Source organism: Allobosea sp. (genome assembly GCF_035944895.1).
GTDB lineage: Bacteria > Pseudomonadota > Alphaproteobacteria > Rhizobiales > Beijerinckiaceae > Allobosea.
Map to the genome: position 1 here is coordinate 508,492 of NZ_DASZAT010000012.1, position 54,446 is coordinate 562,937.

Sequence of the window (54,446 nt, forward strand, 5' to 3'; positions counted from 1 at the left end):
AAGCGCCCGGCCGGCATCGAGCCGGACGAACTCGATATGGCGCAGGCGGGCATTGGCCTTGGTGGTGACGACGACGCCGGCGCCGCGCGACAGGCCCGACAGCAAGGCCGAGGCCTCGGTCAGCGTCTGGTCGAGCGAGCGGTTGCTGGCGGCAGCCCTGATCTGCGCCTCGATGCGACCGCGCTCATCCGAGGTGAGGTTGCCGACTTCCATCATCCCGTCGACGAAGAAGCGCAGGCCGCGCTCGGTCGGCAGGCGTCCAGCCGAGGTGTGCGGGGCGTAGATCAGCCCGGCTGTCTCCAGATCGGTCATGACGTTGCGCACCGTCGCCGGCGACAGCGCGATCGGCAGCAGCCGGGCGATATTGCGCGAGCCCACAGGCTCGCCCGTGGCCATGTAGCCGTCGACGATCTGACGAAAAATCTCGCGCGAGCGCTGGTCGATCTCGACCAGGCCGCCGGGTGTCTCAGGGCGCGTATGGGCGCTCATTCCGTGGCGAACAACCTCAATTCCATGGCCCATTGTCCCCGCTGGGCATGGCCGGATCAAGTCCCATACCCTGCTCGCCTTGCCGCACTCCGGTTAAGCGCCTACAAGCCGCGGACTCCAGAAGACAGGATGACACGATGAGACCCTCGAAGCGCGCAGCCGACGAGATGCGCAAGGTCACGCTGGAACGCGGCGTGGTGCGCTATGCCGAAGGCTCGTGCATGGTCACCTTCGGCGAGACCAAGGTGCTCTGCGCGGCGACGGTCGAGGAAAAGGGGCCACCCTGGCTGCGCGGCACCGGCAAGGGCTGGGTCACCGCCGAATATTCGATGCTGCCGCGCGCCACCCATGAGCGCACCCGCCGCGAGGTCACTTCGGGCAAGCCTTCGGGCCGGACGCAGGAGATCCAGCGCCTGATCGGACGCTCGCTTCGTGCCGTGGTCGACCTGACCGCGATCGGCGAGCGCCAGATCGTCGTCGATTGCGACGTTCTGCAGGCCGATGGCGGCACCCGCACCGCCTCGATCACCGGCGCCTGGGTCGCACTGCATGACGCGCTGAAATGGATGGAAGGCCGCGGCATGCTGAAGGGCGCCAATCCGTTGAAGGACCATGTCGCAGCGATCTCCTGCGGCATTGTCGCCGGCAACCCCGTGATCGATCTCGACTATGTCGAGGATTCCGGCGCGCAGACCGACGCGAACTTCGTCATCACCGGCGCCGGCGGCCTCGTCGAGGTACAAGGCACCGCTGAGGGTGCACCGTTCACCGAGGAGGAGCTTTTGGCCCTGCTGAAGCTCGCCAAGGGCGGCGTCGGCAAGCTCGTCGCCTTGCAGAAGGCGGCGGTGGCCTGACGCTATGACCACCAACCGCCTCCTCACCGGCAAGGTCGTGATCGCGACCCATAACCAGGGCAAGCTGCGCGAAATGCGCGAGCTGATGGCGCCCTATGGCGTCGAGCTGGTCTCGGCCGGCGAGCTCGGCCTGCCCGAGCCGGTGGAAGACGGCCACATGTTCGCCGAGAACGCCGCAATCAAGGCCGTCGCGGCGGCCAAGGCCTCCGGCTTGCCGGCGCTGGCCGATGATTCCGGCGTCTGCATCGATGCGCTCGATGGTGCGCCCGGCCTGTTCTCGGCCAACTGGGCCGGGCCGGGCAAGGATTTCGCCCCGGCGCTGGCCCGGGTCCAGATGGAGCTTGGCAAGCGCGGCGCGACCACGCCCGAGCAGCGCAAGGCGCATTTCGTCTCGGCGCTGGTGATCGCCTGGCCGGACGGGCATCAGGAACTGTTCGAGGGCCGCGTCTTCGGCACGATCGTCGACGCCCCGCGTGGGGCCTCCGGCTTCGGCTACGACCCGATTTTCCAGCCGGCCGGCCATGCCAGGACCTTCGGCGAGATGACCTCCGAGCAGAAGCACGGCATCCCGCAGGACGGCTCGCCCGGCCTGTCGCACCGGGCCCGGGCCTTCCATGTGCTGGCCGCCGCCTGCCTGAGGACGCCCGCTTGAGCCCTTCGGCCGCCCTTGCTGCGCGGCCCGGCGTGCCCAGGCATCCGACCGTGGATGCCGGCTTTGCCGTCTATGTGCATTGGCCGTTCTGCCTGGCCAAATGCCCCTATTGCGACTTCAATTCCCATGTCCGGCACCAGCCGCCGGACCAGGCGCGCTATATCGCCGCCTTCCGCCGTGAGATCGCACAACGTGCCGAGCTTGCGCCGGGACGCACGGTCTCCTCGATCTTCTTCGGCGGCGGCACGCCTTCGCTGATGGAGGGCGCGACCGTTGGCGCGATCCTCGATGCGATCGGCGAGCACTGGGCCGTCGATCCCAATTGCGAGGTCTCGCTGGAGGCCAATCCGACCAGCGTCGAGGCCGGCCGCTTCCGCGATTTCCGGGCGGCGGGCGTCAACCGAGTCTCGCTCGGCGTGCAGGCGCTGAACGATACCGATCTCAAGGCGCTCGGCCGGATGCACTCGGCCCAGGAGGCGCTCGATGCAGTCGCCATCGCGCGGCGCTATTTCGAGCGCTATTCCTTCGACCTGATCTATGCCCGCTCACCGAACCAGACGCCGGCGCTCTGGCAGGCCGAGCTCGAACTGGCGATCAGCCATGCCGCGGAGCACCTTTCGCTCTACCAGCTCACCATCGAACCCGGCACCGCCTTCGACCAGCTCTACAAGGCCGGCAAGCTCGCTATCCCAGACCCCGATGTGGGCGCCGCGCTCTACGAGCTGACGCAGGAGATCACGGCCAAGCACGGCCTGCCGGTCTACGAGATCTCGAACCATGCCCGGCCGGGCGCGGAATGCCGGCACAATCTGGTCTACTGGCATTATGGCGAATATGCCGGCGTCGGGCCGGGCGCCCATGGCCGGCTGGTGACGCCGGACGGTCGCTATGCGCAGTCGACCGAGAAGCGCCCCGAAACCTGGCTGGAGCGGATCGAGGCCGGTGGCGACACACTGGTCGAGAACGAGAAGCTTTCGGCCGAGGCGCAGGGCGACGAATACCTGCTGATGGGCCTGCGACTCGTCGAAGGCATCGATCTCGACGTGTTCGAGGGACTCGCCGGCCGCAAGCTCAACGGCAACCGGATCGGCAGCCTGATCGCCGAGGGCTTCCTCGCCCGCAAGGCCAATGGCCGGCTCGCCGCGACGCCGGAAGGGGCGCTGCTGCTCGACGCGCTGGTCGCCGATCTCGCGGCCTGAGCGCTGATCGCCGTGGCAGGCGCCGGACTCGATATCATTAAACCGATTTAGATCGATGAGAAGCCCTGTTGCGGCAGGGCTCGCCATGATTGTGCGGCCGCCCTCCGCCACGTCGCTGCCGCAATCGGCGTTCCCGATGGCCGGGTAAGAACAGCATAAGTTCAACCCAGGGAGGTCACCGATGCAGCCAAGCACAATCGATGAATCACGTCCCGCCTTGTCGCGTCGCCGGCTGTTGCAGGCCGCGGGCGCCGGAGCCCTTGTCGCCGCTACCGATACGGCCTTCGCACAGGCTCCCGCAGCCCGCCCCGGCCCGCCGAGCACGATCACCACGCCGCCGCGCGATTTCAGCCGCAACGGCGCGCCGACCACCTATTTCTGGGACCCTGACGTCCTCGCCGTCGATCCCGCCTTCGAGGGACTGGCCCAGCCCAACGCGGCGATCCAGCGGCTCTGGACCGGCGCGCTCTGGGCGGAAGGGCCAGCCTGGAACGCGCAAGGGCGCTATCTTGTCTGGAGCGATATCCCGAACAACCGGCAGATGCGCTGGCTCGAGGATGACGGCCGCGTCAGCGTCTTCCGCACGCCCTCGGGCAACAGCAACGGCAACAGCTTCGATTTCCAGGGCCGGCAGCTCTCCTGCGAGCATCTCAACCGCCGTGTCGTCCGCTACGAGCTCGACGGATCGGTGACGATCCTCGCCGACAAGTTCGACGGCAAGCGATTGAACTCGCCCAATGACGTCGTGCAGCATCCCGACGGCAGCTACTGGTTCACCGATCCGCCCTATGGCGGCCAGCTCTATGAGGGCGCGCCCGACGCAGCCGGCGGACCGAGCAATGCCAGCGGCAAGATCAATCCCCGGCTCGGCCAGCCGCCGGAGATCGGCTTCTACAAGCGGGAATTGCCGACGAATTGCTATCGCATCGATCCGAGCGGACGCGTCGATCTCGTCGTCACCGAGCAGCAGGTCCCCGACCCGAACGGCCTGTGCTTCTCGCCGGACTACAAGAAGCTCTACATCGCCTCGACCGGCAAGGGCCCGGGCGACACCGGCCCCGGCGGCAAGGGCGATGTCCACGTCTTCGATGTCGGCGCCGACAACAAGCTCTCCAACGGCAAGCTGTTCTCCGACTGCATGGTCGACGGGGTGAAATGCGGGCCGGACGGTTTGCGCTGCGACGTCCAGGGCAATCTCTGGGCCTCCAGCAATGCCGGGCGCGCCGTCGGCTACAACGGCGTGCTCTGCTTCAACCCCGAGGGCAAACTCATCGGCCGCATCCGCCTGCCGGAGGTCTGCGGCAATATCTGCTTCGGCGGGCCGAAGAGGAACCGGCTGTTCATGGCGGCGAGCCAGTCGATCTACGCGGTCTATCTGGGCACGCAGGGGGCCGGGCCTGGCTGACAAGCGCCCGGCTCAGGCCTCGTCCTGCTCAGGCTTGGGCCGGTCCTGCTCCGCGGGATCGGCCTCGGCCTTCGCTTCCGGCTTCTCCTGCCCGGCATAGAGCTTGGGCAGATAGGTCTCGTACCAGGCCTTCAGCTCGGCGAGCGCCGGCTGTTCGAGATTGCGGCGCAGGTACGCCTCGATCCGGGGCAGATGCTTGAGATAGCCGGGCTTGCCGTCGCGGCGGTCGAGCCGGGCGAAGATGCCGGCGATCTTGGTGTTGCGCTGGGCACCGAGGATCGCATAGGCGCGGGCGAAGCCCGGCAAGTCGAAGCCCGCATCGGTGCCGCGCCGCGCTCCGGCATAGGCGGCGAGCAGGCGCAGCTCCAGCGCAGCTGGCACGTCGACGCGGGCATCCTGGCCGAGCGAGACGAGGTCATAGGCGGGGTGACCGAGCACCGAGTCCTGGAAATCGATCACGCCGAGGCGGGCATGGCCGACGCGATCGGGCAGCCAGAGCAGGTTCGGCGAGTGATAATCGCGCAAGGTCCAGGTCGCCGGCGTCTCGAAGAGCTCGTCGAAGAGCTTTTCCCAGATGCGGCTGAATTCGGCCCGCGTCACCGCCGGCAAGGTGACGCCGGCGATATGTGGGGCGTACCAATCAAGCACCAGCTCGGTCTCGATGGCGAGCGCCTCGCGATCGTAGTCGGGCATGACGTGGTCGCGCCCTTCCGCCACCGGCAGGATCGTCGGCAGGGCATGCCGGTGCAGTTCGGCGAGGAGCCGGGCCGCGGCCTCGTAGCGTTCGGGGATAGGTCCATCCGCGCCGACGACCGGCTCATTGCCGAGATCCTCGATGATCAGCAGGCCGGTGACGAGGTCCTGCGCCAGGATCTCCGGCGCGGACAGGCCGAGCGAGCGCAGGGCCTTGTCCATGGCGACGAAGGCGTCGACGGTCTCGGCGAGATGGGCGATGGCGCTGTAGGGCTTGCCCTGGCGGATCGCCGGCCCGTCGGGGCGCGGCGGCGAGATCATCAGGATCGCGGTCTCGCCGGACGGCCTGATCAGGCGCTCATAGGCGCGGCTCGAGGCATCGCCGAGCATGAATTCGCGTTTCGCCTCGCTCCAGCCGGCTTCGTCGATCAGGCGGCGGGCGCCGATCGCGAGCGAAAGCCGCTGGCGCCAGAGCACCCCGCCGGAGAGCGTCGCGATCCGGCCCTGCTCGGGATTGTCGGGATCGACCTCCAGAACAATGTCGAGCCGGCGGCCCGCCGGCAGGCGCGCGCCGGCACGGTCAGGCCATTCGACGATGGTGACGGCGAGGTCGAGGTCCTCGATCAGGCCGATATCGTCGAGCTCGTCGGGGCTGCGGACACGGTAGAGATCGGCGTGGAGCAGGAGCCCGCGCGGGCTGTCATAGCTCTGCACCAGGGTGAAGGTCGGGCTCGGCGCTTCCAGCGCCGGATCGCCGGCGAGGCGGCGCAGTATCGCCCGCGCCAGCAGCGACTTGCCGGCGCCGAGATGGCCGGAGAGGGCGACGATGTCGCCGGTCTTCAGGATGTCGGCGATGTCCTGCGCCAGCCGCACCGTCGCAGCCTCGTTCGGCAGGATGACGGTATGCGTGCCCGCCCGCGCGGCTTCGTCACTCATTCAGCGGCGTCCGAGATGCGCATGCCCTCAGGCGGAAAGACGGCGGTGACGCGGGTGCCCTTGCCCAGGGCGGAATCGAGCTCGACGCGGCCGCCATGCAGTTCGACGATCGAGCGGACCATCGACAGGCCGAGCCCGACGCCGCGATGGCGCGATCCCAGCGAATGGCTCTCGAAGCGGTCGAACACCTTCTCCTTGACCTCGTCCGGGATGCCGCGGCCCTCGTCGGCGACGGTGATGCGGATCTCGCCGCCGAAGCGGCCGGCGCTGACATGAATGGTCTGCCCAGGCTGCGAGAAGCCGATGGCGTTGGAGAGCAGGTTGAACAGGATCTGGCGCAGGCGCTTGGGATCGGCGCGCAAGGGGCCGGTCTGGGGGGCGATGTCGACCTGCAGCCTGAGCTTGCTGTCGGCCAGGCGGTCCTGCAGGCCGGTCGCGGCCTGGGCGATGCTCTTGGCGACATCGACCTCCTCGAGATCGAGGGCGAGCGCGCCATTGTCGATCGAGGCGAGGTCGAGGATGTCGTTGATGATGGCGAGCAGCGCGCCGGAGGAGCGGACGATGTGGCCGGTATAGTCGCGCTGCTTGTCGTTGAGCGCGCCGACCGTCTCCTCGCCGAGCAATTGCGCGAAGCCGATGATGTTGGTCAGCGGCGAGCGCAATTCGTAGGAGACGTGGTGGACGAACTCCTCGCGCAGGCGCGAAGCGCGCTCCAGGGCGTCGTTGCGCTCGGTCAGCGCCCGCTCGACGTTCACGCCGGCGGTGACGTCGGCGAAGGTGATCAGCGTCGCGCCATCGGGCAGCGGCGTGGCCGTGCAGTCGAGCACCGTGCCGTCGCGGCGTTCCATATGGCAGCGATAGTCCTCACGCGCATCGCGCACCCCCGCGACCGCGCTGCGGATTTCGGTCCAGACCGCGTCATCCGGAAAGAGCGGGCGGCTCAGGGTCACGACCTCGTCGATATGCGGCGCCGCGGCGGCGCGCTCCGGAGTGAGCTTCCAGAGCTGGGCGAAGGCCGGGTTGGAGAGCTTGAGGCGCCCGTCCGAGCCGAACACGGCGACGCCCTCGCGCAGCGAATCCAGCGTCTCGCGCTGGGTGCGCGAGAGCGCGTTGAAGCGCGATTCCAGGGTGAAGCGCTCGGTCTCGTCGTCGAAGAGATAGGTGACGCCGCCCTGCGGGTTCGGGCTGGCGACGACGTGGACGGTGCGCCCGTCGGGCAGATACCACCAGTCCTCGCTGGCGCGCGTCGCGGTATAGGCGGCATGCACCTGGGCCTTCCAGGTGCGGTAATCGCCGAGCTCGGGCAGGCGGCGCTCGGTCCGCAGGCGGTCGAGGATCTCGCCGTCGCCGGGACTGGAGTCGAGGAAGCCGGGATCGAGCGACCAGAGCGCTTCATAGCCGCTGTTGCGATAGATCAGGCGCTGCGAGGCGTCGAAGACGGCGACGCCGGTCTTGAGCCGGTCGAGCGTGCGTACATGCGCGTCCATCTGGCGCTGCAGATCGGCGCGGACCGCCTCGAGTTCGCTCATATCGGTGGCGATGCCGGCATAGCCGGATGGCGTCGGCGTCTCCAGGACGTCGACGATGCGGCGCTGGCCGGCCATGACGACAGGCGCGCGCAGCTGGAAGACTCGCCCGTCCTTGCGGGCCTTGGCCGCCGCCTCGCGCTCGCTGCGATCGAACAGGTCGAGTCCGGCCGTAACCGCCTGCTGGCTGTCGGCGGCCTCGACGGCGCGGGCATAGGCTGCGTTGACCCAGTTCAGGCGGCCATCGGGCGCGCGCATCCAGACCGGCTGAGGCACGCCGGCGAGCAAGGTCGTGAGCGCGGCATGGTCGGTGGCGAGCTTGCCGAGTTCATCCTCCAGCGCCAGCGCCCGCGCCCGTTCGCCGCCGACCTCGCGCAGGCGGATCACGGCGCGGCCGGCGACGGGCCGGCCTTCCGCATCGACGAAACGCCCGGCCTTGGCCTTGAAGGTGAAGGCGAAGGCCTCGCCGCGCTCCTTGAGGGCCTCGGTCGCGAGCTCCAGGCGCTTGGCCTCCGCCGGCGGTGCCCAGGTTCCGTAGGCCAGCGCCGGGGCGGGGCCGCCGATGCCGAGAAAGCCGCTGTCGCCCTCGACCACGGGGCTCGCCTTCGGCCCGTCCCAGCTCAGCACGACCTGCCGGTCCGTCGCGAGCAGGGCACTGAGCCGCTCCTGATGGCCACGCGCCGCTTCCAGCCCGGCGGCAAGCTCGCCTTCCCGGCGGGTCCAGCGCGAGCGCTCACGGACATAGAGGATCGAGGTGGTGGTGGCGAAGACGACGAGGCCGACGAAGATCAGGGAAAGACCGCCAGTGCTCAGCCAGTCCGCCCGCAGGGGCAGCAGCGCCTCGGCCTGTGCGAGGGCCGGAACCGGCGCAGCGCCGGCAAGCCCAGGCAGAAGGAGGCGGACCACTCCGTTCATCTCCCGCCCGACCTGCCTTGCCCGTCTCATTCTCGCATCCGTCCTGTCCCAGGCCAATCTTCCGGCCGCAGCCGGCGGGGCGCCGCCAACGCGACAACCGGCCATGGCCCCCTTCAGGGATCCACGCCCGCAACCCGCAAAGCCACCGCTGCACGAAACCGGGCGCCACATGCGAAGCCTGCCGGCAGCCCGAATCAGTGCCACTGTAATCACCGCATGACTCCGGCAGGAAGTGCTTAATCGACGGTAAAGGCCAAATGGCGACGGCCGCGTTCGAGATGGGCCGAGAGGCATCAACAAGTTGATACTGGCCGCAACGATGCATCTATTAGTAGTATGAGAGGCGATGATTGGCCCTGAATGCGAAAAAGCCCGGCGCAAGGCCGGGCTTCCGAAAGATGGGCGCTGGGTTCAGAAAACCGGTTCCTGATGGCGCGATGTCGCTCCGCCCGGCCGACAGCGGCCGGGCGAAGATGTCAGTAGCGATAGAGCTCCGGCTTGAACGGGCCGGCCTGCGCCACGCCGATATACTTCGCCTGGGCGTCGTTGAGCTTGGTCAGCTTGGCGCCGACCTTGGCGAGGTGGAGCGCCGCGACCTTCTCGTCGAGGTGCTTGGGCAGGGTGTAGACCTTGTTCTCGTACTTGGCGTGATGGTTCCAGAGCTCGACCTGGGCCAGCGTCTGGTTCGAGAACGAGCAGGACATCACGAAGGACGGGTGGCCGGTCGCGTTGCCGAGGTTCACCAGGCGGCCTTCCGAGAGCAGGATGATGCGCTTGCCGTCGGGGAACTCGATCTCGTCGACCTGCGGCTTGACGTTGTCCCACTTGAAGTTCTTCAGGCCGGCGACCTGGATCTCCGAGTCGAAGTGGCCGATGTTGCAGACGATGGCGCGGTGCTTCATCGCACGCATGTGGTCGACGGTGATGACGTCGAGGTTGCCGGTCGCGGTGCAGAAGATGTCGGCGCGCGGAGCGGCGTCCTCCATGGTGACGACCTCATAGCCCTCCATCGCCGCCTGCAGGGCGCAGATCGGGTCGATCTCGGTGACGAGCACGCGGCAGCCGGCCTGGCGCAGCGACGCGGCCGAGCCCTTGCCGACGTCGCCATAGCCGGCGACGACCGCGACCTTGCCCGACATCATCACGTCGGTGCCGCGGCGGATGGCGTCGACCAGCGACTCGCGGCAGCCATAGAGGTTGTCGAACTTCGACTTGGTGACGCTGTCGTTGACGTTGATCGCCGGGAACGGCAGGCGGCCAGCCTTGGCGAGCTCATAGAGACGGTGCACGCCGGTGGTCGTCTCCTCGGAGACGCCCTTGATCGCGGCGCAGGTCTTGGTGAACCAGCCCGGATTGGCCTTCAGCTCGCGCTTGATCAGCGCGAAGAAGATCGTCTCTTCCTCATTGCCCGGCTTGTCGAGGAAGGCGGCGTTGCCGGCCTCGGCCTCTGCGCCGAGGATGATCAGCATGGTCAGGTCGCCGCCATCGTCGAGGATCATGTTCGGCGTGCCGCCGTCGCCCCAGGTCGCGGTGCGCAGCACGTACTCCCAGTACTCTTCCAGCGTCTCGCCCTTGATGGCGAAGACCGGGGTGCCGGTGGCGGCGATCGCCGCAGCGGCATGGTCCTGGGTCGAGAAGATGTTGCAGGACGACCAGCGGACGTCCGCGCCGAGATCCTTGAGGGTCTCGATCAGCACGGCGGTCTGGATGGTCATGTGCAGGCAGCCGGCGATGCGGGCGCCCTTGAGCGGGGCCTTGCCCTTGTGCTCGGCGCGGATCGCCATCAGGCCCGGCATCTCGTCCTGGGCCATGTTGATTTCCTTGCGGCCGTAATCCGCGAGGCTGATGTCCTTGACGACGTAATCCTGCTTCGACACGGGGAGGCTCCAATCGATCGTGCTTTGAATGACGGCGCGCTCTCTAGCAGGGCGGCGGCAAGAAGGCAATCAAAGATATAAAGATGTCTTTATATCCGCCGCAAAGCGGCGATTTTGCGCGCCCCGGCGGCCTTCACCACGGCCACCAGCCCTTCTCCCGGCCTCTGCGGATCGAGAGGCGCCCGGTCAGAAACATCAGAAAGAAGCCGACAAGGGCGACGAGCGTCACAACGAAATCGACGGAAGCGAACAACGCGGAGACCGTCGCCCACATGGCAGAGCGCCTATTCGCCCTCGCCGAACCTGTCGGCGACGAGCGCGCCCAGCGCCTGGAGCGCGTCGTTGGCGTCGGCGCCCTTGGCGACCACGGTGATGGTCGAGCCGATGCCGGCACCCAAGGTCAGGATGCCCATGATCGAGGTGGCGCCGACGGTCTCGCCGCAGCGGGAGACGGTGATGTCCGAGTCGAACTGGCTGGCGCATTGCACGAATTTTGCGGTGGCGCGGGCGTGCAGGCCCTTCTTGTTGACGATCTGGAACTCGCCATAGACGGCACCGGCCGGAATCTCGACCTCGGTGCAATCGCAATCGTCGTCGCGGATCTCGTCCTCGCGCATGCCTTGCACGCCGAACCTCACTTACTCGAGCTCATTTGCCCGCGAGAACGCGGCTGGCCACCGTAATGTATTTTCGGCCGGCATCCTGCGCGCTGCTGACGGCTTCGTCGAGGGTCTTCTCCTCGCGCACGCTGGCGAGCTTGATCAGCATCGGCAGGTTGATGCCGGCGACGACGTCGATCCGGCCCGGCTCCATCACCGAGATGGCGAGATTGGAGGGCGTGCCGCCGAACATGTCGGTCAGGACGATGACGCCCTGGCCGGTCTCGACCTGCTCCACAGCCGCGATGATGTCGCGCCGACGGCCCTCCATGTCGTCATCGGGGGCGATGGCGATGGTGGCCAGGTTGGCTTGCGGGCCAACGACATGCTCGAGCGCGGCGCGGAATTCCGTCGCCAGGTGCCCATGCGTGACAAGCACGAGTCCGATCATTCAGTCCCACCGAAGAGCGCCCAGCGGCGCCCGGACAAGGTCGCGGTTTATGCGGCAGGTGCGAAGGATAGGCAAGGCGCTTGTCTCGAACTCGTCGAAAAGCAATTCAATCAGAGCCGGCGAAGAGCGCAAGCGCCGTCAGGATCAGACCTTCGTCGCCCGCCCTTGGTAGCAGCGCCAGCCGCGGCAGCGTGACGCCGGCGATCGTCTCGACCAGCGCCTCCGGCTCCGGCATGCGCTCGGGCTCCCCTCCGCAATCGATCACCAGCCGCAGCACCGCAACGGCAAGATGCGGTTCCGGCGTCAGGCCGAGGCCGCGGCGCTCGACCAGCCCCTCGATCGGCGGCACCGGCGCAGCGAGGAGGCGGCCGGCCTTGACGGCAATTTCAGTGCGATCGTCGGCGACCAGCCTGGCGAAGCGGCCTTGCGACTGCGCCCGCCCGATCAGCGCCAACGCCAGGCTGGACTTGCCCGCGCCGGAGGGACCGCGGATCAGGATGCCGGCCTCGCCGATGACGACGGCGCTGGCATGCAGGCGCAGCAGGGGCGTAGCGCTCATGCCGGCTGCGCCGCTGCCGGCAGGCGCACGATGAAGCGCGCGCCGAGCCGCTGGTCCTCGCCTTCCGACTGCTCGGAGGCGTAGCGGTTCTCGGCCCGGATCGTGCCGCGATGGGCTTCGACGATCTGGCGCGATATCGAGAGGCCGAGGCCAGAATTCTGACCGAAGCCGCTCTCGGGCCGGTCGGTGTAGAAGCGCTCGAAGATTCGCTCCAGCGCATGGGGCGGAATGCCGGGGCCATCATCCTCGACGGTGATCAACACGTCACCGGCGACGCGCGAGAGCTTGACCCTGACCGGCTTGTCGGCCGGCGAGAAGGAACGGGCGTTCTCGATCAGGTTGACGAAGACCTGGCCGAGGCGGGAATCGTGGCCGAGCACACGGAAAGGATCGGCACCGGGGCGCTGGCCGCGCCGATCGACCGCAAGCTCGACGACCGGCTGGCCTTCGCGGCGGATCTGATTCTGGACCGAAACGACCGCCTCGATCAATTGGGCGACGTCGAGCGGAGCCGCATCATCGCGGGCGAGTTCGGCATCGAGGCGCGAAGCGTCGGAAATGTCGGTGATCAGGCGGTCGAGCCGCTTCACGTCATGGCGGATCACCGCCAGGAGGCGGCCCCGCGATTCCTCGCTCTTGGCCAGCGGCAGGGTCTCGACGGCGCTGCGCAGCGAGGTCAGCGGATTCTTCAGCTCATGGGCGACGTCGGCGGCGAAGCGCTCGATCGCCTCCATGCGATTGTAGAGCGCCTGTGTCATCTCGCGGAACGAGCCGGAGAGGTGGCCGATCTCGTCATGGCGGCTGGAGAAATCCGGGATCTCCTCGCGCGACTTGACGCCGCGGCGAACGCGCTGGGCGGCGTCTGCGAGCTTGCGGATCGGCTCGGCGATGGTGCCGGCGAGCAGCACCGAGAGAATGATCATCACGCCGGCGGCGACCGCGAAGACCTGGAAGATGGCATAGCGCTCGGAGGCGATGACGGCGTCGATGTCGCCGCCCTGGGTCGAGAGCAGCAGCGCACCGCGCACGGCCCGGAAGCGCTGCACCGGCACCGCCACCGAGACAATGGTCTCGCCGCGGGTGTTGACGCGCACCACGCTCGCCGGCGAACCGGCCAACGCCCGGGCGACCTCGGTGTAGGACCTGCCGTTGGCGTTGGCGAAATCGTCATAGGCCGGCACGTCGGCGCGGCCGAGCCGGTTGCGCAGCAGGTTCCAGGTCCGTTCGAGCAAGGGCGGCTCGTCGCTCTCGCCGATGCGCGGCAGGTCGAGCCGCAGAATGTCGCCACGCGAATAGAGATTGCGCGAATCCAGCGTCAGCATCCCGTCCCTGTCGTAGATGCGGGCGCGCGTCTTGGTCGGCGTCACCAGCCGGCGCAGCAGCGGAGCGACCTTTTCCGGGTTGATCGAGAAATCGAGCGGATCCTCGGCGATGGCGCCGCTCTCGCCGGCCTGCATCTGCAGGAGCTTGTCCGGATCGATCGCGATCGTATCGGTCTCGACCGTGGCGGAGGCTGCGATGGCGCCGGCGATGATCTCGCCCTGGGTCAGAAGGCTCTGCACCCGCGCCTCGATCAGGCCCTCGCGGAACTGGTTGAGGTAGAGGAAGCCGACGAGCAGCGCGACGAGGCCGGCGAGGTTGAGGACGACGATGCGCCGGGTCAGGCTGGAGGCGGCGCGTCCGGTGATGGCACGCCAGACGCGACGGCCGAACAGCGCGGCGCGACGGCGCAGCGTCAGCCCCGCCCGCGGCCCGCCGGCGCGGGCCCCTTCCTGTTCGATCGTAGCCATGAGCGGCTCATACCCTGTCCCGGCGCATGCGCAAACGCTGGCTGCGCCGGGAGGCTTCTCAGCTCTCCTTGAAGCGGTAGCCGACGCCGTAGAGCGTCTCGATCATGTCGAAATCGACATCGACCTGATTGAACTTCTTGCGCAGGCGCTTGATGTGGCTGTCGATGGTGCGGTCGTCGACATAGACCTCGTCGTCATAGGCGGCGTCCATCAGGGCGTTGCGGCTCTTGACCACGCCCGGACGCTGCGCCAGCGACTGCAGGATCAGGAACTCGGTGACGGTCAGCGTAACCGGCTCGCCCTTCCAGGTGCAGGTGTGGCGCTCCGGATCCATGCGCAGCAGGCCGCGCTCCAGTGCCTTGGCATCCTCGGTACGGACAACCGCGCTCGCGTCCTTGGCGCCGGCCCGGCGCAGGATCGCCTTGACGCGCTCGACCAGGAGGCGCTGCGAGAAGGGTTTGCGGATGAAGTCGTCGGCGCCCATCTTCAGGCCGAAGAGCTCGTCGATCTCCTCGTCCTTCGAAGTCAGGAAGATCACCGGCAGGTCGGACTTCTGACGCAGGCGGCGCAGCAGCTCCATCCCGTCCATGCGCGGCATCTTGATGTCGAAGATGGCGAGGTCGGGCGGATTCTGCTTCAGACCGTCGAGGGCCGAGGCGCCATCCGTATAGGTCTGGATGCGATAGCCCTCGGCCTCCAATGCGATCGAAACCGAGGTCAGGATGTTGCGGTCGTCATCGACCAGCGCAATGGTTGGCATAAGCTTTTCCGGCTCTTTGTGTGCTGGCGTTACAATCAAAGGGTCCACTCTCGCGCGAGAACGGCCAAAGCATGGCTGCAATCTAGCCAAGCCAAGGCGGTTTCGCTACGTCTGCCCGCGAAAACCTTTAAGATGGCGAAAAGTGCGATGGCGACCGATCCGATCAGGCCGACAGATGCCAGCGCTCGCGGACTGGCGCGCGGCCTCCTGCGCAGCGCGCGCTCGGCGTCCCTGGCTACGCTGACGCCGGAAGGCCACCCCTTCGCCAGCCTGACCAGCCTCGCCACCGAGATCGACGGCACGCCGCTGATCCTGGTGTCCTCGCTCTCCGGCCATACCGGCAACCTCGTCGCCGACCCGCGCTGCTCGCTTCTGATCGCGCCGGGCGGCAAGGGCGACCCGCTCGCCCATGCCCGGATCACGCTGCTGGCGCGCGCCGAGAAGGTCGAACGCGACAGCGATTTCGGCCGGCGCGTGCGCCGTCGTTTCCTGGCACGCCAGCCAAAGGCCTCGCTTTACGTCGATTTTCCCGATTTCTCGTTCTTCGCGCTCAGGCTCCAGCGTGCCAGCCTCAATGGCGGCTTCGGCCGGGCCTACGAACTCGAGGCCCGTGACGTGCTCAGCGACTGCTCGCAGGCCGAGGCGCTGGTCGAGGCCGAGGAAGGTGCCGTCGAGCATATGAACGAGGACCATGCCGACGCGATCGGGCTCTACGCCACGAGGCTGCTCGGCGGCGAGGAGGGTCCCTGGCGCCTCTCCGGCGTCGATCCCGACGGAGCCGACCTGATGCTCGGCGACAAGGCGCTGCGCCTGCCCTTCGACGAGCCGGTGACGACGCCCGACGCGCTGCGCAAAACCCTCGTTGCCCTCGCCGGCAAGGCCCGCGAGGCGGCCTGAGCGCGGCGATTCACCACAGCTGATTTTTCAAACGATTTAAATTTGCCATGGTCGCCCGCGGGCCGGCCTCATGACTTGAGCCGGCGTCGTCATCCGCCTAAAGAGCCCTCCACGTCACCGGTCCATCGGGCCCATAGTGGGGTTACGCCCCGCGCCAATCACGACGCCGGCTTCGCCTGGCGACGGCTTCTCGGCAGGAGGAATTGCCAGTGGAGACCATCGGTCACGTCAACCCGACCAGCGGCGCCGACTCATTCGGCTTCCGTGGGCTCAAGGCGGTCTACTGGAATCTCGAGGCGGCGCGCCTCTATGAGGAATCGCTGCGGCGCGGCGAATCCCAGATCGCCCGCGGCGGCGCGCTCTGCGCCGACACCGGCAGCCATACCGGCCGCTCGCCCAAGGACAAGTTCGTCGTCAAGGACGCGCTGACCGAGAAGAGCGTCTGGTGGGATAACAACGGCGCGATCTCCTCGGAGCAGTTCGAGACCCTGCTCGGCGACTTCATCAAGCACGCCGAAGGCAAGGAGCTGTTCGCGCAGGACCTTTATGGCGGCGCCGACCCGGCCCACCGCGTCAAGGCGCGGGTCTTCACCGAAATGGCCTGGCACTCCCTCTTCATCCGCAACCTGCTGATCCGGCCCGAGGCCGGCGAGATCGCCGGTTACGTGCCCGAGCTGACGATCGTCGACCTGCCGAGCTTCAAGGCCGATCCGGCCCGCCATGGCTGCCGCAGCGAAACCGTCATCGCCATCGACTTCTCGCGCAAGATCGTGCTGATCGGCGGCACCGCCTATGCCGGCGAGATGAAGAAATCGGTCTTCACCTATCTGAACTACACGCTGCCGGCGAAGGGCGTGGTGCCCATGCACTGCTCGGCCAATGTCGGCTCCAAGGACGATCCGGCGATCTTCTTCGGCCTCTCCGGCACCGGTAAGACCACCCTCTCGGCCGATCCCGAACGCACCCTGATCGGCGATGACGAGCATGGCTGGTCGAAGGACGGCATCTTCAATTTCGAGGGCGGCTGCTACGCCAAGACGATCCGCCTCTCGGCCGAGGCCGAGCCGCAGATCTTCGCAGCCTCGCAACGCTTCGGCACGGTGCTCGAGAACATCGTGATGGATCCGATCTCGCGCGAGGTCGATTTCGACGACGAGACCAAGACCGAGAACACCCGCTCGGCCTATCCGCTCGACGCCATCCCGAACGCTTCGCGCACCGGCCGGGCCGGCACGCCGAAGAACATCGTGATGCTGACCGCCGATGCCTTCGGCGTGATGCCGCCGATCGCCAAGCTGACCCCGGCCGAGGCGATGTACCATTTCCTCTCCGGCTACACCGCCAAGGTTGCCGGCACCGAGCGCGGGCTCGTCGGCGTGCAGCCGGAGTTCTCGACCTGCTTCGGCTCGCCCTTCCTGCCGCGCCACCCGTCGGAATACGCAAACCTGCTGCGCGACTTCATCGCCAAGCACCATGTCGACTGCTGGCTGGTGAACACCGGCTGGACCGGCGGCGGCTACGGCACCGGCCGGCGCATGCCGATCCGCGTCACCCGCCGCCTGCTGACCGCGGCACTGGACGGTTCGCTCAACCGCGCCGATTTCCGCCGCGATCCTTATTTCGGGTTCGCCGTTCCCACGTCGGTACCCGGCGTCGAGCCGCACATCCTCTATCCCGTCAAGACCTGGCAGGATAAGGCCGCCTTCGCCGAGACCGCGAAGAAGCTGGTCGGCATGTTCGCCAAGAATTTCGAGAAGTTCGAGGCCCATGTCGACGACGCCGTGAAGGCCGCCGCGCCGACGAGCTCCCTCGCCGCTTGAGCGAAACGCATTTCAGCATGCTATGAGAGGCGGCGATGAGCCGCCTCTTTTTCGTTCTCCTGCAGATCCTGCTGACCCTCGCGGTCCTCGGCACCGCAGCCTGGGGCGCAGGGCTCCTGATCTTCCGCCTGCCCGGTGCGATCGGCATCGCCGGCGCGATCGGCTTCGGTCTCGCCGGGCTTGCCGGTGCGATCGGGATCTGGAGTGGCGCGCCGCGCCTGCCGCTCGCCTTCGCGGTACTCTTCGTCGGCCTGCTCGGCTGGTGGGCCGGCCTCAAGCCCTCGCATGAGCGGGACTGGATTCCGGAGCTGGCGCATCTGCCGCAGATGAGCGTCGCCGAAAACCACCTGACGGTGACCAATCTGCGCCATTTCACCTGGCGGACGGAAAACGACTACGACCAGCGCTGGGAAACCCGCAGCTACGACCTCTCGCGCATCCAGGGCGCCGATCTCTTCCTGTCCTACTGGTCGGGCGAGGCGATCGCGCATCTCTTGATCAGCTTCACCTTCGCAGACAGCGATCCCCTGACGATCTCGATCGAGATCCGGCGCGAGAAGGGCGAGGAATGGTCGGCGCTGGCCGGCTTCTTCCGCAATTACGAGATGGCCTATGTCGTCGCCGACGAGCGCGACCTGATCGGCCTGCGAACCCAGGCGCGCGGCGAGGATACCCGCCTGTTCCGGCTCAACGCCACGCCGCAGCAGGCGCGCGACCTGCTGCTCGCCTATGCCGCCGACATCAACCGGCTGGCACAGCAGCCGCGCTGGTACAACACGCTGACGACCAACTGCACCACCGTGGTCTATCATCTCGTCGGCCAGGTCGCGCCCGGCTGGAAATTCTCGCTGCCGCTCGACCCGCGCGTGCTGCTCTCGGGCTACCTGCCCGGCTATCTCCGCGACATCGGCTCGGTGCGCCAGGACATGCCGCTCGACGAGTTGGTGAAGCTGAGCCATATCGGCGAGAAGGCGCGCAGCCTGAAGCCCGACAGCCCGGAGTTCTCGCGCGTCATCCGTGAGGGCGTGCCGACCGGCAAGCTTTGATATCGCATTTTCTTCACGCGAACCGGTACCCACTTCGCTCGAAAATGCTCACATCTCAGCCATAGCCATGCAGGCTCGCGCCATGGCGCTTGAGCCAGGCCTCCGCTTCCTCGGTGCGCGGACAGAGCTTATGCGTCAGCGCCCAGAAGCGGTGCGAATGGTTCATCTCCTTGAGATGCGCGACCTCATGGGCGGCGAGATAGTCGAGCACCAGCGCCGGGGCGAGGATCAGGCGCCAGGAGAAGCTGAGATGCCCTTTCGAGGAGCATGAGCCCCAACGGCTGGTGGTGTCGCGCAGCGTGATCTTGCGCGCGGGGATGCCGAGCACGGCGGTATGGGTGCGTACCGCCTTCTCCAGGTCGGCCAATGCCTCGCGACGCAGGAAATCCGTGACCCGGCGCGCGACATGGGCCGCCTCGCCACAGACTGCGATGATCGGCTCGCCCTGGGCCGAGAGCGCAGCACGTGTCACCCCGCGCACCTTGGTCCAATGCACGATGCGGTGCGGGACGCCGCGCAGCGGCACGACCGCACCGGGCTCGAAGGCGACGCCCTGCGGACGCTTGGCCATGCGCGCCGCGATCCAGCCGCCATGCTTCTCGGCGAAGATGCGGCCGGTCGTGAAGTCGACGCGTTCGGGCAGGGTCAGGGTGATCTCGCCGGTCGCCTGCGAGACGCGCAGGGTCAGCCGGCGCGCCGTCGAGCGCCGCTTGACGGTGACCGGGTAGAGCGTGCCGGCATGGGCGACCTCGATCCGGTCGGGATCGGGCTGGCGCCTGAACAGGGAGAACCGCATCCCGGCGATTGTGCGGGATTCGCAGCGGCAGCGGAAGAGGGCTGAGCTTAACTCAGCCCGCGACCTTCAGCGCCTTGCGCGCCGTCTCCGCGGTGTCGTTGCGGCGCTCCTTGGCCGCCTTCATGTCGAGGGAAAGCATGAAGTCGGCGATGCGCGGCGCGATCTCCGAGCGGAAGCGCGAGCCGTTGAAGACGCCGTAATGGCCGACGCCCTTCTGCAGGTACTCGACCCGCATGTCGGCGGGGATGTTGACGCACAGGTCGTGCGCCGCCTTGGTCTGGCCGACGCCGGAGATGTCGTCGTTCTCGCCCTCGACCGTCATCAGCGCGACGCTGCGGATCGCCTTGAGGTCGACCGGCTTGCCGCGGTGCATCATCTCGCCCTTGGGCAGGGCATGCTTGACGAAGACGGTGTCGACGGTCTGCAGGTAGAACTCGGCGGTCAGGTCCATGACCGCGAGATACTCGTCATAGAAATCGCGGTGTTTCTCGGCCGAATCGCCGTCGCCGGCGATCAGGTGCTTGTACATGTCGTAATGCGCGGTGAGATGGCGATCGAAATTCATCGCCATGAAGCCCGACAGCTGCATGAAGCCGGGATAGACCTCGCGGAAGGCGCCGAGATGCGGGAACGGCACGCGGGTGATGCAGTTGCGGCGGAACCAGTCGGTGCCGCGCTCCATGGCGAGCTGGTTGACCGCGGTCGGCGAGCGACGGGTGTCGATCGGCCCGCCCATCAGCGTCATCGAGCGTGGCGACGCCGGGTCACCCTCGGCCTCCATGCGCGCGATCGCGGCGAGCACCGGCACGGAAGGCTGGCAGACAGCCATGACATGGGTGTCGGGGCCGAGCTTCTGCAGCATGGCAATGACGTAGTCGATGTAATCGTCGAGATCGAACTTGCCGGCCGTGAGCGGCACGAGGCGGGCGTCGATCCAGTCGGTGATGTAGACTTCATGGTCGGGCAGCAGGGTCTCGACCGTGCCGCGCAGCAGCGTGGCGTAGTGGCCGGACATCGGCGCGACCAGCAGCACCTTGGGCTGCGGCTTGCGGCGGCCTTCGATCTTGCGGTCGAAATAGATCAGGTTGCAGAAGGGGCGCTGCCAGACGACGTGTTCCTCGACCCCGACCTTGATGCCGTTCATCGTGGTGGTGTCGAGACCGAAAGCCGGCTTGCCGTAGCGGCGGGTGGTGCGCTCGAACAATTCGCAGGAGGCGGCGATGGTGCGGCCGAACGGGGTGTAGGTCAGCGGGTTCGCCGGATTCTTGAAGGCGAGCTGCATGGCGTCGGACATGGCCCGCGCCGGGCTGACCATCATATGAACCGCCTCATAGGCGTGGTAGGCGAACGACATGGCGGCCCTTTCGCTCTTTCGCAGTGCCGCATTCACGATGCAGCGCAACAAGGGGATGCAGCCTAAGTAGAATTTGTTCTGATTCAATCGTCCAAAGGGCTAAGATTTCCTTGTGATGCCGATTAGCCACAGTTTCATACTTTCCGACCGTCCTCGGCATTGCGAAGATTGCGCGCCGAGATGATCGCCGACCTCGTTCCATCCGCTCCCGGAGGCACGCCGCGCCATTTGCGGCTCGATACGCTGGTGCGCTTGCGCTGGCTTGCCATCGCCGGCCAGAGCGCCGCCGTCGCCGGCGTGCATTTCGGACTTGGCTTCTCGCTGCCCTTCGGCTGGTGCTTCCTCGCCATAGCCGTCTCGGCCTGGCTCAACATCGCCCTGCGCATCCGTTTCCCGCTCAGCCACCGGCTGGGCGAGGGCGCCGCGACCGCGCTGCTCGGCTTCGACATCCTGCAGCTCGCGGCCCTGCTCTATCTCACCGGCGGACTGCAGAACCCGTTCGCGATCCTGTTCCTGGCGCCGGTGATGATCTCGGCCACGGCGCTGCCGCCGCGGCACACGCTGGCGCTGGGCCTGCTCGCCGCGGGGCTCGCGACGCTGCTCACCACCCTGCACTGGCCCCTGCCCTGGGCCGGGAGCGAGCGGCCGGTGCTGCCGCCGCAATACCAGCTCGGCAACTGGATCGCGCTTTTGCTGGGGCTCGGCTTCACCGCCATCTACGCCTGGCGCGTCGCCAAGGAGGCGCGCGATCTCTCGGAGGCGCTGGCTGCGACCGAGCTGGTGCTGGCGCGCGAGCAGCATCTGTCGCAGCTCGACGGCCTCGCCGCCGCGGCCGCGCATGAGCTCGGCACGCCGCTCGCCACGATCGCGCTGGTCGCCCGCGAGCTCTCGCGGCTCGCCCCGGCCGAAGGCGAGATGGCCGAGGACATCACCCTGCTGCGCGAGCAGGTCGAGCGCTGCCGCGGCATCCTCGGCAAGCTCGCCTCGCTGCAGGACGACGATGCCGGACCGCTCGACCAGCTCTCGCTCAGCCTCCTGATCGAGGAGGCCGCCGGGCCCCAGCGGCCCTTTGGCGTGCCGTTCGAGATCGCGCTGATCGGCGACAAGCCGGAGCCGGTCTGCCGGCGCAATCCCGGCATGAACTACGGGCTCGGCAACATCGTCGACAACGCCGTCGACTTCGCCCGCTCCAAGGTGACGATCACGGCGCAGTGGACCGACGGAGCCGTCACCCTGACCATCGCCGATGACGGGCCGGGCTTCACGCCGGAGGTTCTGCTGCGCGCCGGCGACCCCTATCTCTCGCGTTCGCATGACAAGGAATCGCGCGCCGGCGGCGGCCTGGGCCTGGGCCTGTTCATTGCCAAGACGCTGCTGGAGCGCAGCGGCGCGACGCTGGAATTCTCCAATCTGCCATTGCCGGCAACCGGCGCCAGCATCCGGATCACCTGGCTGCGGGCCGTGTTCGAACGCGACGATCGGCCAGCCGGGCCTTCAAATTCGGAGCTTTTCGCCCCATATGCGACAGAATGAGGCGTTGCGGCGTTTCAGCGCGTCGCGCAATCGATAGAATGGATGTTGAGCCGGACAGCGACCCACCCGGCAGGAGATGATGGCGATGGACACGGCGCCGACGACAGGCGAGCTCACCGATACGGCCGGCAGGGACATGACGCTCCTGCTCGTCGACGACGACAAGCCGTTCCTGAACCGCCTCGCCCGCGCCATGGAAGGCCGCGGCTATTCGGTGCGGATCGCCGAGTCCGTGCAGGCGGGGATCGCGGCCGTCGAAGAAGCGGCGCCGGCCTATGCGGTGATCGACCTGCGCCTCGGCGACGGCAACGGCCTCGACGTGATCGCCCGCCTCAAGGAGAAGCGCCCGGATGCGCGCGGCGTCGTCCTGACCGGCTACGGCAATATCGCGACCGCGGTCAGCGCGGTGAAGCTCGGCGCCTATGACTTCCTGGCCAAGCCCGCCGATGCCGACGAGATTCATTCGGCGCTGGCTGCCGGGCCCAATACCCGCCCGGTGCCGCCGGAGAACCCGATGTCGGCCGATCGGGTGCGCTGGGAGCATATCCAGCGCGTCTACGAGCTCTGCAGCCGCAATGTCTCGGAGACGGCGCGCCGGCTCGGCATGCACCGGCGCACCCTGCAGCGCATCCTCGCCAAGCGCGCCCCGCGATGAGCGGGACGGCGCTGCCGGAGCGCATCAGCGAAGAGCTGATTGCCGAGCTGGTCGACACTTTCTACGGCCGGGTGCGGCTGGACCCGCTGATCGGGCCGATCTTCCTCGAAAAACTCGGCGATGATTGGGACGCCCATCTCGCCAAGCTGCGCGATTTCTGGTCGTCGGTGACGCTGATGAGCGGGCGCTACCGCGGCAAGCCGCACCAGATCCACATGCCGCTTCCGCTCGAGATGCAGCATTTCGAGCGCTGGCTCGCGCTGTTCGAAACGACGGTCACCGAGCTCTGCACCGGCCCGGCGAGGTTCCTGTTCATCGACCGGGCCCATCGCATCGCCGACAGTCTGCAGATCAGCCTGAACATCGGCCCGAAGGCGCTCAATCTGCCGGAGCAGCGCGAATTGGCCTGAGACGTGGCTGCACCGCTCAGCAGCGAATCTTCGACAGGCGCCAGCGATGGCTCAGTGAGGCGATGTCGGCGATCTTCCAGGCCTCACCCGCGCGTACGAAATCGTAGCGGATATGGTTGGCTTCACCGAAGTTCCGGAAACGGACATCGACCGCGGCCCGATCGTCGCCAGCCTTCACCTCGACCCGCAGGGTGCGAGCGATTTCCTTCTCGTCGAAATCCTGCCCACTACTGGTGATGGCGAAATCGATGCAGAGATTGTCGGCGCGGTCGTCCGCCGCGAACAGTCGGACCAGACTCGGCTGGAAATAGCGGCCACGGTTCTCGGCCGAGCGTAGCCGCCCGATTGAGCTCTGAGCAAGACCGCCAGCGTAGATGCCGCGCACGATCGCCTCGGGAGTCTCCGCCGAGACCGCTCCCACAGAAAGAAGGCCAGCGAGAGCGGCGAAAAACCCGAGCTTGCGCACCATCCGGACACCCGCGAAACGGCCGGTCGAACGGACTTCGGTAGCTCAATCATTACCATAGGTCATCTGATCGGACGTAGTAATCCGGTTACGCACCGGACTGCGCAGGCTCTCAGCCGATCTCCGGATCCTCCAGCAACGCCAATCGCCCGGCCGCCAGTCTAGCGAAGGCGATGGTCAGCATTTTCCGGCGCGCCGGCGCCAGCGGGTGGCGCGGCGGCTCGCGCAGCAATTCGCCGCCGAAGGCGTCGGCGACGATCAGGCCGACATCCTCCGGCAATATCTCCAGCGGGAATTCGGGGGCGACCGCGAAGAGGAAGCCGTCGCAATAATCACGGTAATCCGGCCATTTGCCGTCGACGCGGTAATCCTCGATCCCCGACTTGACCTCGACCACCAGCAATTCGCCGGAGGGCGAGAGGGCGACGATGTCGCCGCGCCGGCCATTGGCGAAGGTCATCTCCTTGACGACGGCATAGCCGCGCTCGCGCAAATGACGCGAGGCACCGCGGCAGACGGCACGGGTGATCTCCGGCCGCGCAGGCGGCGGATTGAGGGCGGAATCGGCAACGGCCATATTCGTGATGTTCTGCTTTTGTGCTCGCCAATGCAAGAGCTGCTTGCGGCAAGCAGCCTTATGGCTATGGTCCGCCCGCCTTGGAACCTTTCGTGCCCCTCCTGCTGATCGCGCTCGCCGCCGGCCTGGCCTTCGTGCTGTGCCTGGCCCTGCGGCCCGTGATGATGCGCTATGCGCTGGCGCGGCCGAACGCGCGCTCCAGCCATCGCACACCGACTCCGCAGGGCGGCGGCATCGCCGTTCTCGCCGGTGCCTTCCTGGCTTTGGGGCTCGCGCTGGCCTTCATTCCGATGGATGCGGGCGCCCGGCAAGGCCTCGTCCTGGTCATGGCCGCGTCTGTCCTGCTGGCCGTGGTCGGCGCCTGGGACGACATCAGGCCGCTCTCGCCGGCGCTGCGCCTGCCGCTGCAGTTCCTCTGCGTCGGCATCGTCGTGTTCTACGCCGCGCCTGACGTGCGGCTGCTGCCGGAGACATTGCCGCTCTGGGCCGAGCGCGGCCTTGCCCTGATAGCCGGCGCCTGGTTCGTCAACCTCGTCAACTTCATGGACGGGATCGACTGGATCACGCTGGCCGGGCTGGTGCCGCTCTCCGCCGCGATCGCGCTCGCCGGCGTCTACGGCCTCATCGATCCTGCCACCGGGCTGCTCGCCGCGGCGCTGCTCGGCGGCCTCCTCGGCTTTTCCCCGCTCAACAAGCCAGTCGCGCGCATCTTCCTCGGCGATGTCGGGGCTTTGCCGCTCGGCCTGCTCGGCGCCTATCTGCTCTACCGCCTCGCCGGCACCGGCGCGCTGACCGCAGCGCTGATCCTGCCGCTCTATCACGTCATGGATTCGACGATCACGCTGCTGCGCCGGCTCGCGCGCGGCGAAAAGGTCTGGCAGGCGCACCGTTCGCACTTCTACCAGCAGGCAACCGACAACGGCTTCAGGGTCATCGAGATCGTCGCGCAGATCGGCCTGCTCAATCTTGTCCTGATCGCGCTCGCGGCGATCAGCATCGCCGTGCCGGCACTCTGGGCACAGCTCGGCTGCCTGCTGGTGGCGCTGGCGCTGACGCTCGGCCTGCTGCGCCGCTTCTCGCGCAAGCGGACGCAACCGTGAGCGAGCGCGTCCTGCTCACCGGCGCGAGCGGCTTCGTCGGCCGGCATCTGCTGCATGACCTCATCGCGCGCGGCTACAAGGTGCGGACGGCAGGTCGCGGCACGGCTCCCATCATCCCCAATGTCGAGCATGTCGCGATCGGCGATCTCGGCGCGCCGATCGACTGGCAGCCACTGCTCGACGGCGTCGATCACGTCGTCCACAGCGCCGGATTGGCCCACGCCGACGGCGACATCCCGGAGGAGCGCTACCGGGCTGTCAACACGCAGGCGACGCTGGCGCTGGCCCGGGCAGCGCAGGCGGCAGGGGTGCGGCGCTTCGTCTTCCTGTCCTCGATCCGGGCGCAGAGCGGGCCGATCAGCAGCAAAACGCTGAGCGAGGCGGACACGCCCGCGCCGACCGATGCCTATGGCCGCTCCAAACTGGCAGCCGAACAGGAACTCGCCGGGCTCGACCTCGACTGGGTCGCGCTGCGGCCGGTGCTGGTCTACGGGCCGGGCGTGAAGGCCAATATGGCGGCGCTGCTGAAACTCGCGCGCCTCCCCGTGCCGCTGCCACTCGGGGCACTCTCGGCGAAACGCTCGCTGCTCGCGATCGAGAATTTGGCCGAGGGCGTCGCTTTCGCGTTGACGGAGGCCTGCCCGGCCAGGCGCAGCTACATCATCGCCGATCCAGAGCCTCTCTCGGTCGCGCAGATGCTCGCCGCGATGCGCGCCGGCCTCGGACGCGGGCCGGGGCTGCTTCCGGTCCCGACGGCACTGCTGGCGCTGGCGGCGCGGCTCGCCGGGCGCTCCGGCGCCTATGAGCGCCTGGCGAACGGGCTCGTCGCCTCGCCTGCTGCCTTGCTCAGCGCTGGCTGGCAGCCGCCTGCGGAGACCAAGGCTGCGCTGGCGGAGCTGGCGGCAAACCGGGCCGACGCTGGCTGAAATCGGGGATCGCCGCTTCGAGCACCGCTTCGGCGCCAAGGCGATCCTGCGCTGCCAGCGCCCGTTCGAGCTCGTCGAGCCAGCCCTGCATGCGCTCGCGGCCGGCGAAGATCGGCTTGGCCGCCATGACGCCGTCGAGCCCGGTCTCGGCCATCGGCTCGTCCTTGGCGAAGAGGATCTCGTTCAGGCGCTCGCCCGGGCGGACGCCGGTCACGGCGATCTCGATGTCGACGCCGGGCTCATAGCCGGCGAGGCGGATCATGCGCTCGGCGAGATCCATGATCTTCAGCGGCTGGCCCATCTTCAGCACATAGACGGCGGCGCGCTCGTCCTGCGCCTCGTGCTCGGGGGCATGAGAGGCGGAGGTCAGCACGAGGTCGCAGGCCTCGCGGATGGTCATGAAGTAGCGGATCATCTCCGGGCTGGTCACGGTGACCGGTCCGCCGCGCTCGATCTGCGCCTTGAACTTCGGCACCACCGAGCCGACCGAGCCGAGCACATTGCCGAAGCGGACCGCGACGAGGCGCGTGCCGCGATTGCCATTGGCGAACTCGGCATCGCGTGCCTGGGCATACATCTCGGCGAAGCGCTTGGTTGCGCCCAGCATCGAGACCGGCTCGATCGCCTTGTCGGTCGAGATCATCACGAAGATGCCGGCACCGGCAGCGACCGCCGCCTCGATCGCGACGACCGAGCCGAAGATGTTGGTCTTGATGCCCTCGCCCCAGTCGGCCTCGAGATAGGGCACATGCTTCAGCGCGGCAGCATGAATGACGATGTCGGGCGCGAAGGCCTTGAACAGCGGCCCGAGACGAGCCGCGTCGCGGACATCGGCAAGCGCGCCGGTGACCCGCATCGGCAGGTCCTGCGCCGCCAGCGCCTCGGTGACATGGAACAGCGCCGGCTCGGAATTCTCGACGACGAGCAGTTCGGCCGCGCCGAAGGCGGCGCAGCGCAGGCAGATCTCGGAGCCGATCGAACCGCCGCCGCCGGTGACGATGACGCGCTTGCCTTTCAGGAACCCTTCGAGCCGCTCGCGATCGATCTTGACCGAGGGACGCACCAGAAGGTCCTCGATCTCCAGCGGCGCCAGCTCGTTGCCGCGCATGCCCTCGCCGAGCGTGTCGAGGCGCGAGATCGGGATGGCGAGCTTGCGCGTCCTGGCGAGCCATTTGTCGGGCTCAGCTTCCGGCGCCAGCGCGCTCGGCGTCGCGACGATGCGGCGGAACGGCTCGCCCCGCTCATTGGCATCGGCCGCGACCGTCTCCATCTGCGAGAGCAGGCCGAGCACCTGCACGCCCCGGATCGACTGGCCGAGGTCGTCCGGACGCGGCGTCAGGATGCCGGCCGGGCGCATCTTGCCCATCGCGCCCGATTCCATGGCGCGGATCACCATCTCGATGTCGACGCCGCGGCCGAGCAGCAGGGCCGGCAAGGTCGCCTCGCGCGCCGCATGGTGCTTGGAGCGTGAATATTTGAAATAGCGATAGGCCAGGCGCGGGCCGCCGAGCAGCGCGATCTGCACCAGCCAGTACAGGACGATGGTGATCTTGCCGAAGAAGAAATAGCCGTAGAGATTCGGCGCGACGAGGATGTAGTCGACGACCAGCAGGGTCAGGGTCAGAACCGTGACAGCCCGGACGATATTCGAGAGATCCGGCAGCGAGGCGAAGCGCCATTTCGAGCGGTAGAGCTGGAAGAACCAGTAGACCACTCCGGCATAGGCGACGAAGAAGGGCAGGATCGTCGGCAATTGCCGCATCCGCTCGTCGAACAGCCAGCCATCGAAGCGCACGGCGAAGACGAAAACGATCGCGAGCGCGGTCATCGCCAGGTCGTGGACGATGACGGCGAGCTTCTTAGCGCTCTGTTTGGAGAGATTCAGCATGCGCGGCGGGGTATCCCGCTCCCTCGACGCCTTGTCAACGCAGCTGGAGCGCCTGGTCAGTTCGCAGAGCGGCCGGCTCCCAGCCCGGCGAGGACGAAGTCGATCATCTCCTCGACATTCGGGCCGGGCAATTCGGCACATTGGCCGAGCAGGAGCGGATGGTAGAAGCGGATCATCGCCATGCGCACGCAATGGGTCGCGGCGACCGGATCGCGGGCAGTGAACTCGCCCTTGGCGATGCCCTCCGCCACGACGAGGCGCAGGATCGCGTCATAGCGCTCGATATGGCCGCGCACGACGTCCCAGCTCTCCTCCATGGCGCAGGCGACCATCTCGTGCAGGCGGTGATTGTCGAGATAGCGGGCGGCGCTGATCCGGCTGGTCGCGGCGAGGATGTCGCGCAGGCGCTCGGCGGCCGGGCGCTTCTCGGCGGCAATCGCGGCGACGGTCGCCTCGAGCTCGCTCATCGAGCGCTCGGCGACGGCCTCGTTGATCGCCTTCTTGGAGTCGAAGAAACGGTAGACATTCGCCGGGCTCATGCGCAGCGACTTGGCGATATCGGCGACAGTGGTCTTCTGATAGCCGATCTGGCGGAAGAACCGCTCGGCGACATCGATGATGTCGTGCCTTGTATCGCGCTCTACTGTGCTCATGCCACAGCAACTTCCCGGTCTGATGACTTGTTCCCATAGGCCGTCTGCGGACGCCATCGTTGACTATGACGAATTTCGTCATTCGTCAACAAATTGAACCGCAAAGCTTTATTTGTTTCCTCCTGACAGTTTTTCGCGGAACACCCGTTCGGTGTCAGGAGCGCGAACGGGCCAGTGCGAGGATGGCGTCGATATCGAGATGGCACTCCAGATGCCCGGCAAGGCGGTCGAGCGCCGCTTCCACGGCAGGTTCATAGGCTTCACCCTCCGCCAGCGGCTTCCCCGCCAGGTTTTCGAGCCAGGCGCGGCGCAGCAGATCTGAGGTCAGGACGCCATGGAGATAGGTCCCGACCACCCTTCCGTCGGTACTGCGGGCTCCTTCCGGCCGGCCGTCGACGCGGAAGGGCGCCCGCACCCGGTCCGGCCCGTCGCTGACGCCGAGATGGATCTCATAGGCGCGGCCGGCAGTGCCGCTCTCGGGATGGGCGACCGCGACCTCACGCACCGTCTTGTCCGGCGTGAGCTCGGTCTCGATGTCGAGCAGGCCGAGCCCGGGGGCGGCGCCGGCCGGACCTTCGAGCCCGAGCGGGTCGCGCACGGTCCTGCCGAGCATCTGGTAGCCGCCGCAGAGACCGAGCACATGACCGCCGCGGCGGCGATGGGCGAGGATGTCGATATCCCAGCCCTCCTCGCGCAGCCTGGCGAGATCGCGCAGCGTCGTCTTCGAGCCCGGCAGGATCACCAGGGCAGCGTCGCCCGGCAATGGCGTGCCGGGGCCGACGAAGACAAGCTCGACGCTGGGCTCGAGCTTGAGCGGATCGAGATCGTCGAAATTGGCGATGCCGGGCAGCACCGGCACGGCGATCTTCAGCGCACCATCGCGAGCCGGGGCACCGCGGACCAAGTCGAGCCCGTCCTCGGCCGGCAGACGCGCGGCATCGGCGAACCAGGGCACGACGCCGAGGCTCGGCCAGCCCGTCGCCCGGGTGATCGTGTCGAGCGCCGGCGTGAACAGGCCGACATCGCCGCGGAAGCGGTTGATGGCGAAGCCGCGGATCATCGCCCGATCCTCGGCATCGAGCACGGCATGGCTGCCGACCAGGCTGGCGATGACCCCGCCGCGGTCGATATCGCCGACAAGGATCGCCGGAACGCCGGCTGCACGCGCAAAGCCGAGATTGGCGATGTCGCGGGCGCGCAGATTGGTCTCGGCCGGCGACCCCGCGCCCTCGACCAGAATCAGGTCGGCGCCGTCGCTCAGTCGCTCGAAGCTCTCCAGCACCTTCGGCAGGAAATCGCCGCGGCGGCTGAAATCCCCGGAGGAGAGATGGCCGGCGACGCGGCCCTGCAGGATGATCTGGCTGCCGCGCTCGCTCTCCGGCTTGAGCAGCACCGGGTTCATGTCGACATGAGCAGCGATCCGGGCAGCGCGCGCCTGCAGCGCCTGGGCCCGGCCGATCTCGCCCTGTGCGGTCGCAGCGGCATTGTTCGACATGTTCTGCGGCTTGAACGGGCGGACCTTGAGCCCGCGATCGGCGAAGAGGCGGCAGAGGCCGGCGACGAGCAGCGACTTGCCGACATTGGAGCCGGTGCCGAGCAACATCAGGGCAGGGATTCGGTGGGAGGAGTGCATGGAGCCTGCCTAGCCCGCTTCCTGCCCCAGAAAAAGCTCACCGATCCACGCCAGCGTCCCACGGCTCCAAAGGGGCGAAGAAACCGCGGAAGTGCTGTCGTGAACCGGCTGAGGGCTAGCAGACACTGACTACTGACGAATGTCAATATTCATCACTCCGCATAATCTGCCGCTTTTTCGGGACGATGCACACCGGCGTTGCGCGTGCTATGGCGGCATCCGAGCCTTTCCGCCCGCCTTCCCGAGTGAAGCCTGCCGCGATGAATCCAATCTTCTCCGCCCTCCCGACGACGATCTTCGAAACCATGTCGCGGCTTGCGCGCGAGCACCAGGCCGTCAATCTCGGCCAGGGTTTTCCTGACGATCCCGGCCCGGAGGACGTCCGGCGCAAAGCCGCCGAGGCGGTGATCGAGGGCTGGAACCAGTATCCGCCGATGATGGGCCTGCCGGAACTGCGCCAGGCGACGGCGACGCATTTCCGCCATTGGCAGGGCCTCGAGCTCGATCCCGAGGCCGAGGTGATGATCACCTCCGGTGCGACCGAGGCGATCGCCGGTGCGCTGATGGCGCTCGTCTCGCCCGGCGACGAGGTCGTGCTGTTCGAGCCGATGTACGATGCCTATCTGCCGCTGGTGCGCCGCGCCGGTGGCATCCCGAAATTCGTGACGCTGACGCCGCCGCATTTCGGGCTCAGCGAGGAGGCGCTGGCGAAGGCCTTCTCGCCGAAGACCAAGGCAGTGCTGTTCAACAACCCGCTCAACCCGACCGCGACCAATTTCAGCGAGGCCGACCTCGACCTCCTGGCCTCGTTCTGCGTCCGGCACGACGCGGTCGCGATCTGCGACGACGTCTGGGAGCATGTCGTCTTCGACGGCCACCGCCATCAGCCGTTGATGAGCCGGCCCGGCATGCGCGAGCGCACGGTCAAGATCTCCTCGGCCGGCAAGATCTTCTCGCTGACCGGCTGGAAGGTCGGAATGGTAATGGCGGCGCCCGAGCTGATGCGCGTGCTCGCCAAGGCGCACCAGTACATCACCTTCACCACGCCGCCGAACCTGCAGGCGGCGGTCGCCTATGGCCTTGGCAAGGACGACGCCTATTTCGAGGGGATGCGCGCCGATTTCCAGCGCTCGCGCGACCGCTTCGCCGGCGGCCTCGGCGCTCTCGGCTTCAGCGTGCTGCCGAGCGCCGGCACTTATTTCCTCAATGTCGACATCGGCCCGCTCGGCGAGAGCGACGACGTCGCCTTCTGCCAGCGACTGGTCGCCGAGCACGGCGTCGCTGCGATCCCGGTCAGTGCCTTCTATGCGGAAGGGGCGGTGCGCAATGTCGTGCGCTTCTGCTTCGCCAAGCACGACGCCACGCTCGACAAGGCGCTGGAGCGGCTCGCGGCCCTGCGCGTGAAGGACTGATCAGCCCTTGCGGAGAGCCTCGACCAGGGCTGCCGCCTTCAGCAGCTTCGATTCGCGCGCCTTGGCCTCGGCGGCGAGGCCAAGGCCGCGCAACATCTCGATCGCCATGACGAGCTCGGTGGTCGCCTTTTCAGCTTCGGCGCGGTCGCGGATGCGCTCGGCCAGCTCCAGCCGCGCCTCGGCCCGGTTGGCGGCGCTTTCGGCCCAGAGCGAGGGCACGATCTCGCGGCGCCTGACCTCCAGCGCCGCGTCGAAGGCGGCAATCGCCTCCTCCAGCACGACCGGTTCGTTGTAATAGCCGGCGAGGCCGACGAGTGCGGCGCCAATCCGGTCCTGCACCTCGGCCCATTCGAGCGGGACGCTCTCGCGCGGGCGGTCGTCGAGCACCAGCTTGAAGCAGTTCACGGCCGCTTCGAAGGCGGAGACACCGCTGGCACGCAGGCCAAGCGCAACATGGGCCTTGCCAAGCTCCCATTGCAGACGCCCCCATTCGCGCGGCATGTCGGCGCGCGTCATCCCTGACAGCCCGGCGCGGAAAGCGGCGACGCCGTCGTCGAGCAGGCCGGCATCGTCCTCGATCTCGCCGAGCCGGGACAAGGCCTCGCCGAGCCTGGTCTGGAGGGTCGTCCAGAGGCGCGGCGCCTTGGCGCGCTGCAGATCCTCCAAGGTCGTGCGGTAGATCTCGACCACCTGACGCAGCAGGGTGCTGCCGCCTTCGTGATGCGACAGCCCGGTGAGCGAGCGCGCCAGCCGAAGCTGCGTCTCGGCCCAGGGCACGGTCTGGTCGAAATTATCGAGCTTGGCGAGCAGGCTGCGCAATTGGCCGATCGAGGCGACGAAGGCCGACTTGTCTGCGAAGTCAGCGCCGCGCCGCGCCAATGCATCGGCCTGCATCCAGGCATAGGCGAGCCCGCTTCCAGCTTCAGCGGAATCGGCGATCAGCGCTGCCTCGGCATAGCGCTCGGCGGCATCGCGATAGGCCTGCGGATTGAGGTGCAGCATCGCCACTGCGCCACGATCGGCACGGCCGGCGGCGGCGGCGAGCAGGCGGTCCCGCGACAGCGCATCGGGAGCGGCCGCGCCGTCGAGATTGCGCTGCTCAGCCTGTGCGAGCAGCCGGTCAGCTTCGGCGAGCCGGCCCTCGGCCAGCGCCTGGATGGCCTGCGCCTGCAACCTGTCGCGCTCGGGATCGCTGCTGGACGGCCTGGCGAGCCGGGCTTGCAGGCTGCGGAAATCCCCGGCGCGGCGCGCCAGGTTGTTCTCGATGCGGGTGAAGTCGGGCTTGCCGGAAGCGTCGCCCATCGAGGCGAGCACGCCGAGCAGCAGCGCGGTGGGAACGCCCTCGCGCTGCGAGACACGGGCCAGGATAGTGGCGAGTTCCGGATTCACGTTTGTAACCCCGCCACCCCTGCGTAACAGCGATCAGATCGCGGCGATGACCGCGATCTCGACGGTGTATTGCGGACCGGCGAGCTTGGCCTCGACAGTGGCGCGGCCCGGCGTGTTGCCGGCCGAGACCCAGCCGTCCCAGACCGCGTTCATCTCGGCGAAGGTCGACATGTCGGAGAGCCAGATGTTGACCATCAGCAGCTTCGACTTGTCGGTGCCGGCCTCGGCCAGGAGACCGTCGATGATCGAGAGGATGTCCTTGGTCTGCTCGCCGACACTCTTGCCGGCCGCCTTGTCGGCGACCTGACCGGCAAGATAGACCGTGTTGCCATGCACGACGGCCTTCGACATGCGCGGGCCGGGGGCGATGCGCTTGATGCTCATGATCTGGTCTCCATCAGAAGGGGCCTCGCTGGTAGCCCGAGACCGAAAGCCGCGCAAATGCTTATGCAGCAGCCACCCAGCCCGCCCAGAGCAAGGCATAGCGCGCTGCCTTGCCGATGAACACCAGCAGGATGAAGCGTAGCAGCGGATAGTTCAACGAGCCCGCCACGAAGGTCAAAGGATCGCCGCCGATCGGCAGCCAGGCGAAGAGCAGGGACGGCCAGCCGAAGCGGGCGAACCAGCCCTGCGCCTTGGCGAAACGCGCGGGATCGGGCCGCAGCCGCGCCGGCAGGCGCTCGACGCCACCCGTCGCAATCAACCGGCCAAGCCACCAGTTGACGACCGAGCCGGCGGTGTTGGCGATGGAGGCGACGATGAAGAGCAGCGTCGGATCGACCGATTTCGCCGCCAGAAGCCCAATGAAGACCGCTTCCGACTGCGCCGGCAGCAAGGTCGCGGCGACGAAGGCTGCGCCGGCCATCAGGCCGAGGGAGGCGAAATCGAGAGGCATCAGGCCAGCATCGCGGCGAGCGCATTGACAGTATTTGCGTTGCGCAGCGTGCCGATGCCGAGCTTCTTCGTCGTCAGATGCGAGAGCAGCCTGGTCTCGCTCGGCTTGCCGCCGAAATCGATCCACAGATCGCCGTCGGAGAGGGCAAGCGCAATGCCGGGCGCGGCGAGCCCGCGGAGCATGGACAAGGCGTCCGGGCCGAGCGGCTCTCGCATGACGCGGATGCCGATGTCCGGGCCGTTCCCGTTCGGGAAGGGATTCTGGGCGGCAAGCCGCTTCCAAGCCTCAGCCGTACGCGCGATGATGTCGACATGCTTGCCGAAACGGGTGCGGAAGCCCGCCTCCAACCGCTCCTCGACTGCCGTGAGCGGCTCATCCTCGCCCTCGAAGACCAGATTGCCGGTGGCAACCCAGCTGCGCGGATCGCGAAAGCCGGCCTCCACCGCCATCGCCTTCAGATCCGCCATCACCACGCGCTTGCCGGGGCCGAGCACGATCGAATGCAGCAAGGCGACATAGGTCGTCATTGAGGTCCCGGGCCGGCGACTTGCGGCCGCGCTACAGCCGCCGCAGCGCCACCTGCTGGATACGGTGGCTCGCCCCCTTGGTCAGGATCAGGCTGGCGCGCTGGCGGGTCGGCACGATGTTCTCGCGCAGATTGGGCAGGTTGATGCCGGTCCAGAGCTTCTCGGCGATCGAGAGCGCCTCCTCCTCGCCGATCTCGGCATATTTGCGGAAGAAGGAGCGCGGATCGCGGAAGGCGGTCTGGCGCAGCGTCATGAAGCGGTTGACGTACCAGCGGTGCAGGTCGTTCTCGTCGGCGTCGAGATAGACCGAGAAGTCGAAGAAGTCCGAGACGATCGGGGTGATCGTGCCGTCCTTGGGCAGGCGGCTCGCCTGCAGCACGTTGAGCCCCTCGAGAATCAGGATATCCGGCCGCTCGACCGTGACCTGCTCGCCCGGCACGACGTCGTAGACGAGGTGCGAATAGACGGGGGCGCTGACGGCGCGCTTGCCGGCCTTCACATCGGAGAGGAAGCGCAGGATCGCGGCGCTGTCATAGCTTTCCGGAAAGCCCTTGCGCTGCATCAGGCCGCGGCGCTCGAGCTCGGCATTGGGCAGCAGGAAGCCGTCGGTGGTGACGAGTTCGACCTTGGGCGTGTTCGGCCAGCGCGAGAGCAGCGCCTTCAGCACGCGCGCCGTGGTCGACTTGCCGACCGCGACCGAGCCGGCGACGCCGATGACATAGGGAACCTTGACCTCGGCCTCGGCCATCAGGAAGCGCTGAGTCGCCTTGAACAGTCCTTGTGTCGCCGCGACGTAGAGCGAGAGCAGGCGCGAGAGCGGCAGGTAGATCGCGACGATCTCGTCGAGCGAGATCGGGTCGTTGATCGATTGCAGCTTGGTGAGGTCGTCGACCGACAGGGTCAGCGGCGCATCGGCCCGCAAATGCGCCCACTCGTCACGCGAGAAGCTGCGATAGGGCGAGACCAGATCGGGGGCGGATGGCGCCGCGAGCGGACGCTGGTCCATGATACCCCCCGTATTCCAAGCTTCGAGGTTCAACGCGACACTCGCCTCGACTTTCAAACCTTGGGCACGACCATGCCCTAACGGGGCCGCGCCGCCTTCTCGGCCAGGCCGGAGCGCGCGGTGCGGGCCTCAAGCTGGCTCAAGACGTCCCGCAATGCAACATCGCGCGACCTGAGCACGACCAAAAGATGATAAAGCACATCGGCGCTCTCGGCGATCAGCTCGTCGCGATCGCCCTTCACGGCCGCGATGACGGCTTCCACCGCTTCCTCGCCGAACTTCTTGGCGGCGCGCTCGGGCCCGGCCGCCAAAAGCTTGGCCGTCCAGGATTCCTCCGGTGCTGCGCCGGCTCGTTCGGCGACGATACGTTCGAGATCGGCGAGGGTGAAAGCGGTCATCTCGATCAATCCAGCCGCATCGCCAGCCCGGCGGCGGCCATATGCGCCTTGGCCTGCGGGATGCTGTAGGTTCCGAAATGGAAGATCGAGGCGGCGAGCACGGCCGAGGCATGGCCGTCGCGCACGCCGGCGACGAGGTCGTCGAGATCACCGACGCCGCCCGAGGCGATCACCGGCACCGAGACCGCATCGGCGATGCGCTGGGTTAGGCCGATATCGTAGCCCGACTTGGTGCCGTCGCGATCCATCGAGGTCACCAGCAATTCGCCGGCGCCGAGCGAGACGACCTCGCGGGCAAAGGCGATGGCGTCGATGCCGGTGGCGTTGCGCCCGCCATGGGTGAAGATCTCCCAGCGCCCGGGCGTGACCTGCTTGGCGTCGATGGCGACGACGATGCACTGGTCGCCGAACTTTTCCGCCGCTTCCTTGACGAAGGGACGATTTGTCACCGCCGCGGTGTTGATCGCGACCTTGTCGGCGCCGGCCAGCAGCAAAGCGCGGATGTCCTCGACCTTGCGCACGCCGCCGCCGACGGTCAGCGGCATGAAGCAGGCCTCGGCCGTGCGGGTGACGACGTCGAGCAGGGTGCCGCGCGCCTCGTGGCTCGCGGTGATGTCGAGGAAGCAGAGCTCGTCGGCCCCGGCCGCGTCATAGGCCTTGGCCGCCTCGACGGGATCGCCGGCATCGACGAGATCGACGAACTTCACGCCCTTGACGACACGGCCGTCCTTGACGTCGAGGCAGGGGATGATGCGGGTCTTCAGGGTCATCGGCGGGCCTGCCCGGGACGGAAGCGACAGAACGGGTCGGCGCATATAGCGCCGCTGCTGCACTGCACGCAAACGCGGCGCGCACCGGCCGGATTGATCGCCATCACGATCCCTGCTCTCTTGCGCGCCACAAACAAGATCGAGGGGATGTCAATGACGATCACAGCGTCCTTCAAGGGCCTGAAGCTGGCGGTGCTGAGCGCCGCTGCTGGCTTCAGCCTCACTGCCGCCGCGCTGGCGCAGGCCCCGACCAGCCAGCTCGAGACGATCCAGAGCCGCGGCGCCCTGCAAATCTGCACCACCGGCGACTACAAGCCGTTCACGCTCGCCAAGGACGGCAGCTTCGAGGGCATCGACATCGAGCTCGGAAAATCGTTGGCGAAGGCCATCGGCGTCGAGGCCAAGTTCGTGCAGACGAAATGGGCCGACCTGATGAACGACTTCACCGGCGGCAAATGCGACATCGCCATGGGCGGCATCTCGGTGACGCTCGACCGGCAGAAGCGCGCCTTCTTCTCCGCGCCCTATCTGATCAACGGCAAGGCGCCGATCGCGCGCTGCGCCGACGTCTCCAAGTTCCAGACCGTCGCCGACATCGACAAGCCGGAGACGCGCGTCATCGTCAATCCCGGCGGCACCAATGAGCGTTTCGTGCGCGCCAACTTCAAGCGGGCCAAGATCGAGATCTTCCCGGACAATGTCACGATCTGGGACCAGATCCTCGCCGGCAAGGCCGACATCATGGTGGCCGAGTCGATTGAGACCAAGGTCCAGGAAAAGATCCGCCCGGGCCTGTGCGCCATCAACCCCGACTCCCCCCTGCAATATGGCGAGATGGGCTATCTGCTGCCGCGCGGCGACATCGTCTTCAAGGCCTTCGTCGACCAGTGGCTGCATCTCGCCAAGGCGACCGGCGAGTTCGGCACGATCTACAATCAGTTCGTCCGCTGAATTTTCAGCAGGGTTGCGCCGCTTCGCGGATCGATCGCGGCGCGGCGCAACCTGCAGCATGTTCCAGCACAGTCGGATGCAACGCCTGCTGGGCAAGCGATGCGTGCCAGGCACGGGCGCCCTCACCCGCATGGCAGTTGAAGCTGTTCCCGCGCGCTGCTCTCCTTGCGGCAACGACAAGAGAGGGGACGAGGGCTTTTTCATGCTGTCGACGATCATTCGCGGGGCGCTTGCCGCTGCATGCGCGGGCTTCATCTCGATCGGCGCCGTCCAGGCGCAGGCACCGGCCAGCGCGCTCGATGCGATCCAGAGCGCCGGGACGCTGCGGATCTGCACCACCGGCGACTACAAGCCGTTCACCAACGCCGTCGGCGACAGCTTCGAGGGCATCGACATCGAGATGGCGAAGTCGCTCGCCAGGGCGATCGGCGTCGAGCCCAAATTCGTGCGGACGAAATGGGCCGAGCTGATGGCTGATTTCACCGGCGGCAAATGCGACATCGCCATGGGCGGCATCGGCGTGACGCTGGAGCGGCAGAAGCGCGTATTCTATTCGGATCCGGCGCTGCGGACCGGCAAGATCCCGCTGGCGCGCTGCGCCGACAAGGAGAAGTTCCAGAGCGTTGCCGACATCGACAAGCCGGGCGTGACCGCGATCGCCAATCCCGGCGGCACAAACGAGCGCTTCGCCAAGGCCAACTTCAAGCAGGCCAGGATCACGCTGCATCAGGACAACGTCACCATCTTCGACGAGATCCTGGCTGGGCGTGCCGACGTGTTCGTCACCGAGGCGATCGAGGCGACGGTTCAACAGAAGCTCAAGCCCGGCCTCTGCGCAATCAATCCCGACAAGCCGCTGACCTTCATCGAGATCGGCTATCTGCTGCCGCGCGGCGACGTGATCTTCAAGGCCTTCGTCGACCAATGGCTGCACATCGCCAAGGCGACCGGCGAGTACCAGCGCTATTACGAGCAGTATCTACGCTGATACTCGGGTGGCGCGGGGCAGAAGCGTCCTTGCCGGCAGTCGAAAGACTGCGAGCCGGCCGCGTTCACCCGCCGTTTACGCTCGTTCCAGCCGGATCGATCATTGCACGATTTGCACTGTCGGTTGCCGTTGGGGAAGCTTAGCATCGGCAGCGCTGACAAAGCATGCGCCGCGCGCCGATCCCCGAGCGTGCCGGAGCGCATCCCACCCATACGAGGATTGCGACGATGTGCGATCATTGTGTCTCGGCCGCCAGCAAGCTTACGCGCCGCGGACTGTTTGCGGCCGGCGCCGGCCTCGCCTTGGCAGGCGTGCTGCCAGCGCCCCTGCGGGCGCAATCGGCGGCAGTCGGCCCCGACGAAGCCCTGAAGCGGCTGGTCGACGGCAATGCCCGCTATGTCGCCGGCAATCTCAACGAACGCGATTTCTCGGCCGGGCGGGTGGCGCGGGCCGCCTCGCAGGCGCCCTTCGCCTCGATCCTGAGCTGCGCCGATTCGCGCGTCGCGCCGGAACTCGCCTTCGATCAGGGGCCGGGCCAGCTCTTCGTCACCCGCGTCGCCGGCAATTTCGTCAATGCCGATGTGCTGGCGAGCCTCGAATACGGCGCGCAGGTGCTGGGCTCGCAGCTGATCCTGGTGCTCGGCCATACCAGCTGCGGCGCCGTCTCGGCGACCATCGACGTCGTCAAGAACAAGACCCGGCTGCCGGGACACCTGCCCTCGCTGATCAATGCGATCAGGCCGGCCGTACTCGCGGCGCAGAAAGAGGGAGCTGCCGACCTGTTGAAGGCCGCCACCATTGCCAATGTCAGGCTCAACGTCGCCAAGCTGAAGAAGGCGGCGCCGATCCTGTCGCAGCGTCTCGCGCAGAAGCAACTCAACGTGGTCGGCGGCGTCTACGATCTGGCGACCGGCAAGGTCGAGCTGGTCTAGGCACCCAACACCATGCCGGCCGGCGGCCTTCTCAGGCCGCCGCGATCCGCGCCAGCGCCGCGGCCGGATCGATCCGGCCGTCATAGAGGGCGCGGCCGGTGATCGCGCCCTCCAGGATCGCGGCATCCGGCGCGCAGAGGCGCTCGATATCGGCCATGGAGGCAAGCCCGCCCGAGGCGATCACCGGGATCGTCAGCGCGTGGGCCAGCGCGATCGTGCCGTCCCAGTTGATGCCCTGGAGCATGCCGTCGCGGGCGATGTCGGTGTAGACGATCGCGGCGACGCCGGCATCCTCGAAGCGGCGGCCGAGATCATCGGCGGCGAGCGCCGAGGTCTCGGCCCAGCCTTCGACCGCAACGAAGCCGTCGCGCGCGTCGATGCCGACAGCGACCTTGCCCGGAAAGGCTTTTGCCGCCTCGCGCACGAAAGCGGGATCGCGCACCGCGGCCGTGCCGATGATGACGCGGGCGATACCTTTTGCGAGCCAGCCCTCGACGGTCTTCATATCGCGGATGCCGCCACCGAGCTGCACCGGGAAGCGCACGCGCTGCAATATCGCCTCGACCGCAGTGGCGTTCATCGGCTTGCCGGCGAAGGCGCCGTCGAGATCGACGACGTGCAGCCACTGGAAGCCCTGGGACTCGAAGGTCGCGGCCTGGGCGGCGGGATCGTCGTTGAAGATCGTCGCCTGGTCCATGTCGCCCTGCTTCAGGCGGACGCAGCGGCCTTCCTTGAGGTCGATGGCGGGGAAGAGGATCACGGCGCCCACCTCAGGAAATTGCCGATCAGCTTGAGACCGAGCTTCTGGCTCTTCTCGGGGTGGAACTGGGTGCCGGCGATGTTGTCCCTCGCGACGATCGCGGTGACCGGGCCACCATAATCGGTCAACGCCAGCACCTCCTGCGGCTTTGCCGCCGTCAGCGCATAGGAGTGGACGAAATAGGCGTGCCAGCCAGAGGGACCGGTCTCGATGCCGGCGAGCAGCGGGTGCTCGTCCTGCGGGTGCAGCGTATTCCAGCCCATATGCGGGATCTTCAGGGCGTCATCGCTCGGACGGATCAGCGCGACGTCGCCGGCGATCCAGCCGAGGCCCTCGGTGGTGACGTATTCGAGGCCGCGACTCGCCATGAGCTGCATGCCGACGCAGATGCCGAGGAAAGGACGGCCCTTGCCGCGCACTGTCTCTTCCAGCGCCTCGACCATTCCGGAGACGGCATCGAGCCCGCGCCGGCAATCGGCGAAAGCGCCGACACCGGGCAGGACGATGCGGTCGGCGGCGCGGACCTCGGCGGGATCGCTGGTGACGCGGATGGTCGCTGGCGTGCCGGCCTCGTTGGCGGCGCGCTCGAAGGCCTTGGCGGCCGAGTGCAGGTTGCCCGAGCCGTAATCGACGATGGTGACGGTCTGGCTCATCGTCCGTTCGCTTCCGGGAAGAGGCCGATCACCGGCGCTGAACTCGGCGCGAACCGCACGGGAGCCGGCGCCGTTTCGACGATGCGGGGCGACGAGCCGGCGGGCAAAGCCCGCTCGAAGAAGCGGCGCTCGGCGCTGGAGAGATCCGGCGCCTCGACCACGTCGACCAGCCGCCAGCCTTTCCGCAGCAGCTTGCGCGCGATCAGATTCTGGCCTTCGAAGCCGAGGAAGACCGCAAGCGCAGTATGCGACAGCATCACCGCGACAAAGGAGAAGCCGATCTGGCGCTGCAGATAGACCAATCCGCCCCAGACCAGCGCGTAAAGGATGAAGGCCAGCCAGAGCCGTTTGAACAGCAGCCAGACGCCACCGAAGACCAGCGCCGAAAAGGTGAAGCTCTCGGGCAGGAGCCGGGCCTGCTCGACCTCCTCGCGCAGGCCGCCGGCACCCGGCGGCGGGATCAGAGCCTGATAGAACGCCATGGTCGTCGTCCCTTACAGCGCGCCCTTGGTCGAGGGCACGCGGCCGCCCTCGCGCGGATCGACCTCAAGTGCCTGGCGCAGCGCCCGCGCCAAGCCTTTGAAGCAGCTTTCGGCGATATGGTGGGCATTGTCGCCATAGAGCGTCTCGACATGCAGGGTGAGCCCGGCATTGATCGCGAAGGCCTGGAAGAACTCGCGCACCAATTCGGTGTCGAAGGTGCCGATCTTCTGCGCCTTGAACTCAGTCCGGAAGACCAGGAAGGGCCGGCCGGAGACATCGACCGCGACGCGGGTCAGCGTCTCGTCCATCGGCAGGTGGACATCGGCGTAGCGGCGGATGCCCTTCTTGTCGCCGAGCGCCTGCTTCAGGGCCTCGCCGAGCGCGATACCAGCATCCTCGACCGAGTGGTGGTCGTCGATATGGGTGTCGCCCTTCACCTTGACCGTGGTGTCGATCAGGGAATGGCGGGCGAAGAGATCGAGCATATGGTCGAAGAAGCCGACTCCGGTCGAAATCTCGGCCGTGCCCGTGCCGTCGAGCACGAGCTTGACCGCGATATCGGTCTCGTTGGTGCGGCGCTTCACTTCGCCCGAACGCATGCTGACCTCTGTAACACCTGAAAACCGAGCCCGCTTTAGCAGGCGCGGGCGCGGATCGCTATCCCGGCGGCGAGCCAAAGCGGCGAAGGAAGGCGCGCGCCCGTGGCAGCGCGTCGTGAAGGAACTGGCCGGGCTCGCGCAGCCAGAGGCCGTCATAGGTCTTCGACTTGGCCTCGCTGACCAGGACATCCTGCGGCAGAGGCACCAGTGTCCCGTCCCAGCCTGGCCACCAGAGCCGGCCCTTGGCCCAATGATGCGCGATCAGGGCCTCCTCGCAGCGATAACCGTGAAAATCGAAGGCCATCTTGCCGTCGGTGACGAAGACGTGGTTGCCGGTGAAGCCCTCGGCCGGCCTGATCCAGACGGCGCGGAAACCATGTTCCGGATAGGCTTCCAGGAAGGCGTAGGCGAGGATGTGGCAGGCGCCGCAGGCGAAGAAGACCCGCTCGGACAGATTCCAGCGTTTCACCGGGTCGCTCTTGATACCGGGCTTCAGCCTGAACATGTTGGCGGTTCCCGTTGACCGATTATTCGAGACCGAATCGCAATGTCAGAGACTAGCAACGCCCCCGTGATGCACGCGACCACCATCCTGATGGTGCGCAAGGGCGGCCGGGTCGTGATCGGCGGCGACGGCCAGGTCTCGCTCGGCCCGACGATCATGAAGGGCAATGCCAAGAAGGTCCGCCGCCTCGCCAAGGGCGCGGTGATCGCGGGCTTCGCCGGCGCGACCGCCGACGCCTTCACCCTGTTCGAGCGGCTGGAAGCCAAGCTGGAGCAGTTCCCGACGCAATTGCTGCGCGCCTGCGTCGAACTCGCCAAGGACTGGCGCACCGACCGCTATCTGCGCCGGCTCGAAGCCATGCTGCTGGTCGCCGACAAGGAGGTTTCCCTGCTGATCTCCGGCACCGGCGACGTGCTGGAGCCTGAGCCCTCCGAGCACGGCTCGGTGATGGCGATCGGCTCCGGCGGCAATTATGCGCTCGCGGCGGCCCGCGCTTTGGTCGACGGCGAGGCCGATGCCGAGGTCATCGTGCGCAGGGCGATGAAGATCGCCGGCGACATCTGCGTCTACACCAATCACAGCCTCGTCATCGAAAGTCTGGAGACCGCATGAATTTCGTCGCCGACGGCTATGCCTTCGCCCCTGCGACACCAGACGATTTCCCGATGCTGGCGCGCTGGCTCGAACAGGACCATGTCCGGCGCTGGTGGGGCGACCCCGACGAGGAGCTCGCCGAGATCGCGCGCATCTTCGGCGATCCCAGCATGGAGGCGCTGATCGTCAGCCGTGACGGGCGACCCTTCGCCCATCAGCAGAGCTGGGACCCAGCGCTCTGGCCCGATTATCCGCTGCAGGACCAGCCGGCCGGCACGCGCGGCATCGACCAGTTCATCGGCGAGGCCGAGATGCTCGGCCAGGGTCACGGCACCCGCTTCATCGGCGCCTTCACCCGGCATCTGCTGGCGCAGGGCGCGCCGCGGGTGGTGATCGATCCCGATCCGGAGAATCTCGCCGCGATCCGCGCCTATGAGAAGGCCGGCTTCACCGCCCTCGACATCCGCGAGACCGGCGACGGCCCCGCGCTGATCATGATCCAGGAACCTGTTTGATGACGTCGTTTTCCCCCCGCGAGATCGTCTCAGAGCTCGACCGCTTCATCGTCGGCCAGAAGGACGCCAAGCGCGCCGTCGCGATCGCCCTGCGCAATCGCTGGCGCCGGCAGCAGCTGGAAGGGCCGCTGCGCGAGGAGGTCGCGCCCAAGAACATCCTGATGATCGGGCCGACCGGCTGCGGCAAGACCGAGATCGCCCGCCGCCTCGCCAAGCTGGCGAACGCGCCCTTCCTCAAGGTCGAGGCGACCAAGTTCACCGAGGTCGGTTATGTCGGCCGCGACGTCGAATCGATCGTGCGCGACCTGGTCGAGGTCGCGATCGGCCTCGTCCGCGAGAGCCGGCGCAAGGATGTCGAGGCCAAGGCGCATGTCGCGGCCGAAGAGCGCGTGCTCGATGCCCTCGTCGGCCCGACCGCGAGCGCGACGACGCGCGACAGCTTCCGCCGCAAGCTGCGCAACAACGAGCTCGACGACAAGGAGATCGAGGTCGAGATCGCCTCGGCTGCCTCGGGCGCGCCGATGTTCGAGGTTCCCGGCATGCCCGGCGCCTCGATCGGTGCGATCAACCTCTCCGACATGCTCGGCAAGGCTTTTGGCCAGCGCGGCAAGCCCAAGCGCGTGCTGGTCAAGGACGCCTATGCACCGCTGCTCGCCGAGGAGAGCGACAAGCTGATCGACCAGGACGCGATCGTCCAGGCGGCGATCCGCGAGGTCGAGAACAACGGCATCGTCTTCCTCGACGAGATCGACAAGATCTGCGCCCGCGAGGGCCGCGGCGGCGCCGACGTCTCACGCGAAGGCGTGCAGCGCGACCTGCTGCCGCTGATCGAGGGCACCACCGTCGCGACCAAGCACGGGCCGGTGAAGAGCGACCACATCCTGTTCATCGCCTCGGGTGCCTTCCACGTCTCGAAGCCATCAGACCTCCTGCCGGAATTGCAGGGCCGCCTGCCGATCCGGGTCGAGCTCTCGTCGCTCGACGTCGAGGACTTCAAGCGCATCCTGACCGACACCGAAGCCAGCCTGATCAAGCAGTCGGTGGCGATGCTGGCGACCGAGCAGGTGACGATCGAGTTCACGCCGGACGCGGTCGCGGCGATCGCCCGCATCGCGGTCGAGGTCAATTCGACGGTCGAGAATATCGGCGCGCGCCGGCTCCAGACCGTGATCGAGCGCATTCTCGACGAGATCTCCTTCACCGCGACGGATCGCGGCGGCGAGAGCGTGACGATCGACGCCCCTTACGTCGAAGCGCGCATCGGCGACCTCGCCAAGAATGCGGATCTGAGCCGGTTCATTCTGTGAGCACGCCGGGCGAGGCAGAGCCCTCTTCCTCCCGCCTCGCCCGCGATTCGCTCGTCGTCGGCGCAGCGACGATCCTGTCGCGCCTGCTCGGCTTTGCCCGCGACGTGCTGATCGCGCGCCTGCTCGGCGCAGGCCCCGTGGCGGACGCGTTCCTGGCGGCCCTACGCCTGCCGAACCTCGTCCGGCGCGTGCTCGGCGAAGGGGGGCTGAATGCGCCCTTCGTGCCTCTGTACCTCGCCATCAAGGCCGAGCGCGGCGAGGACGACGCCAGGCGCTTCGCCGGCGCGGCTGCGAGCCAGCTCGGCCTGCTGCTCGTCGGCTTCGTCGTGCTGGCCGAGCTGTTCGCGCCCTGGGTCGTGCTCGGACTGGCCGGCGGCTTCGCCGATGAACCGCAGACACTGGCGCTCGCCGCCCACTACACGCGGTTGATGCTGCCCTTCGTGCTGCTGACCACGCTCGCGGCGCTGCTCGCGGCGCTGCTCAATGCCGAGGGTCGCTTCACCGTCGCGGCCCTGGCGCCGGCCTTGATGAACGCGATCCTGCTCTGCGCCCTCATGGCCACGCTGTTCCGCGGCGGCGACAGCCATGCCAGCGCGACACTGCTCGCGGCCTGTCTCAGCCTGACCGGCCTTGCCCATCTCGCCATGATCCTGTGGCGCCTGCGCGGCATCGGCCTGCCGCGCCCCAGCCTGCGCTGGTCGCCGGACATGACGCGGCTGATCCGGACAGGCGGGGCGACGTTGCTCGCCGCCTCCGCGGCGCAGCTCGTCCTTTTGATCTCGACGCAGATCGCCTCGACCGCGCCCGGCTCGGTCTCGGCGCTGTATTATGCCGACCGCGTCTTCCAGCTGCCGCTCTCCTTCTTCGGCGTCACCATGGGCACGGTGGTGCTCTCCGCCATGGCCGGCGAGATATCGCAGGCGGATCACGACGCCCTGCTCGGCCGGGCGCTGGCGCTCGGGCTGGCACTGGCGATCCCGGCCGCGACCGCCCTCTATGTGCTGGCCGAGCCGATCGTCTCGGTGCTGTTCGAAAACGGGCAGTTCAACGCCGCCGATCGCGAACGTACCGGCGCCGCGCTGGCCGCCTTCGCCTGCGGCCTGCCCTTCGCGCTCGCCGCCAAGGTGTTCGGGCAGGTCTATTTCGTGCGCCGGCAGCCGCGTCTTCCGCTGATCGCGGGCTTTGCCGCGGTCGCCGTCGCCGCGCTCGCAGGTCTTGTCCTGCTTGGTTGGCGCGATGCGGCAATGATCGGCGCTCTGGCGGCAAGCCTCGCCTTCATCGTCCAGGCGGGCCTGCTCGGCCTCCATCTGCTGCGGGCAGGCCTATGGCGGCCGCGCTGGGCAGACGCCAGGACCATCCTCGCCATCATCATGGCTGCCGTGCTCATGATAGCGGCGCTCGAGGCCACGATCAGGCCGCTCCTGCCCGCTCTAACCCCAACCCAGCCGGCGCTGTGGCGCGCCGGCGCACTGGCTTTGCTGTGTTGCGCCGGCGCCGCGACCTACGCCGTCGCGGGCTTCCTGCTCGGTGCCTTCGATGCGGTTCTACCGCCGCGGCTCTTGCGCCTTCGCGGCGCTTCCGTCAGAACGCCGCGTTCCTGAGCGGATCGACCCCCGACTCAAGACTTTTTTCGCCCTGACGACGGAGCGCCCCATGGCCGCTTTCTCTCCCCGCGTCTTCTCCGGCATGCAGCCGACCTCGACGCTCCATCTCGGCAACTATCTCGGCGCGCTGGTGAACTGGGTCGCGATGCAGAAGACCCATGACTGCATCTATTGCGTCGTCGACATGCACGCGATCACGCAAGGGCTCGACGTCTGGGGCGGCCCGGCCGAACTGACCCGCGCGACGCGCGAGGTCGCGGCCGCCTATATCGCCGCCGGCGTCGATCCCAAGCAGAGCATCATCTTCAACCAGAGCCAGGTCTCCGGCCATGCCGAGCTCGCCTGGGTGTTCAATACGATCGCCCGCCTCGGCTGGCTCAACCGCATGACCCAGTTCAAGGAGAAGGCCGGCAAGGACCGCGAGAACGCTTCGGTCGGGCTCTACGACTATCCCGTGCTGATGGCGGCCGACATCCTGCTCTACAAGGCGACGCATGTCCCGGTCGGCGAGGACCAGAAGCAGCATCTCGAACTGACCCGCGACATCGCCCAGAAATTCAACAACGACTTCGCCGGACGCATCGCCGAGCTCGGTCTCGGCACCGGCGAGCTCGGCTATTTCCCGCTGCCCGAGCCGATGATCCAGGGCCCGGCGCCGCGGGTGATGAGCCTGCGCGACGGCACCAAGAAGATGTCGAAGTCGGACCCATCCGACTATTCGCGCATCAACCTGACCGATGATGCCGACATGATCGCCCAGAAGATCCGCAAGGCGAAGACCGATCCGGAGGCGCTGCCTTCCGAAGAGAAGGGTCTGGAAGGCCGGCCGGAAGCCGAGAACCTGGTCGGGATCTATGCCGGGCTCTCCGGCGAGACCAAGGCGCAGGTGCTCGGCCAGTTTGGCGGCAGCCAGTTCTCCGGCTTCAAAGCAGCGCTGGTCGAGCTCGCGGTCGGCAAGCTCGCGCCGATCGCCGACGAGATGCGCCGGCTCCTGGCCGACCCCAGCCATATCGACGCCATCCTCAGCGACGGCGCCGACCGCGCCGCCGCGATCGCCGAGCCGATCATGCTCGACACCAAGGACATCACCGGCTTCGTGCGCCGGCGCTGATCCGGCAGACGCCGCGAGGGAGGCTTGCGCTGACCTTGCGACGCCTGTCACCATGACATGTCCTGAAATAGGCGGCAGGCGATAGCAATGGTCAAGAGACGGCGGTCCTATGAGACGGGCCATCGCCCGAAATTCCTCGCTGTCGTCGACGACAGCGAGGAATGCTCGAAGGCGGTGCGCTTCGCGGCGCGGCGCTGTGCGCGCCTCGGAGCCTCGATCGTGCTGCTCGGCGTGGTCACCCCACCAGCGGACGAGACCTGGCTCGGCGTCGGCGACATGGTGCAGGCCGATGCCGAGGCCGAGGCGCAGGAGCTGATCGACAAGGCGGCGGCGGCCGTGCGCTCGCTCGCCGGGCTCGAGCCGGAGAAGGTCGTGCGCACCGGCGTCAAGGCCGACGAGATGGTCAAGCTGATCGACGCGGACGAGGACATCTCGCTGCTCGTGCTCGCTGCCGGCACCGGCCGCGACGGCCCCGGCCCGCTGGTCAGCGCGCTCGCCGGCAAGGGCGCCGGCAGCTTCCCGATCCCGGTCGCGATCGTGCCTGGACACCTTGCCGACGAGGAAATCGACGCTCTGGCCTGATCAGGGGGCGCAGCTGCTGGAATGATTCCAGCGTCCGGCCTATATCGGGATCAGGAACGGCGGCCTTGACCCGCCGGCGCCGGAGACAAAGCCATGTTCATCCAGACCGAAGCCACGCCAAACCCCGCCACTCTGAAGTTCCTGCCCGGCCGCAGCGTCTCGCCGCAGGGGCCGATCGAACTGCGTGACCCCGCCCTGGCCGAGCGCTCGCCGCTCGCGACCCGCCTGTTCGGCGTCAAGGGCGTCTCAGCCGTGTTCTTCGGCTCGGACTTCATCACCGTGACCAAGGCCGAGGGCGAGTGGCCGCATCTCAAGCCCGCCATCCTCGGCGCGATCATGGAACATTACATGTCGGGGGCGCCGCTGATGAGCGACAGCGCCCCGATCGACGAACTCGCCGAAAGCGAGGACGAGTTCTTCGCCGAGGAGGACGCAGCGACCGTCGACACGATCAAGGAGCTGCTCGAGACCCGCATTCGCCCGGCCGTCGCCGGCGATGGCGGCGACATCACCTTCCGCGGCTTCAAGGACGGCACCGTCTATCTCGCGATGAAGGGCTCCTGCTCGGGCTGCCCGTCCTCGACGGCGACGCTGAAACACGGCATCCAGAACCTGCTGCGGCATTTCCTGCCGCAGGTGCGCGAGGTCGAGGCGGTTTGATCGCCGTCGGCATAGCAGACCGGACCTAAGCCCCGATGCGCATTCTTGCGATAGATACCGCGCTCGGCGCCTGCTCTGCCTGCGTGCTCGACGGCAGCGACCCCGCTCCCCTCGCGATCGAGCAGACCGCGATGGAGCGCGGCCATGCCGAGGCGCTGATGCCGATGATCGAGCGCGTCATGGCCAAGGTCGAGGGCGGCTTCTCCTCGCTCGACCGCGTCGCCGTGACGATCGGGCCCGGCAGCTATACCGGCCTGCGTGTCGGCATCAGCGCGGCCCGGGCGATCGCGTTCGCCGCCGGCATCCCCGCGATCGGGATTTCGACTCTGGCCGCCAGCGCCGCGCCCTTCATCGGCCGCGAGGGCGGGCGCGTCGTCGCCGCCGCGGTCGACGCCAAGCACGGTCAGGTCTGGTTCCAGGCGATGAACGCGCAGGGCAAGCAGCTGGTCTCGGTGCGCCAGGTCAACCATCGCGACGCCGCCCGCGCCATCGGCGCCGGCCCGGTCTCGCTGGTCGGCTCGGCGGCGCTCGCCGTCGCCAACGAGGCCTGGGCGATCGGGCTCGACGCGCTCGTGGTCGACGACGCCAAGGCGCCGGACGTGACCTGGGTGGCACGGCTCGGCATGATCGCCGACCCCGACAGCGCCCCGCCGCGCCCGCTCTACCTCAAGGCGCCGGAAACGACGCCGCAGGACCGCGCCCGGCTACCGCGGCGCTAGCTGGCAGTGGGCTGGTTCCAATCCCTGTTCAGGCGCCGGCCGAAGACAGGCCGCGCCGGCCCGCTCGATGTCCGCCATGCCCGCCAGGTCGCGGCCCTGCATCACCAGGGTGGCTTCGCGCGGCCGTGGGAGCCCGGCGAATGCGCGGCGCTGCTCGCCGATCGGGCCGTGGTGACCGACGGCGTCTTCATCGGCAGCGCCGGCGAGCCCTGCGGCTTCGTGATGTCGCGGCTGGCCGCCGACGAGGCCGAAATCCTCAGCATCGTCGTCGCCGGCGGGAGGCGCCGGTCCGGGCTCGGGCAAAGCCTGCTCTGCGCGCATATGGCGCAACTGGCGGCGCGCGGCGCGGCGCAGCTCTTCCTCGAGGTCGAGGTGGGCAATGCACCGGCGATCGGGCTCTACAACCGGCTCGGCTTCGAGACCGTGGGCCGCCGCGAAGGCTATTACCCGAAGCCGGACGGCAGCCGCGCCGCCGCACTCGTGATGCGTCGCGGCCTCGGCTGAACGGGGCGGCATAGACGGCCGCGATAGGGCCGATTATAGCCGGTGCCGCAAACTCGGAGCGCCTGCGCAGAGAATGAACGGCCCAGCATGAAAGGCCTCCGTCCCGGCGCCATGACGCGGCTTGCGCTGATCGTCCTCGGCACGCTCGCCCTGATCCCGCCGCAGCTCGTCGCGATGCGCTTCGGGCGGCCCTTCTATTTCACCCGCCTGTTCCAGAAGCTGGTCTGCCGCGGCTTCGGCGTGCGAATCACCACCCGAGGACACGCGCCTGCGCCCGGAGAGGGCGGGTTGATCGTCGCCAACCACATCTCCTGGCTCGACATCCCCGTCATCGGCACGACCGGGCCGCTCTCCTTCGTCGCCAAGGCCGAGGTCGCAACCTGGCCGGTCATCGGCTGGCTCTCGACACTGCAACGCACCGTCTTCATCGACCGGATGCGTCGCGGCGCCACCGCCGGCGTCGCCAGCGAAATGGGCAAGCGACTGCAGAACGGACAATCGGTGGTGCTGTTCGCAGAGGGGACGACCGGCGACGGCACACGCGTCCTGCCGCTGCGCTCTTCGCTGCTCGGCGCCGCCCACGAAGCCGTGCGCGGGGCGGACGAGGCCGAGATCACGGTCTACCCGCTCTGCATCACCTATACCGGCTTCCATGGCCTGCGCGGCGGCCGGGTCGAGCGCTCTGCCCTGTCCTGGTATGGCGACACCGAACTCGCGCCGCATTTGCAGGCGATGATCAATTCCGGCGCCATCGATGTCGAGCTCGCCTGGGGCGAGCCGATCCGGATGGGCCGCAAGCTCTCGCGCAAGGAGGCGACGCGCCTCGCCGAGATTTCGATCCGGCGGGCACGGCAGGAAGCCGTCACCGGCCGGTCACGCGGCTGAGCCAGATTCAATCTGCTTCGGAGTGTTGCGGCCTGGATATTGCGTGGCGACCGGCGACGGCGATATGATTCCCATGCCCGAGGCGATTGGGATAAGGAGACGCGGTTGAGGCCGGATCAGCGTTGATGAAGAAAGTCCACATCAAGTCCTATGGCTGCCAGATGAACGTCTATGACGGCCAGCGCATGGCCGACGTCCTGGGCCAGGAGGGCTATGTCGAGACTGCGACGCCCGACGACGCCGACCTCATCCTGCTGAATACCTGCCATATCCGCGAGCGCGCGGCGCACAAGGTCTATACCGAGCTCGGCAAGCTGCGTGACCTGAAGCGCGAGCGCAAGGCGGACGGGCGCGAGACCACGCTCGTCGTCGCCGGCTGCGTCGCCCAGGCCGAAGGCGCCGAGATCCAGCGCCGCCAGCCGGCCGTCGATCTCGTCATCGGCCCGCAGACCTATCACCGCCTGCCGGAACTGCTGGCACAGGCGAAGAGCCGCCGCGTCGTCGACACGGAATTGCCGCCGGAGGACAAATTCGGCCATCTGCCGGCGCCGAAGCCGGCGGCGATCGTGGCCCGCGGCATCTCGGCTTTCGTCACCGTGCAGGAGGGCTGCGACAAGTTCTGCGCCTTCTGCGTCGTGCCCTATACGCGCGGCGCCGAGTTCTCGCGCCCGGTCGCCCAGGTGATCGCCGAAGTCGAGCGATTGGCGCAAGCCGGCGTGCAGGACGTCTCGCTGCTCGGCCAGAACGTCAATGCCTATCATGGTGACGGCCCCGATGGTCGGGTCTGGACGCTGGCGCGATTGATGCGCCGGATTGCCGAGGTGCCGGGCATCGCCCGCATCCGCTACACGACCAGCCATCCGCGCGACATGGACGAGGAGCTGATCGCCGCCCATCGCGACCTGCCGCAGGCGATGCCGTTCCTGCACCTGCCGGTGCAGGCGGGCTCCGACCGGATCCTCGCGGCGATGAACCGCAAGCATACCGGCGACGAATACCGCCGGCTGATCGACAAGATCCGCGCGGCGCGGCCCGACATCGCCCTGTCCTCCGACTTCATCGTCGGCTTCCCCGGCGAGAGCGATGCCGACTTCGAGGAGACGATGCGGCTGATCGCCGATGTCCGCTTCGCCTCGGCCTATTCGTTCAAGTATTCGCCGCGCCCCGGCACGCCGGCGGCCGAGCTGTCCGAACAGGTGCCGCCCGCCGTGATGGACGAGCGGCTCTACCGGCTGCAGGCCCTGGTCGAGCAGCACCGGCAGGAGTTCAACCACGCCATGGTCGGGCGCACCGTCGAGGTGCTGCTCGAGCGCAACGGACGGCATCCCGGCCAGCTCGCCGGCAAGACGCCCTATATGCAGGCGGTCCAGATCGAGAGCGCGACGCACCGGATCGGCGATCGCGTCATGGTCCTGATCGAGCGGGCCGGGTCGAATTCGCTGTTCGGACGTGCGGCCGAGCAGCCGGAGCTGGCTGCCTGACACGAATCGAGTTGCGTAGCGTTGAGATGGCGTCGGCGTTGCGGTGAAGGCTTTTTTGACTGCGCCTGCCCGACTCATTCCCAGTGGAGATAATGGCATTGGCCCAGGCCGATCATTTCAATCCCAAAGCCGAGCGCGGCGGACGCCGCGACGAGACGCTGACGCGCGAGGGCCTGCCCGGCGCGGAAGTCGAGCTCACCTTCGACAACAACCAGACCGCCGGCCTGGTCTTCGGCCATTACGACCAGAACCTGGCGCATCTGGAGCGGCGCCTCGGCGTCGTGGTCGCCCCGAACGGCAACCACGTCACCATCAAGGGCCCGCGCGAGACCGCCGAGCAGGCGAGCCGGGTGCTGCGCACGCTCTATGCCCGCGCCAAGACCGGCGCAGCCGTCAATCTCGGCGAGGTCGACGGCGCGATCGAGGAGAGCAACGCACAGCGCTCGCTCTTTCCGGCCGACAATGCCGGGAAGTCTGCCTTCGACGCGGTGGTGACGCGCAAGCGCGGCCCGGTCCGGGCGCGCAACGCCGCGCAGGACGCCTATCTGCGCCAGCTCAAGCGCCATGAGCTCGTCCTCGCCGAAGGCCCGGCCGGCACCGGCAAGACCTGGCTCGCCGTCGGCCATGCCGTTTCGCTGATCGAGCAGGGCGTGGTCGAGCGCATGGTGCTGTCGCGCCCGGCGGTCGAGGCCGGCGAGCGCCTCGGCTTCCTGCCCGGCGACATGCGCGAGAAGGTCGATCCGTATCTGCGGCCGATCTACGACGCGCTCAACGACTTCATGGAGGCGCGCCATGTCGAGCGCGCTTTGCAGACCGGCATGATCGAGATCGCGCCGCTGGCCTTCATGCGCGGGCGCACGCTGAGCAATGCCGTCGTGCTGCTCGACGAGGCGCAGAATGCGACCTCCGTGCAGATGAAGATGTTCCTCACCCGCCTGGGCGAGGGCTCGCGCATGATCATCACCGGCGATCCCTCTCAGGTCGACCTGCCGCCGGGCCAGCGCTCCGGTCTGGTCGAGGCGGTCAGGCTCCTGTCCGGCGTCGAAGGTGTCGGCCATGCCCGCTTCGAGGAAGGCGACGTCGTCCGCCATGCGCTCGTGCGCCGCATCGTCATGGCCTATGAGGACGCCTCCCGGAAGGAGCGCGACGAGCGCGAGGCGCGGCTTGCCGCCCTGCCCGCGCCGGACGCTCCCATCGAAGGCGATGCCGACGGGCTGAACCGGATGCTGTCGCGGGAGCGGCCGCGATGACGGATCGACCTCGTTCGCGGCGCGCTGCGCCGCGAACCGAAGCAGCGGAGCCTGCCATAGGCAGGCCCTCGCTGGATATCCGCATGCAGTCCCGGAAATGGCGCGAGATCGGCGATCTGCAACCGCGGATCCTCGCCGCGGTCGATGCCGGGCTGGCGTTGGCTCCGGTCAAGCCGCTGCCGGGCGCCGAGCTCAGCCTGCTGCTCACCGACGACAAGCGCATCCGCATCGTCAACCGCGACTGGCGCGGCTTCGACAAGGCGACAAATGTCCTCTCCTTCCCGGCCGCGCCGCCCGAGAAGATTGCCTCGAGCCCGGTGGTCGGCGACATCGTGATCGCCCTGGAGACGGTCGCCCGAGAGGCTAAGGCCGAGGAGAAATCCTTCGGCGACCATCTCAGCCATCTCGTGATCCACGGGCTGCTGCACCTGCTCGGCGAAGATCACGAGACAGAGGCGGAGGCGCAGCGCATGGAAGCGCTGGAGACCGCGGCACTTGCCCGGCTCG

General features: G+C 67.7%; 58 protein-coding genes (2 of these 58 only partly in view). 29 read left to right on the top strand and 29 right to left on the bottom strand.

Going from position 1 to position 54,446, the window contains the following annotated elements; translation table 11 throughout:
- Nucleotides 1–489, bottom strand: the beginning of a protein-coding gene (hrcA, locus tag VGV58_RS24550) for a heat-inducible transcriptional repressor HrcA (RefSeq protein WP_326876672.1). The gene continues 594 nt to the left of window position 1, outside the view; the window shows 489 of its 1,083 coding nt (coding positions 1–489); its start codon is at nt 487–489; the stop codon falls past the left edge of the window.
- Between the two features lie 137 nt (nt 490–626).
- On the opposite strand from hrcA, the gene rph reads away from it, so the two are divergent.
- The 4 genes from rph (at nt 627) to VGV58_RS24570 (ending at nt 4,599) form a co-directional block, all read left to right on the top strand.
- Nucleotides 627–1,343: a ribonuclease PH gene (gene rph, locus VGV58_RS24555; RefSeq protein WP_326876673.1), complete on the top strand. Its 717-nt coding sequence runs from the start codon at nt 627–629 to the stop codon at nt 1,341–1,343.
- 4 nt (nt 1,344–1,347) lie between these two features.
- Nucleotides 1,348–1,995 (top strand): RdgB/HAM1 family non-canonical purine NTP pyrophosphatase, encoded by a 648-nt coding sequence (gene rdgB / locus VGV58_RS24560; RefSeq protein WP_326876674.1) that lies wholly within the window; start codon nt 1,348–1,350, stop codon nt 1,993–1,995.
- Nucleotides 1,992–3,194, top strand: coding sequence for a radical SAM family heme chaperone HemW (hemW, locus tag VGV58_RS24565; protein WP_326876675.1), 1,203 nt, complete (start codon nt 1,992–1,994; stop codon nt 3,192–3,194). The genes rdgB and hemW overlap by 4 nt, the downstream gene beginning before the upstream one ends.
- A 181-nt stretch (nt 3,195–3,375) precedes the next feature.
- A complete protein-coding gene (locus tag VGV58_RS24570) occupies nt 3,376–4,599 on the top strand; it encodes an SMP-30/gluconolactonase/LRE family protein (RefSeq protein ID WP_326876676.1) in 1,224 nt (407 codons plus the stop codon).
- A 12-nt stretch (nt 4,600–4,611) separates the two neighbouring features.
- On the opposite strand, the gene tsaE is transcribed toward VGV58_RS24570, so the two are convergent.
- The 9 genes from tsaE to VGV58_RS24615 all read right to left on the bottom strand — a co-directional run bounded on the left by tsaE (nt 4,612) and on the right by VGV58_RS24615 (nt 14,705).
- On the bottom strand, nt 4,612–6,228 hold the full coding sequence (gene tsaE / locus VGV58_RS24575; RefSeq protein WP_326876677.1) for a tRNA (adenosine(37)-N6)-threonylcarbamoyltransferase complex ATPase subunit type 1 TsaE: 1,617 nt from the start codon (nt 6,226–6,228) through the stop codon (nt 4,612–4,614).
- On the bottom strand, nt 6,225–8,669 hold the full coding sequence (locus VGV58_RS24580; protein ID WP_414644094.1) for a sensor histidine kinase: 2,445 nt from the start codon (nt 8,667–8,669) through the stop codon (nt 6,225–6,227). Before VGV58_RS24580 ends, tsaE begins: the two co-directional genes overlap by 4 nt.
- Before the next feature lie 476 nt (nt 8,670–9,145).
- Complete coding sequence (gene ahcY, locus VGV58_RS24585; RefSeq protein WP_414644080.1) at nt 9,146–10,546, bottom strand: adenosylhomocysteinase; 1,401 nt, start codon at nt 10,544–10,546, stop codon at nt 9,146–9,148.
- Nucleotides 10,547–10,679: 133 nt separating this feature from the next.
- Nucleotides 10,680–10,820: a hypothetical protein gene (locus tag VGV58_RS24590; protein WP_326876679.1), complete on the bottom strand. Its 141-nt coding sequence runs from the start codon at nt 10,818–10,820 to the stop codon at nt 10,680–10,682.
- 10 nt (nt 10,821–10,830) lie between these two features.
- Complete coding sequence (locus tag VGV58_RS24595) at nt 10,831–11,163, bottom strand: HPr family phosphocarrier protein (RefSeq protein WP_414644095.1); 333 nt, start codon at nt 11,161–11,163, stop codon at nt 10,831–10,833.
- Between the two features lie 31 nt (nt 11,164–11,194).
- Nucleotides 11,195–11,596: a PTS sugar transporter subunit IIA gene (locus tag VGV58_RS24600; protein ID WP_100964456.1), complete on the bottom strand. Its 402-nt coding sequence runs from the start codon at nt 11,594–11,596 to the stop codon at nt 11,195–11,197.
- Nucleotides 11,597–11,702: 106 nt separating this feature from the next.
- Complete coding sequence (locus VGV58_RS24605; RefSeq protein WP_326876681.1) at nt 11,703–12,155, bottom strand: HPr kinase/phosphorylase; 453 nt, start codon at nt 12,153–12,155, stop codon at nt 11,703–11,705.
- Nucleotides 12,152–13,945, bottom strand: coding sequence for a sensor histidine kinase (locus VGV58_RS24610; protein WP_326876682.1), 1,794 nt, complete (start codon nt 13,943–13,945; stop codon nt 12,152–12,154). The genes VGV58_RS24605 and VGV58_RS24610 overlap by 4 nt, the downstream gene beginning before the upstream one ends.
- A 58-nt stretch (nt 13,946–14,003) precedes the next feature.
- Nucleotides 14,004–14,705, bottom strand: coding sequence for a response regulator transcription factor (locus tag VGV58_RS24615; RefSeq protein ID WP_326876683.1), 702 nt, complete (start codon nt 14,703–14,705; stop codon nt 14,004–14,006).
- Nucleotides 14,706–14,852: 147 nt separating this feature from the next.
- Here VGV58_RS24615 and VGV58_RS24620 point away from each other — a divergent pair, with 147 nt between their 5' ends.
- The 3 genes from VGV58_RS24620 to VGV58_RS24630 all read left to right on the top strand — a co-directional run bounded on the left by VGV58_RS24620 (nt 14,853) and on the right by VGV58_RS24630 (nt 18,468).
- On the top strand, nt 14,853–15,602 hold the full coding sequence (locus VGV58_RS24620; RefSeq protein WP_326876684.1) for a HugZ family pyridoxamine 5'-phosphate oxidase: 750 nt from the start codon (nt 14,853–14,855) through the stop codon (nt 15,600–15,602).
- A gap of 209 nt (nt 15,603–15,811) precedes the next feature.
- Nucleotides 15,812–17,422 carry a phosphoenolpyruvate carboxykinase gene (locus VGV58_RS24625; protein WP_326876685.1) on the top strand — a complete coding sequence of 537 codons (1,611 nt, stop codon included), beginning with the start codon at nt 15,812–15,814 and terminating at the stop codon, nt 17,420–17,422.
- Nucleotides 17,423–17,457: 35 nt separating this feature from the next.
- On the top strand, nt 17,458–18,468 hold the full coding sequence (locus tag VGV58_RS24630) for an Lnb N-terminal periplasmic domain-containing protein (protein WP_326876686.1): 1,011 nt from the start codon (nt 17,458–17,460) through the stop codon (nt 18,466–18,468).
- A gap of 55 nt (nt 18,469–18,523) precedes the next feature.
- Here VGV58_RS24630 and VGV58_RS24635 read toward each other — a convergent pair whose 3' ends face one another.
- Together VGV58_RS24635 and VGV58_RS24640 are read right to left on the bottom strand one after the other, a co-directional pair.
- Nucleotides 18,524–19,264, bottom strand: a complete 741-nt coding sequence (locus VGV58_RS24635) for a M48 family metallopeptidase (protein ID WP_326876687.1) — start codon at nt 19,262–19,264, stop codon at nt 18,524–18,526.
- Between the two features lie 52 nt (nt 19,265–19,316).
- Complete coding sequence (locus VGV58_RS24640) at nt 19,317–20,618, bottom strand: polyhydroxyalkanoate depolymerase (RefSeq protein ID WP_326876688.1); 1,302 nt, start codon at nt 20,616–20,618, stop codon at nt 19,317–19,319.
- A 180-nt stretch (nt 20,619–20,798) separates the two neighbouring features.
- On the opposite strand from VGV58_RS24640, the gene VGV58_RS24645 reads away from it, so the two are divergent.
- The 3 genes from VGV58_RS24645 to VGV58_RS24655 all read left to right on the top strand — a co-directional run bounded on the left by VGV58_RS24645 (nt 20,799) and on the right by VGV58_RS24655 (nt 23,216).
- On the top strand, nt 20,799–22,151 hold the full coding sequence (locus VGV58_RS24645; protein ID WP_326876689.1) for an ActS/PrrB/RegB family redox-sensitive histidine kinase: 1,353 nt from the start codon (nt 20,799–20,801) through the stop codon (nt 22,149–22,151).
- Between the two features lie 79 nt (nt 22,152–22,230).
- Nucleotides 22,231–22,806 (top strand): ActR/PrrA/RegA family redox response regulator transcription factor, encoded by a 576-nt coding sequence (locus VGV58_RS24650; RefSeq protein ID WP_326876690.1) that lies wholly within the window; start codon nt 22,231–22,233, stop codon nt 22,804–22,806.
- Nucleotides 22,803–23,216, top strand: a complete 414-nt coding sequence (locus tag VGV58_RS24655; RefSeq protein ID WP_326876691.1) for a group III truncated hemoglobin — start codon at nt 22,803–22,805, stop codon at nt 23,214–23,216. Before VGV58_RS24650 ends, VGV58_RS24655 begins: the two co-directional genes overlap by 4 nt.
- Nucleotides 23,217–23,232: 16 nt before the next feature.
- On the opposite strand, the gene VGV58_RS24660 is transcribed toward VGV58_RS24655, so the two are convergent.
- Both VGV58_RS24660 and mmcB read right to left on the bottom strand, forming a co-directional pair.
- Nucleotides 23,233–23,685: a hypothetical protein gene (locus VGV58_RS24660; RefSeq protein ID WP_326876692.1), complete on the bottom strand. Its 453-nt coding sequence runs from the start codon at nt 23,683–23,685 to the stop codon at nt 23,233–23,235.
- 109 nt (nt 23,686–23,794) lie between these two features.
- Entirely contained in the window at nt 23,795–24,259 is a 465-nt protein-coding gene (gene mmcB / locus VGV58_RS24665) for a DNA repair putative endonuclease MmcB (protein WP_326876693.1), read from the bottom strand.
- Between the two features lie 92 nt (nt 24,260–24,351).
- Between mmcB and VGV58_RS24670 the strand changes: the two genes are divergently transcribed.
- Together VGV58_RS24670 and VGV58_RS24675 are read left to right on the top strand one after the other, a co-directional pair.
- Nucleotides 24,352–25,359, top strand: coding sequence for an MraY family glycosyltransferase (locus tag VGV58_RS24670; RefSeq protein ID WP_326876694.1), 1,008 nt, complete (start codon nt 24,352–24,354; stop codon nt 25,357–25,359).
- The gene (locus VGV58_RS24675) at nt 25,356–26,285 is read left to right on the top strand and encodes an NAD-dependent epimerase/dehydratase family protein (RefSeq protein WP_326876695.1); all 930 of its coding nucleotides are present in this window, start codon (nt 25,356–25,358) and stop codon (nt 26,283–26,285) included. Before VGV58_RS24670 ends, VGV58_RS24675 begins: the two co-directional genes overlap by 4 nt.
- Here the strand turns inward: VGV58_RS24675 and VGV58_RS24680 are convergent.
- The 3 genes from VGV58_RS24680 to VGV58_RS24690 all read right to left on the bottom strand — a co-directional run bounded on the left by VGV58_RS24680 (nt 26,206) and on the right by VGV58_RS24690 (nt 30,459).
- Complete coding sequence (locus VGV58_RS24680) at nt 26,206–28,173, bottom strand: SDR family NAD(P)-dependent oxidoreductase (RefSeq protein ID WP_326876696.1); 1,968 nt, start codon at nt 28,171–28,173, stop codon at nt 26,206–26,208. The two genes, VGV58_RS24675 and VGV58_RS24680, sit on opposite strands and share 80 nt — an antisense overlap.
- A 56-nt stretch (nt 28,174–28,229) precedes the next feature.
- Entirely contained in the window at nt 28,230–28,826 is a 597-nt protein-coding gene (locus tag VGV58_RS24685) for a TetR/AcrR family transcriptional regulator (protein WP_326876697.1), read from the bottom strand.
- 154 nt (nt 28,827–28,980) lie between these two features.
- The gene (locus VGV58_RS24690; RefSeq protein WP_326876698.1) at nt 28,981–30,459 is read right to left on the bottom strand and encodes a cobyric acid synthase; all 1,479 of its coding nucleotides are present in this window, start codon (nt 30,457–30,459) and stop codon (nt 28,981–28,983) included.
- Nucleotides 30,460–30,719: 260 nt separating this feature from the next.
- Here VGV58_RS24690 and VGV58_RS24695 point away from each other — a divergent pair, with 260 nt between their 5' ends.
- Nucleotides 30,720–31,871, top strand: coding sequence for an aminotransferase (locus VGV58_RS24695; protein WP_326876699.1), 1,152 nt, complete (start codon nt 30,720–30,722; stop codon nt 31,869–31,871).
- On the opposite strand, the gene VGV58_RS24700 is transcribed toward VGV58_RS24695, so the two are convergent.
- The 7 genes from VGV58_RS24700 to hisF form a co-directional block, all read right to left on the bottom strand.
- Nucleotides 31,872–33,260, bottom strand: coding sequence for a coiled-coil domain-containing protein (locus tag VGV58_RS24700; RefSeq protein WP_326876700.1), 1,389 nt, complete (start codon nt 33,258–33,260; stop codon nt 31,872–31,874). It abuts the gene before it with no gap.
- A 33-nt stretch (nt 33,261–33,293) separates the two neighbouring features.
- The gene (locus tag VGV58_RS24705) at nt 33,294–33,644 is read right to left on the bottom strand and encodes a RidA family protein (protein ID WP_092159827.1); all 351 of its coding nucleotides are present in this window, start codon (nt 33,642–33,644) and stop codon (nt 33,294–33,296) included.
- Nucleotides 33,645–33,705: 61 nt separating this feature from the next.
- A complete protein-coding gene (locus tag VGV58_RS24710) occupies nt 33,706–34,155 on the bottom strand; it encodes a YqaA family protein (protein WP_326876702.1) in 450 nt (149 codons plus the stop codon).
- Nucleotides 34,155–34,682, bottom strand: a complete 528-nt coding sequence (locus tag VGV58_RS24715; protein ID WP_326876703.1) for a DUF1697 domain-containing protein — start codon at nt 34,680–34,682, stop codon at nt 34,155–34,157. Before VGV58_RS24715 ends, VGV58_RS24710 begins: the two co-directional genes overlap by 1 nt.
- Nucleotides 34,683–34,713: 31 nt before the next feature.
- A complete protein-coding gene (gene coaA, locus VGV58_RS24720) occupies nt 34,714–35,688 on the bottom strand; it encodes a type I pantothenate kinase (protein ID WP_326876704.1) in 975 nt (324 codons plus the stop codon).
- A 77-nt stretch (nt 35,689–35,765) separates the two neighbouring features.
- Nucleotides 35,766–36,086 (bottom strand): phosphoribosyl-ATP diphosphatase, encoded by a 321-nt coding sequence (locus tag VGV58_RS24725; protein ID WP_326876705.1) that lies wholly within the window; start codon nt 36,084–36,086, stop codon nt 35,766–35,768.
- 5 nt (nt 36,087–36,091) lie between these two features.
- Entirely contained in the window at nt 36,092–36,856 is a 765-nt protein-coding gene (gene hisF / locus VGV58_RS24730) for an imidazole glycerol phosphate synthase subunit HisF (protein ID WP_092159819.1), read from the bottom strand.
- 153 nt (nt 36,857–37,009) lie between these two features.
- On the opposite strand from hisF, the gene VGV58_RS24735 reads away from it, so the two are divergent.
- The 3 genes from VGV58_RS24735 to VGV58_RS24745 all read left to right on the top strand — a co-directional run bounded on the left by VGV58_RS24735 (nt 37,010) and on the right by VGV58_RS24745 (nt 39,727).
- Nucleotides 37,010–37,807 carry a transporter substrate-binding domain-containing protein gene (locus VGV58_RS24735; protein WP_326876706.1) on the top strand — a complete coding sequence of 266 codons (798 nt, stop codon included), beginning with the start codon at nt 37,010–37,012 and terminating at the stop codon, nt 37,805–37,807.
- Nucleotides 37,808–38,009: 202 nt separating this feature from the next.
- A complete protein-coding gene (locus VGV58_RS24740) occupies nt 38,010–38,795 on the top strand; it encodes a transporter substrate-binding domain-containing protein (RefSeq protein WP_326876707.1) in 786 nt (261 codons plus the stop codon).
- Between the two features lie 227 nt (nt 38,796–39,022).
- On the top strand, nt 39,023–39,727 hold the full coding sequence (locus VGV58_RS24745; protein WP_326876708.1) for a carbonic anhydrase: 705 nt from the start codon (nt 39,023–39,025) through the stop codon (nt 39,725–39,727).
- A gap of 31 nt (nt 39,728–39,758) precedes the next feature.
- Here VGV58_RS24745 and hisA read toward each other — a convergent pair whose 3' ends face one another.
- Genes hisA through VGV58_RS24770 form a run of 5 tightly spaced genes read right to left on the bottom strand, consistent with a single transcriptional unit; the run spans nt 39,759 to nt 42,727 of the window.
- On the bottom strand, nt 39,759–40,487 hold the full coding sequence (hisA, locus tag VGV58_RS24750; protein ID WP_414644081.1) for a 1-(5-phosphoribosyl)-5-[(5-phosphoribosylamino)methylideneamino]imidazole-4-carboxamide isomerase: 729 nt from the start codon (nt 40,485–40,487) through the stop codon (nt 39,759–39,761).
- Nucleotides 40,484–41,140, bottom strand: a complete 657-nt coding sequence (gene hisH / locus VGV58_RS24755; RefSeq protein WP_326876710.1) for an imidazole glycerol phosphate synthase subunit HisH — start codon at nt 41,138–41,140, stop codon at nt 40,484–40,486. Before hisH ends, hisA begins: the two co-directional genes overlap by 4 nt.
- Nucleotides 41,137–41,622 (bottom strand): DUF2628 domain-containing protein, encoded by a 486-nt coding sequence (locus VGV58_RS24760; protein ID WP_326876711.1) that lies wholly within the window; start codon nt 41,620–41,622, stop codon nt 41,137–41,139. Before VGV58_RS24760 ends, hisH begins: the two co-directional genes overlap by 4 nt.
- Before the next feature lie 12 nt (nt 41,623–41,634).
- Entirely contained in the window at nt 41,635–42,222 is a 588-nt protein-coding gene (hisB, locus tag VGV58_RS24765) for an imidazoleglycerol-phosphate dehydratase HisB (RefSeq protein WP_326876712.1), read from the bottom strand.
- Nucleotides 42,223–42,280: 58 nt separating this feature from the next.
- Nucleotides 42,281–42,727 carry a hypothetical protein gene (locus tag VGV58_RS24770; protein WP_326876713.1) on the bottom strand — a complete coding sequence of 149 codons (447 nt, stop codon included), beginning with the start codon at nt 42,725–42,727 and terminating at the stop codon, nt 42,281–42,283.
- Between the two features lie 42 nt (nt 42,728–42,769).
- Between VGV58_RS24770 and hslV the strand changes: the two genes are divergently transcribed.
- The 13 genes from hslV to ybeY all read left to right on the top strand — a co-directional run.
- On the top strand, nt 42,770–43,339 hold the full coding sequence (hslV, locus tag VGV58_RS24775; RefSeq protein ID WP_326876714.1) for an ATP-dependent protease subunit HslV: 570 nt from the start codon (nt 42,770–42,772) through the stop codon (nt 43,337–43,339).
- Complete coding sequence (locus VGV58_RS24780; protein ID WP_326876715.1) at nt 43,336–43,836, top strand: GNAT family N-acetyltransferase; 501 nt, start codon at nt 43,336–43,338, stop codon at nt 43,834–43,836. Before hslV ends, VGV58_RS24780 begins: the two co-directional genes overlap by 4 nt.
- Nucleotides 43,836–45,143 carry an ATP-dependent protease ATPase subunit HslU gene (gene hslU, locus VGV58_RS24785; protein WP_326876716.1) on the top strand — a complete coding sequence of 436 codons (1,308 nt, stop codon included), beginning with the start codon at nt 43,836–43,838 and terminating at the stop codon, nt 45,141–45,143. The genes VGV58_RS24780 and hslU overlap by 1 nt, the downstream gene beginning before the upstream one ends.
- Nucleotides 45,140–46,744 (top strand): murein biosynthesis integral membrane protein MurJ, encoded by a 1,605-nt coding sequence (gene murJ / locus VGV58_RS24790; RefSeq protein ID WP_326876717.1) that lies wholly within the window; start codon nt 45,140–45,142, stop codon nt 46,742–46,744. Before hslU ends, murJ begins: the two co-directional genes overlap by 4 nt.
- Nucleotides 46,745–46,796: 52 nt before the next feature.
- Nucleotides 46,797–47,858 (top strand): tryptophan--tRNA ligase, encoded by a 1,062-nt coding sequence (gene trpS / locus VGV58_RS24795; protein WP_326876718.1) that lies wholly within the window; start codon nt 46,797–46,799, stop codon nt 47,856–47,858.
- Between the two features lie 87 nt (nt 47,859–47,945).
- A complete protein-coding gene (locus VGV58_RS24800) occupies nt 47,946–48,440 on the top strand; it encodes a universal stress protein (RefSeq protein ID WP_326876719.1) in 495 nt (164 codons plus the stop codon).
- Nucleotides 48,441–48,533: 93 nt separating this feature from the next.
- Nucleotides 48,534–49,100, top strand: coding sequence for a NifU family protein (locus VGV58_RS24805; protein ID WP_326876720.1), 567 nt, complete (start codon nt 48,534–48,536; stop codon nt 49,098–49,100).
- Between the two features lie 35 nt (nt 49,101–49,135).
- Nucleotides 49,136–49,819 carry a tRNA (adenosine(37)-N6)-threonylcarbamoyltransferase complex dimerization subunit type 1 TsaB gene (gene tsaB, locus VGV58_RS24810; RefSeq protein ID WP_326876721.1) on the top strand — a complete coding sequence of 228 codons (684 nt, stop codon included), beginning with the start codon at nt 49,136–49,138 and terminating at the stop codon, nt 49,817–49,819.
- Between the two features lie 6 nt (nt 49,820–49,825).
- Nucleotides 49,826–50,323, top strand: a complete 498-nt coding sequence (locus VGV58_RS24815; RefSeq protein WP_326876722.1) for a GNAT family N-acetyltransferase — start codon at nt 49,826–49,828, stop codon at nt 50,321–50,323.
- A gap of 87 nt (nt 50,324–50,410) precedes the next feature.
- The gene (locus VGV58_RS24820) at nt 50,411–51,208 is read left to right on the top strand and encodes a lysophospholipid acyltransferase family protein (protein WP_326876723.1); all 798 of its coding nucleotides are present in this window, start codon (nt 50,411–50,413) and stop codon (nt 51,206–51,208) included.
- A 125-nt stretch (nt 51,209–51,333) separates the two neighbouring features.
- Complete coding sequence (miaB, locus tag VGV58_RS24825) at nt 51,334–52,689, top strand: tRNA (N6-isopentenyl adenosine(37)-C2)-methylthiotransferase MiaB (RefSeq protein WP_326876724.1); 1,356 nt, start codon at nt 51,334–51,336, stop codon at nt 52,687–52,689.
- 92 nt (nt 52,690–52,781) lie between these two features.
- Nucleotides 52,782–53,939, top strand: a complete 1,158-nt coding sequence (locus VGV58_RS24830) for a PhoH family protein (RefSeq protein WP_414644084.1) — start codon at nt 52,782–52,784, stop codon at nt 53,937–53,939.
- Between the two features lie 83 nt (nt 53,940–54,022).
- A protein-coding gene (gene ybeY / locus VGV58_RS24835) for an rRNA maturation RNase YbeY (RefSeq protein ID WP_326876725.1) crosses the window boundary here: on the top strand, nt 54,023–54,446 show its 5' portion. The gene runs 89 nt beyond the window's last position; 424 of the gene's 513 nt are visible here — the first part of the coding sequence; its start codon is at nt 54,023–54,025; the stop codon falls past the right edge of the window.

What these genes read in the sequence shown, in the direction of transcription:
- VGV58_RS24770 (WP_326876713.1), bottom strand. Translation starts at nt 42,727, where the DNA reads ATGTTCAGGCTGAAGCCCGGTATCAAGAGCGACCCGGTGAAACGCTGG.
- VGV58_RS24645 (WP_326876689.1), top strand. Translation starts at nt 20,799, where the DNA reads ATGATCGCCGACCTCGTTCCATCCGCTCCCGGAGGCACGCCGCGCCAT.
- VGV58_RS24635 (WP_326876687.1), bottom strand. Translation starts at nt 19,264, where the DNA reads ATGCGGTTCTCCCTGTTCAGGCGCCAGCCCGATCCCGACCGGATCGAG.
- VGV58_RS24680 (WP_326876696.1), bottom strand. Translation starts at nt 28,173, where the DNA reads ATGCTGAATCTCTCCAAACAGAGCGCTAAGAAGCTCGCCGTCATCGTC.
- VGV58_RS24820 (WP_326876723.1), top strand. Translation starts at nt 50,411, where the DNA reads ATGAAAGGCCTCCGTCCCGGCGCCATGACGCGGCTTGCGCTGATCGTC.
- VGV58_RS24580 (WP_414644094.1), bottom strand. Translation starts at nt 8,669, where the DNA reads ATGAACGGAGTGGTCCGCCTCCTTCTGCCTGGGCTTGCCGGCGCTGCG.
- rdgB (WP_326876674.1), top strand. Translation starts at nt 1,348, where the DNA reads ATGACCACCAACCGCCTCCTCACCGGCAAGGTCGTGATCGCGACCCAT.
- hslU (WP_326876716.1), top strand. Translation starts at nt 43,836, where the DNA reads ATGACGTCGTTTTCCCCCCGCGAGATCGTCTCAGAGCTCGACCGCTTC.
- VGV58_RS24760 (WP_326876711.1), bottom strand. Translation starts at nt 41,622, where the DNA reads ATGGCGTTCTATCAGGCTCTGATCCCGCCGCCGGGTGCCGGCGGCCTG.
- VGV58_RS24715 (WP_326876703.1), bottom strand. Translation starts at nt 34,682, where the DNA reads ATGACGACCTATGTCGCCTTGCTGCATTCGATCGTGCTCGGCCCCGGC.
- VGV58_RS24610 (WP_326876682.1), bottom strand. Translation starts at nt 13,945, where the DNA reads ATGGCTACGATCGAACAGGAAGGGGCCCGCGCCGGCGGGCCGCGGGCG.
- VGV58_RS24780 (WP_326876715.1), top strand. Translation starts at nt 43,336, where the DNA reads ATGAATTTCGTCGCCGACGGCTATGCCTTCGCCCCTGCGACACCAGAC.
- tsaB (WP_326876721.1), top strand. Translation starts at nt 49,136, where the DNA reads ATGCGCATTCTTGCGATAGATACCGCGCTCGGCGCCTGCTCTGCCTGC.
- hslV (WP_326876714.1), top strand. Translation starts at nt 42,770, where the DNA reads ATGTCAGAGACTAGCAACGCCCCCGTGATGCACGCGACCACCATCCTG.
- hisF (WP_092159819.1), bottom strand. Translation starts at nt 36,856, where the DNA reads ATGACCCTGAAGACCCGCATCATCCCCTGCCTCGACGTCAAGGACGGC.
- VGV58_RS24605 (WP_326876681.1), bottom strand. Translation starts at nt 12,155, where the DNA reads ATGAGCGCTACGCCCCTGCTGCGCCTGCATGCCAGCGCCGTCGTCATC.
- trpS (WP_326876718.1), top strand. Translation starts at nt 46,797, where the DNA reads ATGGCCGCTTTCTCTCCCCGCGTCTTCTCCGGCATGCAGCCGACCTCG.
- VGV58_RS24745 (WP_326876708.1), top strand. Translation starts at nt 39,023, where the DNA reads ATGTGCGATCATTGTGTCTCGGCCGCCAGCAAGCTTACGCGCCGCGGA.
- coaA (WP_326876704.1), bottom strand. Translation starts at nt 35,688, where the DNA reads ATGGACCAGCGTCCGCTCGCGGCGCCATCCGCCCCCGATCTGGTCTCG.
- mmcB (WP_326876693.1), bottom strand. Translation starts at nt 24,259, where the DNA reads ATGGCCGTTGCCGATTCCGCCCTCAATCCGCCGCCTGCGCGGCCGGAG.
- VGV58_RS24690 (WP_326876698.1), bottom strand. Translation starts at nt 30,459, where the DNA reads ATGCACTCCTCCCACCGAATCCCTGCCCTGATGTTGCTCGGCACCGGC.
- miaB (WP_326876724.1), top strand. Translation starts at nt 51,334, where the DNA reads ATGAAGAAAGTCCACATCAAGTCCTATGGCTGCCAGATGAACGTCTAT.
- VGV58_RS24830 (WP_414644084.1), top strand. Translation starts at nt 52,782, where the DNA reads ATGGCATTGGCCCAGGCCGATCATTTCAATCCCAAAGCCGAGCGCGGC.
- VGV58_RS24650 (WP_326876690.1), top strand. Translation starts at nt 22,231, where the DNA reads ATGGCGATGGACACGGCGCCGACGACAGGCGAGCTCACCGATACGGCC.
- VGV58_RS24725 (WP_326876705.1), bottom strand. Translation starts at nt 36,086, where the DNA reads ATGACCGCTTTCACCCTCGCCGATCTCGAACGTATCGTCGCCGAACGA.
- VGV58_RS24740 (WP_326876707.1), top strand. Translation starts at nt 38,010, where the DNA reads ATGCTGTCGACGATCATTCGCGGGGCGCTTGCCGCTGCATGCGCGGGC.
- VGV58_RS24735 (WP_326876706.1), top strand. Translation starts at nt 37,010, where the DNA reads ATGACGATCACAGCGTCCTTCAAGGGCCTGAAGCTGGCGGTGCTGAGC.
- VGV58_RS24640 (WP_326876688.1), bottom strand. Translation starts at nt 20,618, where the DNA reads ATGTCGTTCGCCTACCACGCCTATGAGGCGGTTCATATGATGGTCAGC.
- VGV58_RS24590 (WP_326876679.1), bottom strand. Translation starts at nt 10,820, where the DNA reads ATGTGGGCGACGGTCTCCGCGTTGTTCGCTTCCGTCGATTTCGTTGTG.
- VGV58_RS24630 (WP_326876686.1), top strand. Translation starts at nt 17,458, where the DNA reads ATGAGCCGCCTCTTTTTCGTTCTCCTGCAGATCCTGCTGACCCTCGCG.
- VGV58_RS24660 (WP_326876692.1), bottom strand. Translation starts at nt 23,685, where the DNA reads ATGGTGCGCAAGCTCGGGTTTTTCGCCGCTCTCGCTGGCCTTCTTTCT.
- hisB (WP_326876712.1), bottom strand. Translation starts at nt 42,222, where the DNA reads ATGCGTTCGGGCGAAGTGAAGCGCCGCACCAACGAGACCGATATCGCG.
- VGV58_RS24695 (WP_326876699.1), top strand. Translation starts at nt 30,720, where the DNA reads ATGAATCCAATCTTCTCCGCCCTCCCGACGACGATCTTCGAAACCATG.
- VGV58_RS24805 (WP_326876720.1), top strand. Translation starts at nt 48,534, where the DNA reads ATGTTCATCCAGACCGAAGCCACGCCAAACCCCGCCACTCTGAAGTTC.
- VGV58_RS24570 (WP_326876676.1), top strand. Translation starts at nt 3,376, where the DNA reads ATGCAGCCAAGCACAATCGATGAATCACGTCCCGCCTTGTCGCGTCGC.
- VGV58_RS24800 (WP_326876719.1), top strand. Translation starts at nt 47,946, where the DNA reads ATGGTCAAGAGACGGCGGTCCTATGAGACGGGCCATCGCCCGAAATTC.
- VGV58_RS24685 (WP_326876697.1), bottom strand. Translation starts at nt 28,826, where the DNA reads ATGAGCACAGTAGAGCGCGATACAAGGCACGACATCATCGATGTCGCC.
- VGV58_RS24705 (WP_092159827.1), bottom strand. Translation starts at nt 33,644, where the DNA reads ATGAGCATCAAGCGCATCGCCCCCGGCCCGCGCATGTCGAAGGCCGTC.
- rph (WP_326876673.1), top strand. Translation starts at nt 627, where the DNA reads ATGAGACCCTCGAAGCGCGCAGCCGACGAGATGCGCAAGGTCACGCTG.
- VGV58_RS24710 (WP_326876702.1), bottom strand. Translation starts at nt 34,155, where the DNA reads ATGCCTCTCGATTTCGCCTCCCTCGGCCTGATGGCCGGCGCAGCCTTC.
- VGV58_RS24620 (WP_326876684.1), top strand. Translation starts at nt 14,853, where the DNA reads ATGGCGACCGATCCGATCAGGCCGACAGATGCCAGCGCTCGCGGACTG.
- VGV58_RS24595 (WP_414644095.1), bottom strand. Translation starts at nt 11,163, where the DNA reads ATGCGCGAGGACGAGATCCGCGACGACGATTGCGATTGCACCGAGGTC.
- hisH (WP_326876710.1), bottom strand. Translation starts at nt 41,140, where the DNA reads ATGAGCCAGACCGTCACCATCGTCGATTACGGCTCGGGCAACCTGCAC.
- VGV58_RS24615 (WP_326876683.1), bottom strand. Translation starts at nt 14,705, where the DNA reads ATGCCAACCATTGCGCTGGTCGATGACGACCGCAACATCCTGACCTCG.
- VGV58_RS24600 (WP_100964456.1), bottom strand. Translation starts at nt 11,596, where the DNA reads ATGATCGGACTCGTGCTTGTCACGCATGGGCACCTGGCGACGGAATTC.
- tsaE (WP_326876677.1), bottom strand. Translation starts at nt 6,228, where the DNA reads ATGAGTGACGAAGCCGCGCGGGCGGGCACGCATACCGTCATCCTGCCG.
- VGV58_RS24655 (WP_326876691.1), top strand. Translation starts at nt 22,803, where the DNA reads ATGAGCGGGACGGCGCTGCCGGAGCGCATCAGCGAAGAGCTGATTGCC.